Annotated in this window: 48 protein-coding genes, 1 tRNA gene and 2 riboswitches (1 of these 51 running past the window's edge); of the genes, 15 read left to right on the plus strand and 34 right to left on the minus strand. The window is 71.7% G+C overall.

The window, feature by feature from the left end; all coding sequences use genetic code 11:
- Together ABD912_RS23535 and ABD912_RS06340 are read right to left on the minus strand one after the other, a co-directional pair.
- Positions 1 to 2,122: the 5' portion of an ATP-binding cassette domain-containing protein gene (locus ABD912_RS23535; protein ID WP_425548023.1), read on the minus strand. 323 nt of this gene lie to the left of the window's left edge; the window shows 2,122 of its 2,445 coding nt (coding positions 1-2,122); its start codon is at positions 2,120 to 2,122; its stop codon lies beyond the left edge, outside the window.
- A 3-nt stretch (positions 2,123 to 2,125) separates the two neighbouring features.
- The gene (locus tag ABD912_RS06340; RefSeq protein WP_345149316.1) at positions 2,126 to 2,746 is read right to left on the minus strand and encodes an ECF transporter S component; all 621 of its coding nucleotides are present in this window, start codon (positions 2,744 to 2,746) and stop codon (positions 2,126 to 2,128) included.
- Between the two features lie 55 nt (positions 2,747 to 2,801).
- A riboswitch (TPP riboswitch) is annotated at positions 2,802 to 2,932 on the minus strand.
- Between the two features lie 86 nt (positions 2,933 to 3,018).
- Here ABD912_RS06340 and ABD912_RS06345 point away from each other — a divergent pair.
- Positions 3,019 to 3,288: a DUF4235 domain-containing protein gene (locus ABD912_RS06345; RefSeq protein WP_345149317.1), complete on the plus strand. Its 270-nt coding sequence runs from the start codon at positions 3,019 to 3,021 to the stop codon at positions 3,286 to 3,288.
- A 19-nt stretch (positions 3,289 to 3,307) separates the two neighbouring features.
- Here the strand turns inward: ABD912_RS06345 and mnhG are convergent, their stop codons facing one another.
- Genes mnhG through ABD912_RS06375 form a run of 6 tightly spaced genes read right to left on the minus strand, consistent with a single transcriptional unit; the run spans position 3,308 to position 9,806 of the window.
- The gene (mnhG, locus tag ABD912_RS06350) at positions 3,308 to 3,790 is read right to left on the minus strand and encodes a monovalent cation/H(+) antiporter subunit G (protein WP_345149318.1); all 483 of its coding nucleotides are present in this window, start codon (positions 3,788 to 3,790) and stop codon (positions 3,308 to 3,310) included.
- Positions 3,787 to 4,053, minus strand: coding sequence for a monovalent cation/H+ antiporter complex subunit F (locus ABD912_RS06355; RefSeq protein ID WP_345149320.1), 267 nt, complete (start codon positions 4,051 to 4,053; stop codon positions 3,787 to 3,789). The genes mnhG and ABD912_RS06355 overlap by 4 nt, the downstream gene beginning before the upstream one ends.
- Positions 4,050 to 4,706 carry a Na+/H+ antiporter subunit E gene (locus tag ABD912_RS06360; RefSeq protein ID WP_345149321.1) on the minus strand — a complete coding sequence of 219 codons (657 nt, stop codon included), beginning with the start codon at positions 4,704 to 4,706 and terminating at the stop codon, positions 4,050 to 4,052. Before ABD912_RS06360 ends, ABD912_RS06355 begins: the two co-directional genes overlap by 4 nt.
- Complete coding sequence (locus tag ABD912_RS06365) at positions 4,703 to 6,340, minus strand: Na+/H+ antiporter subunit D (RefSeq protein ID WP_425548024.1); 1,638 nt, start codon at positions 6,338 to 6,340, stop codon at positions 4,703 to 4,705. The genes ABD912_RS06360 and ABD912_RS06365 overlap by 4 nt, the downstream gene beginning before the upstream one ends.
- Positions 6,337 to 6,822 carry a Na(+)/H(+) antiporter subunit C gene (locus ABD912_RS06370; protein WP_345149322.1) on the minus strand — a complete coding sequence of 162 codons (486 nt, stop codon included), beginning with the start codon at positions 6,820 to 6,822 and terminating at the stop codon, positions 6,337 to 6,339. Before ABD912_RS06370 ends, ABD912_RS06365 begins: the two co-directional genes overlap by 4 nt.
- Entirely contained in the window at positions 6,819 to 9,806 is a 2,988-nt protein-coding gene (locus ABD912_RS06375) for a Na+/H+ antiporter subunit A (protein WP_345149435.1), read from the minus strand. The genes ABD912_RS06370 and ABD912_RS06375 overlap by 4 nt, the downstream gene beginning before the upstream one ends.
- A 153-nt stretch (positions 9,807 to 9,959) precedes the next feature.
- Between ABD912_RS06375 and ABD912_RS06380 the strand changes: the two genes are divergently transcribed.
- Positions 9,960 to 11,291 carry an MFS transporter gene (locus ABD912_RS06380; RefSeq protein WP_345149323.1) on the plus strand — a complete coding sequence of 444 codons (1,332 nt, stop codon included), beginning with the start codon at positions 9,960 to 9,962 and terminating at the stop codon, positions 11,289 to 11,291.
- Positions 11,292 to 11,484: 193 nt separating this feature from the next.
- Here ABD912_RS06380 and ABD912_RS06385 read toward each other — a convergent pair whose 3' ends face one another.
- Positions 11,485 to 12,447 (minus strand): hypothetical protein, encoded by a 963-nt coding sequence (locus ABD912_RS06385; protein ID WP_345149324.1) that lies wholly within the window; start codon positions 12,445 to 12,447, stop codon positions 11,485 to 11,487.
- Between the two features lie 187 nt (positions 12,448 to 12,634).
- A complete protein-coding gene (gene dcd, locus ABD912_RS06390) occupies positions 12,635 to 13,216 on the minus strand; it encodes a dCTP deaminase (protein WP_345149326.1) in 582 nt (193 codons plus the stop codon).
- 151 nt (positions 13,217 to 13,367) lie between these two features.
- Here dcd and ABD912_RS06395 point away from each other — a divergent pair, with 151 nt between their 5' ends.
- Positions 13,368 to 14,258, plus strand: a complete 891-nt coding sequence (locus ABD912_RS06395) for a M15 family metallopeptidase (RefSeq protein WP_345149328.1) — start codon at positions 13,368 to 13,370, stop codon at positions 14,256 to 14,258.
- 92 nt (positions 14,259 to 14,350) lie between these two features.
- Here ABD912_RS06395 and ABD912_RS06400 read toward each other — a convergent pair whose 3' ends face one another.
- Positions 14,351 to 16,057, minus strand: coding sequence for a fumarate hydratase (locus ABD912_RS06400; RefSeq protein ID WP_345149330.1), 1,707 nt, complete (start codon positions 16,055 to 16,057; stop codon positions 14,351 to 14,353).
- Positions 16,058 to 16,263: 206 nt separating this feature from the next.
- Here ABD912_RS06400 and ABD912_RS06405 point away from each other — a divergent pair, with 206 nt between their 5' ends.
- The 6 genes from ABD912_RS06405 (at position 16,264) to ABD912_RS06430 (ending at position 20,045) form a co-directional block, all read left to right on the plus strand.
- Positions 16,264 to 16,734 carry an SseB family protein gene (locus ABD912_RS06405; RefSeq protein WP_345149332.1) on the plus strand — a complete coding sequence of 157 codons (471 nt, stop codon included), beginning with the start codon at positions 16,264 to 16,266 and terminating at the stop codon, positions 16,732 to 16,734.
- Between the two features lie 48 nt (positions 16,735 to 16,782).
- Positions 16,783 to 17,265 carry a cation:proton antiporter regulatory subunit gene (locus ABD912_RS06410; RefSeq protein WP_345149336.1) on the plus strand — a complete coding sequence of 161 codons (483 nt, stop codon included), beginning with the start codon at positions 16,783 to 16,785 and terminating at the stop codon, positions 17,263 to 17,265.
- 13 nt (positions 17,266 to 17,278) lie between these two features.
- Entirely contained in the window at positions 17,279 to 18,463 is a 1,185-nt protein-coding gene (locus tag ABD912_RS06415) for a cation:proton antiporter (RefSeq protein ID WP_345149338.1), read from the plus strand.
- Positions 18,464 to 18,574: 111 nt separating this feature from the next.
- Positions 18,575 to 18,645: transfer RNA gene (locus ABD912_RS06420), tRNA-Gly, on the plus strand.
- Positions 18,646 to 18,698: 53 nt separating this feature from the next.
- The gene (panD, locus tag ABD912_RS06425) at positions 18,699 to 19,115 is read left to right on the plus strand and encodes an aspartate 1-decarboxylase (RefSeq protein ID WP_345149340.1); all 417 of its coding nucleotides are present in this window, start codon (positions 18,699 to 18,701) and stop codon (positions 19,113 to 19,115) included.
- A gap of 3 nt (positions 19,116 to 19,118) precedes the next feature.
- A complete protein-coding gene (locus ABD912_RS06430; protein WP_345149342.1) occupies positions 19,119 to 20,045 on the plus strand; it encodes an AEC family transporter in 927 nt (308 codons plus the stop codon).
- A gap of 90 nt (positions 20,046 to 20,135) precedes the next feature.
- On the opposite strand, the gene ABD912_RS06435 is transcribed toward ABD912_RS06430, so the two are convergent.
- Together ABD912_RS06435 and ABD912_RS06440 are read right to left on the minus strand one after the other, a co-directional pair.
- A complete protein-coding gene (locus ABD912_RS06435; RefSeq protein ID WP_345149343.1) occupies positions 20,136 to 21,500 on the minus strand; it encodes an NtaA/DmoA family FMN-dependent monooxygenase in 1,365 nt (454 codons plus the stop codon).
- A complete protein-coding gene (locus ABD912_RS06440; RefSeq protein ID WP_345149344.1) occupies positions 21,497 to 22,765 on the minus strand; it encodes an LLM class flavin-dependent oxidoreductase in 1,269 nt (422 codons plus the stop codon). Before ABD912_RS06440 ends, ABD912_RS06435 begins: the two co-directional genes overlap by 4 nt.
- A 281-nt stretch (positions 22,766 to 23,046) precedes the next feature.
- Between ABD912_RS06440 and ABD912_RS06445 the strand changes: the two genes are divergently transcribed.
- Positions 23,047 to 23,913 carry a DUF1684 domain-containing protein gene (locus ABD912_RS06445; protein ID WP_345149345.1) on the plus strand — a complete coding sequence of 289 codons (867 nt, stop codon included), beginning with the start codon at positions 23,047 to 23,049 and terminating at the stop codon, positions 23,911 to 23,913.
- A 138-nt stretch (positions 23,914 to 24,051) separates the two neighbouring features.
- Here the strand turns inward: ABD912_RS06445 and ABD912_RS06450 are convergent, their stop codons facing one another.
- The 9 genes from ABD912_RS06450 to ABD912_RS06490 form a co-directional block, all read right to left on the minus strand.
- Complete coding sequence (locus ABD912_RS06450) at positions 24,052 to 25,308, minus strand: cystathionine gamma-synthase (protein ID WP_345149346.1); 1,257 nt, start codon at positions 25,306 to 25,308, stop codon at positions 24,052 to 24,054.
- A 2-nt stretch (positions 25,309 to 25,310) separates the two neighbouring features.
- Entirely contained in the window at positions 25,311 to 26,714 is a 1,404-nt protein-coding gene (locus tag ABD912_RS06455) for a PLP-dependent transferase (protein WP_345149347.1), read from the minus strand.
- Between the two features lie 148 nt (positions 26,715 to 26,862).
- Positions 26,863 to 29,394 carry a 5-methyltetrahydropteroyltriglutamate--homocysteine S-methyltransferase gene (gene metE / locus ABD912_RS06460; RefSeq protein WP_345149349.1) on the minus strand — a complete coding sequence of 844 codons (2,532 nt, stop codon included), beginning with the start codon at positions 29,392 to 29,394 and terminating at the stop codon, positions 26,863 to 26,865.
- Positions 29,395 to 29,404: 10 nt separating this feature from the next.
- Entirely contained in the window at positions 29,405 to 30,361 is a 957-nt protein-coding gene (locus ABD912_RS06465; RefSeq protein ID WP_345149350.1) for a methylenetetrahydrofolate reductase, read from the minus strand.
- Between the two features lie 111 nt (positions 30,362 to 30,472).
- Positions 30,473 to 30,581: riboswitch (SAM riboswitch) on the minus strand.
- A 358-nt stretch (positions 30,582 to 30,939) separates the two neighbouring features.
- On the minus strand, positions 30,940 to 31,905 hold the full coding sequence (locus ABD912_RS06470; protein WP_345149351.1) for an ABC transporter substrate-binding protein: 966 nt from the start codon (positions 31,903 to 31,905) through the stop codon (positions 30,940 to 30,942).
- Positions 31,906 to 31,961: 56 nt separating this feature from the next.
- Positions 31,962 to 33,068, minus strand: a complete 1,107-nt coding sequence (locus ABD912_RS06475) for an LLM class flavin-dependent oxidoreductase (protein WP_345149352.1) — start codon at positions 33,066 to 33,068, stop codon at positions 31,962 to 31,964.
- 9 nt (positions 33,069 to 33,077) lie between these two features.
- Positions 33,078 to 34,064, minus strand: a complete 987-nt coding sequence (locus tag ABD912_RS06480; RefSeq protein ID WP_345149353.1) for an ABC transporter substrate-binding protein — start codon at positions 34,062 to 34,064, stop codon at positions 33,078 to 33,080.
- Positions 34,065 to 34,132: 68 nt separating this feature from the next.
- On the minus strand, positions 34,133 to 34,930 hold the full coding sequence (locus ABD912_RS06485; protein ID WP_345149354.1) for an amino acid ABC transporter ATP-binding protein: 798 nt from the start codon (positions 34,928 to 34,930) through the stop codon (positions 34,133 to 34,135).
- Positions 34,927 to 35,994: an amino acid ABC transporter permease gene (locus ABD912_RS06490; RefSeq protein ID WP_345149355.1), complete on the minus strand. Its 1,068-nt coding sequence runs from the start codon at positions 35,992 to 35,994 to the stop codon at positions 34,927 to 34,929. The genes ABD912_RS06485 and ABD912_RS06490 overlap by 4 nt, the downstream gene beginning before the upstream one ends.
- A gap of 330 nt (positions 35,995 to 36,324) precedes the next feature.
- On the opposite strand from ABD912_RS06490, the gene ABD912_RS06495 reads away from it, so the two are divergent.
- The 4 genes from ABD912_RS06495 to ABD912_RS06510 all read left to right on the plus strand — a co-directional run bounded on the left by ABD912_RS06495 (position 36,325) and on the right by ABD912_RS06510 (position 41,802).
- Complete coding sequence (locus tag ABD912_RS06495; RefSeq protein WP_345149356.1) at positions 36,325 to 38,370, plus strand: FAD/NAD(P)-binding protein; 2,046 nt, start codon at positions 36,325 to 36,327, stop codon at positions 38,368 to 38,370.
- A gap of 4 nt (positions 38,371 to 38,374) precedes the next feature.
- Positions 38,375 to 38,929, plus strand: coding sequence for a GNAT family N-acetyltransferase (locus ABD912_RS06500; RefSeq protein WP_345149357.1), 555 nt, complete (start codon positions 38,375 to 38,377; stop codon positions 38,927 to 38,929).
- Between the two features lie 184 nt (positions 38,930 to 39,113).
- Positions 39,114 to 40,799, plus strand: coding sequence for a helicase HerA-like domain-containing protein (locus tag ABD912_RS06505; RefSeq protein ID WP_345149358.1), 1,686 nt, complete (start codon positions 39,114 to 39,116; stop codon positions 40,797 to 40,799).
- Positions 40,800 to 40,809: 10 nt separating this feature from the next.
- On the plus strand, positions 40,810 to 41,802 hold the full coding sequence (locus tag ABD912_RS06510) for a hypothetical protein (protein ID WP_345149360.1): 993 nt from the start codon (positions 40,810 to 40,812) through the stop codon (positions 41,800 to 41,802).
- A gap of 36 nt (positions 41,803 to 41,838) precedes the next feature.
- Here the strand turns inward: ABD912_RS06510 and ABD912_RS06515 are convergent, their stop codons facing one another.
- The 12 genes from ABD912_RS06515 to ABD912_RS06570 form a co-directional block, all read right to left on the minus strand.
- Positions 41,839 to 43,278, minus strand: a complete 1,440-nt coding sequence (locus ABD912_RS06515; RefSeq protein ID WP_345149361.1) for an MFS transporter — start codon at positions 43,276 to 43,278, stop codon at positions 41,839 to 41,841.
- Positions 43,275 to 43,748: a MarR family winged helix-turn-helix transcriptional regulator gene (locus ABD912_RS06520; protein ID WP_345149363.1), complete on the minus strand. Its 474-nt coding sequence runs from the start codon at positions 43,746 to 43,748 to the stop codon at positions 43,275 to 43,277. The genes ABD912_RS06515 and ABD912_RS06520 overlap by 4 nt, the downstream gene beginning before the upstream one ends.
- Before the next feature lie 142 nt (positions 43,749 to 43,890).
- On the minus strand, positions 43,891 to 44,916 hold the full coding sequence (locus ABD912_RS06525) for an aldo/keto reductase (protein ID WP_345149365.1): 1,026 nt from the start codon (positions 44,914 to 44,916) through the stop codon (positions 43,891 to 43,893).
- Between the two features lie 255 nt (positions 44,917 to 45,171).
- On the minus strand, positions 45,172 to 47,112 hold the full coding sequence (locus tag ABD912_RS06530; protein WP_345149367.1) for an NHL domain-containing thioredoxin family protein: 1,941 nt from the start codon (positions 47,110 to 47,112) through the stop codon (positions 45,172 to 45,174).
- A gap of 109 nt (positions 47,113 to 47,221) precedes the next feature.
- Positions 47,222 to 47,596: a hypothetical protein gene (locus tag ABD912_RS06535; protein WP_345149368.1), complete on the minus strand. Its 375-nt coding sequence runs from the start codon at positions 47,594 to 47,596 to the stop codon at positions 47,222 to 47,224.
- Positions 47,597 to 47,666: 70 nt separating this feature from the next.
- On the minus strand, positions 47,667 to 48,476 hold the full coding sequence (locus ABD912_RS06540) for a hypothetical protein (RefSeq protein WP_345149370.1): 810 nt from the start codon (positions 48,474 to 48,476) through the stop codon (positions 47,667 to 47,669).
- Positions 48,466 to 50,616 (minus strand): cytochrome c oxidase assembly protein, encoded by a 2,151-nt coding sequence (locus ABD912_RS06545; RefSeq protein ID WP_425548032.1) that lies wholly within the window; start codon positions 50,614 to 50,616, stop codon positions 48,466 to 48,468. Before ABD912_RS06545 ends, ABD912_RS06540 begins: the two co-directional genes overlap by 11 nt.
- Before the next feature lie 135 nt (positions 50,617 to 50,751).
- Entirely contained in the window at positions 50,752 to 51,990 is a 1,239-nt protein-coding gene (locus ABD912_RS06550; RefSeq protein ID WP_345149373.1) for a Dyp-type peroxidase, read from the minus strand.
- A gap of 1 nt (position 51,991) precedes the next feature.
- The gene (locus ABD912_RS06555) at positions 51,992 to 52,597 is read right to left on the minus strand and encodes a copper chaperone PCu(A)C (protein ID WP_345149375.1); all 606 of its coding nucleotides are present in this window, start codon (positions 52,595 to 52,597) and stop codon (positions 51,992 to 51,994) included.
- Between the two features lie 153 nt (positions 52,598 to 52,750).
- The gene (locus tag ABD912_RS06560) at positions 52,751 to 53,377 is read right to left on the minus strand and encodes a copper resistance CopC family protein (RefSeq protein ID WP_345149377.1); all 627 of its coding nucleotides are present in this window, start codon (positions 53,375 to 53,377) and stop codon (positions 52,751 to 52,753) included.
- A gap of 45 nt (positions 53,378 to 53,422) precedes the next feature.
- A complete protein-coding gene (locus tag ABD912_RS06565) occupies positions 53,423 to 54,058 on the minus strand; it encodes a hypothetical protein (protein WP_345149379.1) in 636 nt (211 codons plus the stop codon).
- 244 nt (positions 54,059 to 54,302) lie between these two features.
- On the minus strand, positions 54,303 to 54,587 hold the full coding sequence (locus ABD912_RS06570; RefSeq protein WP_345149438.1) for an HU family DNA-binding protein: 285 nt from the start codon (positions 54,585 to 54,587) through the stop codon (positions 54,303 to 54,305).
- Between the two features lie 260 nt (positions 54,588 to 54,847).
- Here ABD912_RS06570 and aztD point away from each other — a divergent pair, with 260 nt between their 5' ends.
- Positions 54,848 to 56,188 (plus strand): zinc metallochaperone AztD, encoded by a 1,341-nt coding sequence (gene aztD, locus ABD912_RS06575; RefSeq protein WP_345149380.1) that lies wholly within the window; start codon positions 54,848 to 54,850, stop codon positions 56,186 to 56,188.
- Positions 56,189 to 56,264: the final 76 nt, after the last annotated feature.

Consider the following 56,264-nt stretch of genomic DNA (forward strand, 5'->3'; position numbering starts at 1 on the left):
GCCGCAGCGCCGCCAGTCCGCCCAGCACGAAGCGGTGCGGCAGCCGCGCCTTCTGGGCCAGCGCGTCGGCCAGGTCCGTCGGATCGGTGGAGGCCATCACCAGCACCGCCGGCAGCGCCACGGCAAAACCGCGCAGGCCGGTCGCCGCGCCGGCGGCCACCGACCCTTCGGTGAGCGTGAAGATCCCCAGGTCCAGCAGCACCGCACCGGAGTCGTTGCCGACCAGCGCGGTGCCCCAGGCCGCCATCAGCCCGGCCACCGCCAGCGGCCAGGCCCGGCGCAGGAACGCGAACGGTCCCACCCCGGAGAGCGGCAGCAGGGCCAGGCAGGCGACCACCACGACGGACGCGCTCACCCAGTCCAGCGTGGCCACCAGCCCCGCGGTCACCAGCAGCACGGCGACCATTTTGGCCAGCGGGTTCGCGCGGCCCAACACGCTGCGGGCGGCGGCATCGGCGACGGCGATCCCGGGATCCCGTCCCGGCGTACCGGCACCGGCCGCCCCGGCACCGGTCACGCCACTGCCGCCCGGGACAATGCCAACCGGGACGGTGCCGACCGCGACGGTGCGGGCGCCCAACGCCGCGGTGAAGTGCTCGTCGTGCGTCACGGCCAGGACCGTGCGGCCGGCGGCCAGTTCCTCGCGCAGCAGCAGCGCCAGTTCGCGCCAGGTGTTGGCGTCCTGGCCGAAGGTGGGCTCGTCCAGCACCAGCACGTTGGGGCCGGCGGCCAGCACCGTCGCGACCGAGAGCCGGCGTTTCTCTCCCCCGGACAGGGTGAAGGGGTTGGCGTCGGCCAGGTGCCCCAGCCGGAGCCGGCCCAGCAGCTCGTCCACGCGCCGCTCCACCTCCTCGGGGGTGAAGAGCGGGCGCCCGGTGCCCGGGTGGCGCGCGTGGCGCGGTCCGAAGGCCAGCTCTTCACGCACGGTGGAGGCCACGAACTGGTGCTCCGGTTCCTGGAACACGGTGCCGATGCGGCTGACCAGGTCGCCGGCCTTCCAGCGGAAGGGGTCCGGGGACAGCCCGCCGGCGAGGTCCGGCGCGGCACGGACCTGCCCGCCGGCCGGTTCCAACAGCCCGGCCAGCGTCAGCGCCAGCGTGGATTTGCCGGCCCCGTTGGGGCCGGTGATGCCGACCGCCTCGCCGGCGCGCAGGTCCAGGTCCACGCCGGAGAGCACCGCGCGCCGACCCTTTGGGGACCGGCGGCGGCGGGACGCTTCGCGGGAAACCGCCAGGCCGGCGGCGGCAAGCAGGACCGGTCCCGGCGTGGCGTCCGGCCGGCCTGCCGCCCGTTCGACGACCGGCACGTGCCCGGGCACCCACACCCCGGCCTCGATCAGTTCGGTGCGGACAGGGCCCTCGGCGAACAGTTCCTCGGGGGTCCCGCTGTGGGACACCCCTCCCCCGGGTTCGAGCACCACCACGCGGTCCATGTGCCCGGCCCAGGCGGCCAGGCGGTGCTCGACGACCACCAGGGTCGCCCCGGTGGCGGCCACCGCGGCGATCACGGCGTCGCGGACTTCCAGCACGCCGGCGGGATCCAGGTTGGCGGTGGGTTCATCCAGCAACACCAGTCCCGGCCGCATGGCCAGGATCCCCGCCAGCGCCAGGCGCTGCTTCTGCCCTCCGGACAGGTGCGCCGTCGGGTGGTCCAACGGCACGTCCAGCCCCACGGCATCCAAGGCCGCGGCCACGCGGTCCCAGATTTCCGCGCGCGGGACGGCCAGGTTCTCCGCCCCGAACGCCACGTCGTCCCCCACGCGGGCAAGGACCACCTGGGTTTCCGGGTCCTGCTGGACCAGTCCGGCCCGCCCGCGCGAGGCCTCGGCCGGGCGGCCGTCGACGAGCAGGTCGCCGAAGTCCTCGGCCTCCTCGTCGTGGTGCAGCACTCCCGCCAGGGCGTGCAGCAGGGTGGATTTGCCGGCCCCGGACGGGCCCACCAGCAGGACCCGCTCCCCGGGGGCGATCTCCAGGTCCAGGCCCCTAATGGCGGGGGCGGAGCGGCCTGCGTGGCGCCAGCCCCACCCGCGCGCGGACACCGCGGCCGGCACCACGGCTTCCGGCCGGGCGCCGGCCCCGCCGGGCGCGGAGGCGGCCGCCGTCGTTCCGGTGTCTGCGGACATGGCCTAGCCGAACACCGGTTCCTGCGCGGCCTTGCGCGAGGCGAGCGCGGACAGCGCGCCGGTGCGGGCCAGGGCGCGCGTGGCGAGCCAGGACAGCAGGCCGGCGATGACGACGCCGGAGAGGGTGGTGCCGGCGACGTACACGATCTTCATGGCGGTGGTGTATTCGGGGAACCAGTTGAAGATGAAGGCGTCGTTGATGCCACCGAACAGGCCGGCGCCGGCGCCGGCGAGCAGGGCGGTAACCAGGTCCCAGCGCCGGTAGAGGAACAGCGCGAAGACCAGTTCCGCTCCCAGGCCCTGGATCAGGCCGGAAGCCAGGACCGTCAGGCCGAACTGGGAACCCAGGAACGCGGAGACGACGGCGGCGACGAGTTCGCAGAACAGGGCGGCTCCCGGCTTGCGGATGATCAGGGCGCCCAGGACCGCGGGGAACAGCCACATGCCGGTGACCACGGAGGATGCGGGCGGGAAGAACAGGAACAGTCCGCCGATGCCGGCGTAGGCAAGGTTCCAGCCCCAGAAGATGACGCCGGAGGCGACCGCGATCACGGCGGCGACGACGATGTCGACGACGCGCCAGGAACGGCGTGCGGCGGGGACGGTGTTGACCGGGTGGGCCATGATGTATTCCTCCTTGAGGGCAAGGAGGGGAGGGATTCGGCGGCATGTGCCGCTGCACCCTGAGATCTCGACTCCCTTCGCCGGTACTAGCCGGAGCAGGTTCGAGGGTCTGCGGCGATCCGCACTCTCAGCGCCCTGGCTGCACGGCCGTACGGGCCGGGCGCAGGCGCTCCCCTGTCGTTTGTTTCAGTCATGCCATAGTACAGCCACGCTATGCTGTGGCCGTACCGCCCTTTGTCTGGTTGGGCATCGTCTAGTTGGGAGAACCGTTGATGAAGACACTGCTCAAGCTGGCCGGACCCTTTGTGACCCTCGCCGCCGGGTTTGCCGGCGCCAAGGTGGTCGAACTGGTCTGGACCAAGGTCACCGGCGCCAGGCCGCCGCGGCCAGGCGACACCGAGGCCAACGTGAAGTCCTCGCTGCGCCAGGTGCTGGCCTTCGCCATGGTTTCCGCGGCCGTGGGGGCCGCCATCGAGGTCCTCACCGGCCACGGCACCCGGTTCGCGATCTCCCGCCTCGGCCAGGACGCGGACGAGTCCTAGCCCTCCGCCCTCCGGCCGGCTAGGTGCCGGCCGGACCGGCGGCGGCACCGCCGTCAGGGCCCGCGGCGTCCAGGCCGGCGTCGTGCCCGGCGGGTTCGCGGCCGGAGGATTCGCGTCCGTGGCCCTCCGCTCCGGCCCCGTCCTGCAGCGCCGCCCGGGCCACGACCTGGTCCAGTTCGTCGACGAGCAGCGTCTCCTTCTTCAGGTGCTTGGTGCGGTAGCCGGCCCGGCCCACCATGTGGGCGCTGACCGGTGCGGTCAGCAGCTGCAGCAGCCAGGCCAGCAGCAGCACCGGCACCAGCGCCCAGCTGCGCAATTCGATCGCCACCGCGGACAGCAGCAGGACCAGGCCCAGCACCTGCGGCTTCGTGGCCGCATGCATGCGGGAGAGCAGGTCCGGGAAGCGCAGCATGCCGATGCCGGCGGCCACCGACATCAGGCAGCCCACCACCAGGAACACGCCCGCCACGGCCTCGAGCACGGTGTCCAGGGCGCCGCTCATGAGTTCCTCCGGTCGGTCACGTAGCGGGAAACCGTCACCGAGCCGATGAAGCCGATCACGCAGGCGGCCACCACGAACACCAGGTTGTTCGTGTGCTTGTTCACCGCCATGTCCACGCACAGCGCGGCGGCGACGATCATCAGCAGCACGTCCAGCGCCAGCACGCGCTCAAGGATGGACGGTCCGCGCGCGATCCGGACGATGGCCAGCGCGGCGGCGACCGAGAGCAGCACCCCGCAGATCCAAGCGACGGCGATCATCATGGCGCCTCCTCCCCTGCGGTGATCCCGCCGGGCGGGGTGAAATCGTGGTTCTGCGGCGGCGGGGAGGCCTGGCCTGCCCGTTCGGCATCGATCCTGGCCACCTCCTCGCGCGTGCCCATGATGCGAATCAGCCGCGCCTCGATGTCCAGGATGTGGCTGTGGACCTTTTCCACCTCGGCGTGCGTGTTCACGTTGAGCACGTGCAGGTACAGCGTGGAGCTGACGCGGTCCACCTCCACCACGAACGAGCCCGGCACCAGGGTCAGCGCATGGCCAACGGCGGTGACCATGAGGTCGTCACGGGTCCGCAGGCGCACGCCGACCACGGCGCTGCGCACGCGCGGTCCGCGGAACACGGCCAGGGCGAAGACCTGGAAGCTGGCCAGCACCACGTCCCAGAGGAACCCCAGCGCGAACACGAAGGCCCGCCAGACGTTGAAGCGTCCGCTCAGTTCCACCGGCGGCAGCCGGAACACGTTGACGACCACCAGGGCGATCAGGAAGCCGAACACCAGGTTGCCGGCGGAGAAGTCCTGCCACAGCGCCCCCCAGACCAGGGCCATCCACACCAGCAGCGGCAGTTCGATCCAGAAGGTCAGACGCGGCCCCTGCTGCGCGGCGCCCGCGCCGGGCCGGCCTCCGCGCCGGATCACTTCAGGCTCCCGGGCTCGTAGGTCGCCTCGGCGCCGAAGACGGCCTCGATGTACGGGGTGCGCTCGAGCATCTGGCTCGCGGCCTGCTCGCTGAGCTGGAACAGGGGGCCGGCGAACACCGTCAGGGCAACGCCCAGGGCCACCAGGCCGGCGGTGGGCCCGACCATGCCGCGGGGCAGCAGGGCGGTGTCCCCGCGGCCGCTGAAGCGGCTACCGGAGTTGGCCACGGAGCGGTAGGTGGTGATCGGGGACCCGTCGGCGGCCGTGACCAGCAGCAGCGGGTCGGGGTTCTCCGCGTCCTCGGCCTTGCGCCAGAACGCCCGGTTCCAGACGCGCGCCACCGCCAGCAGCGTGAGCAGCGAGGTGGCCACGGAGCCGCCCACCAGCACCCAGCCCAGCGGGGTGTCCAGTTCCACGCCGCCCTGGATCAGCCCCAGCTTGCCGAGGAACCCGGAGAAGGGCGGGATGCCGGCCAGGTTCATCGCGGGGAGGAAGAAGAGCACCGCCAGCACCGGGGACAGCCGGGCCAGCGAGCCCAGCCGGTCCACGTTGGAGGTGCCGCCGCGGCGCTCGATCAGGCCCGTGACCAGGAACAGGGAGGTCTGCACGATGATGTGGTGCACCACGTAGTACACCGCCGCGGCCAGCCCCACCACGTTCCCGACCGCGAGCCCGAAGACCATGAAGCCGATGTGGCTGGTGAGGGTGAAGGAGAGCATACGCTTGATGTCCGCCTGCGCGATCGCGCCGAGGATCCCCACCAGCATGGTCAGCAGCGCCACCACCATCAGCAGGGTGTTGATCCGGTCCCCCGGGAAGAGCAGCGTCTCGGTGCGCACCATCGCGTAGACGCCCACCTTGGTGAGCAGGCCGGCGAACACCGCGGTCACCGGGGCCGGCGCGGTCGGGTAGGAGTCGGGCAGCCAGAAGGAGAGCGGGAAGACGGCGGCCTTGATGCCGAAGGCCACGAACAGCATCAGGTGCAGCACCACCTGCGTTCCGTAGTCGATCTGTCCGAGCTTGATCGCCAGGTCCGCCATGTTCACCGTTCCGGTGGCCGCGTAGATCATGGCGATCGCCAGGAGGAACAGCACCGAGGAGACCACGGAGACGACGACGTACGTCACCGCCGCGCGGATGCGCGCCGTGGTGCCGCCGAGGGTCAGCAGCACGTAGGAGGCGGTCAGCAGGATCTCGAAGCCGACGTAGAGGTTGAACAGGTCCCCGGCGAGGAAGGCGTTGGAGACGCCGGCGACCAGGATCAGGTAGGTCGGGTGGAACACGGAGATCGGGCCGTCCTCGTCCCCGTCGGCCATGCCCTGGCCGGTGGCGTAGAGGAGCACGGCCAGGCTCACGCAGGTGGAGACCACCAGCATGAGCGAGGAGAACTCGTCCACGACCATGGAGATGCCCCACGGGGGCGCCCAGCCTCCGAGCAGCACGGCCTGGGCCCCGTGGCGCCAGGCGCCCACCAGCATCCACGTCTCCAGCGCCAGCGTCAGCACCAGCGTGGAGATGGTGACCGCGCGCTGGGCGCCGGTGTGCCGGCGCAGCACGAAGGCCAGCGCGGCGCCGAGCAGCGGCAGGGCGACGGCAAGGGGGGCGAAGGAGACGGCGGCCAGCGGGGCGCTCATCGCTGCCCTCCGGTGCCGGCCTCGCCGGCGAGCGTGCCGGCGTCGTCCGCTGCGGACGGGAGTTCCGTGGGGTCGAATTCGGTGGTTTCGAGCGGGATCTCGGTGTCCTCCTCGGGGTCGAAGCTGGGCTGGGCCGCGACGCGGCGGTCCTCGACGTCGTCGACGACCTCGTCACGGCGCGCGATCACCCAGGAGCGGTAGATGATGGCCAGCAGGAGCGCGGTGACCGCGAAGGTGATGACGATCGCGGTGAGGATCAGCGCCTGCGGCAGCGGATCGCTGTAGTCCTCGGCGGGGGTGCCCGCCACGTAAAGGGGGGCCAGGCCGGGAATGCCGCCGGTGGCCAGGATCAGCAGGTTGGCCCCGTTGCCGATCAGCACGATGCCCAGCAGCACCCGGGTCAGGCTGCGCTCGAGCAGCAGGTAGATGCCGGTGGCGAACAGGACGCCCATCACCGCCAGCAGGGTCACGTTCACGGTCACCGGGCCGCCTCCAGTTCCTCGTCCTCGGGTTCCGCGTGCGGCGCGGTGGGGCTGCGCCCCTCGGTGCGTTCGTCGATCTCCGCGCCCAGGCTGCGCAGCACGTCGGCGACCAGGCCGACCACCACCAGGTACACGCCGATGTCGAAGAACGTGGAGGTGACGAACTTGTGGTCCCCGAACAGCGGCAGCGAGAACTCGAACACCGCTGACTGGAAGATCTGGCCGCCGAACGCCAGGGGCAGCATGGCGGTGAACCCGGCGATCGCCAGCCCCAGCCCCAGCAGGGTGCCGGGGCTGACCGGGGTGGCCTCGGCCAGCTCGAAGCGCCCGCCGGCCAGGTAGCGGATGGTCATGGCCAGGCCCGCGAGCAGGCCGCCGGCGAATCCGCCGCCGGGGCTGTTGTGCCCGGCCAGCAGCAGGTAGATGGAGAACAGCAGCAGGGTGTGGAAGATCAGCCGGGTGACCACCTCGATGATGATCGAGCGCCGTTCCGGGGCCAGCGTCCGCCCGGCCACCAGCCAGGCCTCGCGCTGGGAGAGCGCGAAGCTGCGGGCCACGCGCAGCGCGGCGGCGTCGCGGCGGGGGGCGTGGATCGACTCGGAGCCGCGGTCGATGCTGCCGCTGGCGATGTCCGCGGTGGTCCGGCGCTTGTCGCCGCGGCCGCGCACGAAGATCAGGCTGGCGACGCCGGTGGCGGCGGCGGCGAGCACGGTGATCTCCCCGAACGTGTCCCAGGCGCGCAGGTCCACGAGGGTCACGTTGACGATGTTCTTGCCCGCGCCCCCGTAGTAGGCCAGCTCGGGGAAGTCCAGCGAAATGGGGGCCGCGGTGCGCGAGGCCATGGCGGTCGCGGCGATGTAGATCATGGCCGCGGCGAAGGCGACGCCCAGCAGCGCGCGCAGGAACCTGTGCCCGGACGGGTTGGTGGTCCACAATTCCACGGGCAGCGTGCGCAGCGCCAGCACGAACGCGACCAGCACGATGGTTTCCACCAGCAGCTGGGTCAGCGCCAGGTCCGGCGCTCCCTGCAGCGCGAAGATCAGGGCCATGCCGTACCCGGTGACGGAGACCATCAGCACGGCCAGGAAGCGGCGGTTGGCCCGCACCGCGGCGATCGCCCCGACCGCCATGCAGACCCCGACCACCAGCTGCGCGGGAGTGTCGAACCAGATCAGCGAGGTCGGCACGGGGGTGTCGAAGCGGATCGCGGCGAACGCCGGCACCACCAGCGCCACGGTGAGGATCACGCCCAGGTAGAACACCAGCGAACCGCGCTGGGTGCGGCCGGTGACCCAGACCGCGACGTTGTCGGTGCCGCCGATGATGTTGCGGTAGGTCCGCTCCGCATCCAGGGCCGGATACACCACGTCCTGGAGGCTTGCGACCGGGGTGCGCAGCGCGAACAGGGCCGCACCGGCGGCCATGGCCAGCACGCTCAGCCCCAGCGCCGGGGTGAAGCCGTGCCACAGGCCCAGGTGGATCGGTTCGGCCGGGGCCGGGAACAGCGCCGCGTAGGGGGCGATCGCGTCCTCCAGCGGACCCGGGACGAACCCGAAGACCACGCTGGCGGCCGTCAGCACCATCGGCGAGGCCAGGAACAGGCCGGGCAGGCGCTTGAACGCTGTCGGTTTGAGGCCGGGCTTGGTGGCGAACGCGCCCCACACGAAGCGGGCACTGTAGGCCACGGTCAGCGCGGAGCCGGCGACGACGCCGGCCAGGACCCAGCCGCCCGCGCCGTGCCCGGCCTCCTGGACCAGCGTTTCGAAGACGGCTTCCTTGGCGACGAAGCCGTAGAGCGGGGGCAGCCCGGCCATCGAGGCCGCGGACAGCGCGGCCACGGCGAACAGCGTCGGCGCGGTGCGCCACAGTCCGGAGAGCTGGCGCAGGTCGCGGGTGCCGGTCTGGTGGTCGATGATGCCGACCACCAGGAACAGGGCAGCCTTGAAGAAACCGTGCGCGAGCATCAGGGCCAGGCCGGCCAGCGCCGCGTTCGCCGTGCCCTGGCCCACCACCAGGATCAGGAAGCCCAGCTGCGAGACGGTGCCGTAGGCGAGCACCAGCTTCACGTCGGTCTGCTTCAGCGCGTGCCAGCCGCCCACGAGCATCGTGAGCAGGCCCAGCACCGCCGTCGTCGTTTGCCAGCTGGCGGTGTCGGAGAAGCCGGGGGCCAGCCGGGCCACCAGGTAGACGCCGGCCTTCACCATGGCCGCCGCGTGCAGGTAGGCGGAGACCGGCGTCGGGGCGGCCATCGCCCCGGGGAGCCAGAAGTGGAACGGGACCAGCGCCGACTTGGAGACCGCGCCGACGAGCACCAGCAGTATGGCCACGTCCACGAAGGTTCCGGCCAGCTGGGGCGCGCCGGCGGCGGCCTGGGCCAGGATCTCGGAAATCCGGTACGTCCCGGCCGCCGAGCCGAGCATCACCAGGCCCACCAGCATGACCAGGCCGCCGAAGGTGGTCACCATCAGGGCCTGCAACGCCGAGCGGCGGGCGAAGATGCGGCCCCGGGCGAAGCCGATCAGCAGGTAGGACAGGATGGTGGTCAGTTCCCAGAAGATGAACAGCAGGATCAGGTCATCGGCCGTGACCAGGCCGAACATGGCGCCGGCGAAGGCGAGCAGCTGCGCGCCGAACGGGCCGATGTTGGCGTCCTCGTTCTTGAAGTAGCGGGCGCAGTAGACCAGCACCAGCGCGCCCACGCCGAGCACCAGCAGGCACAGCACCGCGGAGAGCGCATCCATGCGGAATGCCAATTCCACCTGCAGGTTCGGGATCCACGGAATGGTGAGCGAAGGCGGGGCGTTCGGGGCGCCGTCGGCGGCGGTCTGGTCCGCCGTCGTGAAGGAGGCGAAATTCAGCAGGAGCCAGACGAATCCGGCGGCCGGAACCGCCCCCAGCAGGTAGAAGGTGCTGCGGCCCATTCGGCGGAAAATCAGGGGCGCGACGGCGGCCACCGCGAAGAGGGCGATGAGGACGGCGAGCACGATGATCTCCTGGGGCCGGGTTCTGTTCAAGGCACGGATGGGCTCGAAGCAGGTGGTCAAGGGCTGGCCTCCAGCTTAACAGGGTGCGGAAACGCCACCCGGCCGAATCGGCCGCATCCGCCCGGATTACGCCCAAAGCGTTACCATGCAGCCATGATCGAGCAGCCGGCCGCCACAGCGGCTCCCTCCGCCCCCCGCCGGCCGAACACCCGGCAGGTCCTGGCCTGGGCCTCCTGGGACTGGGGCTCCGCGGCCATCAACGCGGTGATGACCACCTTCGTGTTCACCGTCTACCTGACCAGCAAATCCTTCGGCGAAACGGACGCCAACTCGGTGGTGCTCGGCAACGCGCTCGCCGTCGCCGGCGTCGCGATCGCCGTGCTCGCCCCGGTGACCGGACAGCGCTCCGACGCCGGGGGCCGGCGGAAATACTGGCTGGGCGTGAACACGGTGCTGGTGGCTTTGGCCACGGCCGCCTGCTTCTTCGTGTTCCCCTCCCCGGACTACCTGCTGCTCGGCGCCGCGCTGATCGCCCTGTCCAGCGTGTTCGCGGAGTTCGCGGCGGTGAACTACAACGCGATGCTCCCGCAGATCTCCACCCCGCGCACCGTGGGCCGGATCTCCGGCTTCGGCTGGGGCATGGGCTATCTCGGCGGCATCGCCGCCCTGGCCCTGGTGCTGGTCCTCTTCGTCCAGCCGGCCTTCGACTGGCCGGGGGCCTCCGCGGACGGCGCCCTGAACCTGCGCCTGGTGGCGGTGTTCTCCGCCGTCTGGTTCCTGGGCTTCGGGCTGCCGGTGCTCTTCGCCGTTCCCGAACTGCCGCGCCCGGCCGGGTCCGCCCGCCGCGGGATCCTGGCCTCCTACCGGGCGCTGGGGCGCACCATTGCGGCGCTGGCCCGCACCGAGCCGCACACCCTCTTCTTCCTCGGGGCCAGCGCGGTGTTCCGCGACGGACTCGCTGCGGTGTTCACCTTCGGCGGCGTCATCGCGGCCGGGACGTTCGGGTTCGCCCTCTCCGAGGTCATTGTCTTTGCGATCGTCGGCAACGTGGTCGCGGCCCTCGGGGCCGTCATCGGCGGCGCGCTCGATGACAGGGTGGGGCCCAAGCGCGTGATCGTCGGGTCCCTGGTGGGGCTGCTGATCACCGCGGCGGGCCTGTTCCTCTCCCCCGGCGCGGCCGGCTTCTGGGTGTTCGGCCTGCTGCTGTGCCTGTTCGTCGGCCCCGCCCAGTCCTCCTCCCGGGCCTTCCTGGCGCGCCTGACGAAGACAGGCCGGGAGGGCGAGCTCTTCGGCCTGTACGCCACCACGGGGCGGGCTGTCAGCTTCCTGGCCCCGACGCTGTTCGCCGCGGCGATCGCCCTGGCCGCGCCCCACGTGGCGGAGGGCGAGGCCCAGCGCTACGGCATCCTGGGCATCGTCGCGGTGCTCCTGGCGGGACTGCTGCTCCTGCTCCCGGTGCGCTCCCCCGCGAAAAGTGACGCGTAAGTGCGGGTGTTTCCCGAATCCTGACGCTTAAGTGCGGGTTCCGTCCCGAATAGTGTCGCGGCCAGGCACGGGTCCGCCCGCGCAGGACGACGGCGCCACCCGCTCCGGAGGCGTGCTCGTCCGCTGAATGAACCACGATGTGCAGGGCACTTCCGCCCAAGCCGGCATCGCGCCGGTTGCCGCGCCGCGAGGGCTACCCCGCCAGACGGACCGGAGCCATCGGGTCCCATCCGCGGCGCCGCAGTTCCTGCCGAACCCTGCGGGCCGCCGGGGCATAGTCCCCGTCCACGACGTCGGCGCGTGTCACCACCACGGATTTCCAGCCCAGCACCAGCGTCCGCGACTCGCGGCGGACGTCGCTAGCCGCCTGCGCGGACGCAAGGTGGTGGCCGCCGTCGTACTGGACCGCCACGCGGTAGTCGGGAAAGGCCAGGTCGGGGAACAGGACCGGACGCCCGAAGCCGTCGCAGACCACCAGCCCCAAGGCGGGTTCGGGCAGGCCCACCTCGGCGAGCGCCAGCCGCAGCTTGGTTTCGGGCGGGGAATCGGCACCCACCCTGACCAGCCCTGCCGCCTCCCGAGCCCGCACCACCCCATGACGGCCCTTGAGACTGGCCACGTAGCGGCGCAGTTCCTCCAAGCCCATCATGGCCTCACGCTCCCCCGGATGGCCCGGACCGTGCGCACACACCAGATGATCGCCCGCTGCCACCGTATCGGCCAGCGACAGCAGGGAGGCCAGGTCCGCGAAGGTTCGCTGCGGCGTCGTCACCCTGATGCCGTCGAAGTCCATGACATCGGCGTCCGGGATGATGACCCTGCGAACCCCGAGGCCCGGGCGGCAGACGCGGGGCGAGCCGAGAGGGGCAGCGAGTTCGATCCGGGGATGGATCTCTTCTGCCCAGGCCGGCAGCGGGATGCCGTGGACCCGGGCCGCGGTGGTGCGATACGCCACCCCGAGCGCGACAATCCGCTGCAGCGGGAGCAGCATCTCCAGCAGGTCCAGCGGTACGCCGCGCGGCACCCGGAGCCCCCGGTAAGGGGCCGCCAGGTCGGCGGCACGCAGGCGCCCTTTCGGCACGCCGACGGCCGCAGCGCCGGCGACCGTGAAGGCACCGCTGGCCAAGGGGTCTGGAAGGGGGCTTCGCTGGCTCATGCGGACATCCTGCCCCTCGGCGGGACGCCGAAAGCGGTTATCCACAGGTTTTTGCGGGCAAGTGGGCCGCCGGCGAGGCGAAGTTCCAGCGAGGGGCACACACTTTTCCGGAAAACACCCGCACCAACGCGTCAGGATTCGGGAAACACCCGCACTTACGCGTCACTTTTCGCCAGGGAAGGGGCGGCTAGCCTTCCAGCCGCGTGCGGTGGAAGTTCAGGAAGCTGCGCGAGGCCGTCGGGCCGCGCTGGCCCTGGTAGCGGCTGCCGTACTCTCCGGAGCCGTAGGGGAACTCGGCCGGGGAGGTGAGCCGGAAGAAGCACAGCTGGCCGATCTTCATGCCCGGCCACAGCTTGATCGGCAGCGTCGCGACGTTGGAGAGCTCCAGGGTGACGTGCCCGGAGAAGCCCGGGTCGATGAACCCCGCGGTGGAGTGCGTGAGCAGGCCCAGCCGGCCCAGCGAGGACTTGCCCTCCAGGCGGGCGGCGATGTCCTCGGGCAGCGTCACGGTCTCGTAGGTGGACCCGAGCACGAACTCCCCCGGGTGCAGGATGAACGGCTCGTCCGCCTGGACCTCAACCAGGCGGGTGAGCTCCGGCTGGTCCTCGGACGGGTCGATATGCGCGTACTTGTGGTTGTCGAAGAGGCGGAAGAAACGGTCGATCCGCACGTCGACGCTGGAGGGTTGGACCATCTCCAGGTCGAGGGGGTCAAGAGCAATGCGCCCGGCTTCGAGTTCGGTCCGGATGTCGCGGTCGGAGATCAGCACCCCACCACAATATCGCCTCGCGGCCGTGCGCCCGGAGCCGGCGTCGCGGCGGTGCAGACTCCGCACCCCCGCGACCGATACGCTTGGGAGCGCGGGACGCGCCACGGCCCGCGCCCCAGACCCGCCCCATGGCACCCGAACGAAGGCCCGGATGTACAGGACACGTGCCGCCCTCGCACTGGCCGCACTGCTCGCCACGGCACTGCTGCCGATCCCCGCGGCCGCGGCGGACCTGAACGACGACGGCGGCGGCACCTCCGCCCAGGACCCCACCGCCCAGGACCCCACCGCGCAGCACCCCGCCTCCCCGGACGCCGCAGCGCAGGATTCCCCAACGCAGGATTCCCCAGTGCAGGCGTCCCCCGCACCGGCCTCCACCACGCTGGCCTCCTCCACCCTGGTCCTGGTCAACGGCGCGCATCCGCTGGAACCGCTGGACTTCGAGCCGGCCCGGCTCGCCGACGCCGGGTCCGGCCACCGGATGGTCCCGGAGGCGGCGGAGGCCATGCACCGCCTGTTGGCCGCGGCCGCCGACGCCGGCCACTTCCTTCGGGTCGAAAGCGCCTACCGCAGCTACGCCCAGCAGGTGGCCCTCTACGACCGCTACACGCGCCAGTACGGGGCCGCCTACGCGGCCCGGATCTCCGCCCGGCCCGGCACCAGCGAGCACCAGACCGGCTGGGCCGCGGACGTGGGCCTGGCCAGCGGCGAGTGCTCGCTGCTGGCCTGCTTCGGAGACACCGAGGCGGGGCGGTGGGTCGCCGCGCACGCCGCGGAGTTCGGATTCATCGTCCGCTACCCCGACGGCCTGGAACAGGTCACCGGGTACCGCTACGAGCCGTGGCACCTGCGCTTCCTCGGCACCGAGGCCGCGCAGGAGATGGCCGCGCTCGGCGACGCGACCCTGGAGGACTACGTTGAGCGGCTGGGGCGCCGCGCCGAGGCCGCCGCCCGGCCGCGGTACGTGGTGCGCCCCGCCCCGGAGCACCCGCCCTGGTACACGGCGACCTTCCCGGGGTGGGCCCTCGGCCTCCCCGGCTGAGTATTCCCGGCACGCAAAAGGAGGACGACGGCGGAACCTGCGTTCCGCCGTCGTCCTCCTTTTGCGTGGGCCGGCTACGGGAGCCGGACCAACTACTTGGCGCGGACCGGGATGCCCGTGAAGGTGGGCTTGAGGGTCTCGGCGAAGAAGTCCTCACCCTTGTCGTCGACGACGATGAACGCCGGGAAGTCCTCGACCTCGATCTTCCAGACGGCCTCCATGCCCAGCTCCTGGTACTCGATGACCTCGACCTTCTTGATGCAGTCCTGGGCCAGGCGGGCGGCAGGGCCGCCGATGGAGCCCAGATAGAAGCCGCCGTGCGCGTGGCAGGCCTCGGTCACCTGGCGGGAGCGGTTGCCCTTGGCCAGCATGACCTTGGAGCCGCCGGCGGCCTGGAACTGGTCCACGTAGGAGTCCATGCGCCCGGCGGTGGTCGGACCGAAGGAGCCCGAGGCCATGCCGTCGGGGGTCTTGGCCGGGCCGGCGTAGTAGACCGGGTGGTCCTTGAGGTACTGCGGCATCTCTTCGCCGGCGTCCAGGCGCTCCTTGATCTTGGCGTGCGCGATGTCGCGGGCTACCACCAGCGGGCCGGTCAGGGACAGGCGGGTCTTCACCGGGTACTTGGTCAGTTCGGCGAGGATATCCGCCATCGGCCGGTTCAGGTCGACCTTCACCACGGTGCCGCCGCCGGTGCCGGAGACGCCGTCGGTCTCCGCGTCGTGGGCGGCGATCGCCGCGTGGGACTCCTCCGGCATGAAGCGGGCCGGGTCGGTCTCCAGCTGCTCCACGAACACGCCCTCCGGGGTGATCTTGGCCAGCATCTGGCGGTCGGCGGAGCAGGAGACGGCGATCGCGACCGGCAGGGACGCGCCGTGGCGCGGCAGGCGGATGACGCGCACGTCGTGGCAGAAGTACTTGCCGCCGAACTGGGCACCGATGCCGAAGTGGCGGGTCAGCTCCAGAACCTTCTCCTCCAGCTCGACGTCGCGGAAGCCGCGCCCGGTCATCGCACCGGTGGTCGGCAGGTTGTCGAGGTACTTGGCGGAGCCGTACTTGGCGGTCTTCAGCGCGAACTCGGCGCTGGTGCCGCCGATGACGATGGAGAGGTGGTACGGCGGGCAGGCCGCGGTGCCCAGCGAGCGCAGCTTCTCGTCGAGGAACTTCAGCATCGAGTTCTCGTTGAGGATCGCCTTGGTCTCCTGGTACAGGAAGGACTTGTTGGCGGAGCCGCCGCCCTTGGCCATGAACAGGAACTTGTACTGGTTCTCGTGGCCCTCCTGGGTGTCCGCGTAGATCTCCACCTGCGCCGGCAGGTTGTTGCCGGTGGACTTCTCCTCCCAGGTGGTCAGCGGGGCCAGCTGGGAGTAGCGCAGGTTCAGCTGGGTGTAGGCGTCGTAGATGCCCTTGGACAGGGCCTTCTCATCCGGGCCCTGGGTGATGACCTGCTGGCCGCGCTTGCCCATGACGATCGCGGTGCCCGTGTCCTGGCACATGGGCAGGATGCCGCCGGCGGCGATGTTCGCGTTCTTGAGCAGGTCCAGCGCGACGAACTTGTCGTTCGGGCTGGCCTCCTCGTCGTCCAGGATGTTGCGCAGCTGCTGCAGGTGGGCGGGGCGCAGGTAGTGGGAGATGTCGTGCAGGGCCGTCTTGGACAGCAGCTCCAGCGCCTCCGGGTCGACCTCAAGGTACGTCCGGCCGCCCGGACCCTCCACGGTGCGCACGCCCTCGGTGGTGACGAGGCGGTAGGGGGTGTCGTCCTTGCCGATGGGCAGCAGGTCTTCGTACGCGAATTCGGTCATGGCGCTTCCTCGCAGTGGCTACAAACTGGGCATCAACCACTGTAAGACGTCGGCGGCGCACACCTGTATTTGGTGTCGCGGGCCACGTCCGGAGATTTCGGCGGCCGTGCGCGCACGACGGCGGCGCTTGGGTTGCGCTGCGCAGTTCGGGTTGCGCTGCCTTGTCTGGGTTGCACTGCGGCGCGCGGGCGTGGTCGGGTGGAGGCATGAGTGACGAAACCACCCCCCAAACCAATGAGTCCGGAACCACCGAATCCGGGACCGACTGGTCCCAGCCGCAGACCCACCTCGAGACGGTGCTGAAGGCCGGCCAGGAGAACAGGGCGGAGGCCGGCGAGGTCATCGCCACCTTCCTGAACTCCGAGGTCTTCTTCCTCAGCCGCGAAAAGGTGGACGAGGCGTCCCCGCACGTGCAGCCCATGCTGCTGCAGAACGCGGACAAGCAGCCCGTCATCGCCCTGTTTACCCATCCGGCGCGCATCCCGGGCGCCTACATCGACGAGGCCCCGTTCGCCGTGCGCGTGCTGGGCGCGGCCGTGGTGGACAATCTCTCCGGGGCCGGCCTGGTCATCAACCCGGGCCACGAGCTCGGCTTCGAGATCCCCGCCGAGGGCGTGGACCAGATCCGCCGCGAATTCCGCCCGGACGTATCCGCGGAGCACACCACCGACAGCTGATCCCGCCCCGCCCCCGCGGCCGGCCCGGCGGAGTCCTATGGTTGTCGCATGGACATGGAAGAAACCCCGCTGCCCGGGATCGGAGTGCGCCGCGAAATCACGCTGGCCACCGGCCGCCGGGTCGGCGTCGTGGTCATGCGCGACGGGCAGATCGAACTCATCGTTTCCCAGGAGGACGACCCCGATGCGTGTGCCGCGTCGCTGCCCCTGACCACCTTGGAGGCGGCCGCCCTCGGCGGCATGCTCGGGGCCCCGCAGCTGGTGGCCCAGCTGACCGACCAGCACAGCGAACTGCCCGGCGTGAACACCCAGCAGTTCGTGCTCAGCTCCGACAGCCCGTACGTCGACATGACCCTCGGCGACACCCACCTGCGCACCCGCACCGGCGCGTCGGTGGTGGCGGTCTCCCGCGCGGGCCGGGTCATCCCCTCCCCCGGGCCCGATTTCGAGCTGCTCGCCGGCGACGTCCTGGTGGTCGTGGGCACCACCGCCGGACTGGAAGCGGCCGCCCGCATCGTCAGCGAGGGCTAGGCCGGACAGGCACGTGCACAACACCACTCTGATCCTCATCGAGCTCGGCGCCATCTTCATCGGATTGGGGCTGCTGGGCCGGCTCGCCGCGCGCATCGGCATGTCTCCCGTGCCGCTGTACCTGCTCGGCGGGCTCATCTTCGGTGCCGGCGGCTTCGTCCCGCTGGTCGGCCTGGGGGAATTCGGGCACATCGCCAGCGAAATCGGCGTCGTCCTGCTGCTGCTGATGCTCGGGCTCGAATACACGGCCCGGGAACTGGTCACGGGCCTGAAGGGCTCGTGGCAGGCCGGCGTCGTTGACCTGGTGCTGAACTTCATCCCCGGCGCCGCGCTGGCGCTCGTCCTCGGGTGGGGAGGATCGGGCGCCCTGGTGCTCGGCGGCGTCACCTACATCTCCTCCTCCGGCATCGTGGCCAAGGTCCTGACCGACCTGGGCCGGCTGGGCAACCGCGAAACCCCGGTGGTGCTCTCCATCCTGGTGATCGAGGACCTGGCGATGGCCGTCTACCTGCCCATCCTCACCGCGGGGCTGGCCGGCCTGAGCTTCTGGGGCGGGCTGCGCACCGTGGCGATCGCGCTGCTGACCGTGACGGCCGTGCTGCTCATGGCCCTGCACTTCGGCCCGCAGATCTCCCGGCTGATCCATTCCCCGGACCGCGAAAACTTCCTGCTCAAGCTCATCGGCGCCGCCCTGCTGGTGGCCGGGCTGGCCTCGGCCATGCAGGTGTCCGCGGCCGTGGGCGCGTTCCTGCTGGGCATCGCGATCTCCGGCTCCACCGCCCACTCGGCGACCAAGCTGCTGGAACCGCTGCGGGACCTCTTCGCGGCGCTGTTCTTCGTGGTGTTCGGCCTGAGCACCGACCCGCAGACCATCCCTCCGGTGCTGGGCCTGGCGATCGGGCTGGCGCTGGTGACGTCGGCGACCAAGGTGGCCACCGGGGTCTGGGCCGCCAAGCACGCGGGCATCGGTGTGCCCGGCCGGCTGCGTGCGGGAGCGGCGCTGATCGCCCGCGGCGAGTTTTCGATCGTCATTGCCGGGCTCGCCGTCGCCTCCGGCGCCATCCACGGCGAACTGGCTGCCCTCGCCACGGCCTACGTGATGCTGCTGGCGGTCCTCGGGCCGGTGGCCACGCGCTTCGTCGAACCCCTCAGCCGCCCGTTTCGGAGCCGCCGCAAGACCACCCCCACCCAGAAATAGCCACCGCGACGCGCCGCGGGCGAGCCGATTAGGCATCCCGCCCGGGTCGTGGGCTATGCTGGTGAACGCCCGCGGTGCACTAGGACACACTAGGACGACGGCGGGCCATACGCGGGCGTAGCTCAATGGTAGAGCGCCAGCTTCCCAAGCTGGACACGCGGGTTCGATTCCCGTCGCCCGCTCTCTTCATGCCCCCGGTCGGGAGCACTTCCCCCACATGCGTAAAATGGCCTTCATGAGGCGCACCATGTTCAAGTCCAAGATCCACCGGGCCACGGTCACGCATGCGGACCTGCACTACGTCGGGTCCGTCACCGTCGACCTCGACCTGCTCGAGGCCTCGGACATCCTTCCCGGCGAAAAGGTCAGCATCGTGGACGTCACCAACGGCGCCCGCCTGGAGACCTACACCATCGCCGGCGAGCGCGGATCGGGCGTCATCGGCATCAACGGCGCGGCCGCCCACCTGGTGCACACCGGAGACACGGTCATCCTCATCAGCTACGCGGAGATGGAAACGGCGGAAGCCCGCTCCTACGTCCCGAGCATCGTCCACGTGGACGCCGACAACCGCATCACCGAACTGGGTTCCGACCCCGCCGAAGCGCTCGCCGAAGGCGTCCTGCGCCCGCCGCACGCGCTCCACGCCTAAGGCGTGCTCGGCGTCCTGTCCGGCTTCGCGGTCGTTTGGACCGTGATCGCCGTGGGGTACGTCGTGGGCCGGACCGGGGTCCTCGGACCCCACGCCCGCCACGTGCTCAACCGCCTGACGTTCTTCGTCGCCAGCCCCGCGCTGCTGTTCACCACCATCTCCAACTCAGACCCGGGCGCCGTGCTCGGTCCCATGCTCTGGGTCGCCACGCTCAGCGCCTTCGCCATCGCCGGCCTCTACATGGTGATCGCGCGGTTCTGGCTGCGCCGCGACCGCCCCGAGCAGCTGGTCGGCGCCATGAGCGCGGGGATGGTGAATTCCGCCAACCTGGGCATGCCGATCGCTGTCTACGTCCTGGGCGACATCGCGCAGGCCGCCCCGATCATCCTGTTCCAGCTGGCGATCTTCACCCCCGTTTTCCTGGCCCTGCTGGACGGCACCACCTCCCGCTACCGCACCACCTTCTGGTCCTTCCTGTTCCAGACCGCACGCAACCCGATGATCGTTGGTTCCATGGTGGGCCTGGCGTTCGCGGTCTTCGGCTGGACGCTGCCGCAGCAGGTCTCCGATCCGATCGAACTGATCGGCGGCGCCTCCATCCCGGCCATGCTCCTGGCCTTCGGCATCTCCCTGGTGGGTTCGCGCCCGCTGCAGAAGTCCTCCGGCCGGCGCGCCGACGTGCTCACGGCCTCGGCGTTGAAGCTGCTGGTGCATCCGTTGGCCGCGTGGGCCCTGGGGGCGTTCGTGTTCCGGCTGCAGGGCCCCGACCTGTTCGCCGTGGTGGTGATGGCCGCGCTGCCCACGGCCCAGAACGTCTTCGTCACCGCCTCGCGCTACGAACGCGGCGTCGTGGTGGCCAAGGACACCGTGCTGGTGACCACGGTCGTCGCGATTCCCGCCATGATCCTGGTCGCCGCGATCCTCACCTGAGGCCCGCGCTACCCAAGGCCAGCGCAGGGCAGGCGAACGACGGCGGTGCGATCCCGCCGTCGTCCGCCCCGCAGCTCAGCCCACGGCCGCTCAGCCCACGGCCACCCGGGCTTCCCGCGGGGCGGTCAGCCGGAGCGTGTCGCGCAGGGTCGCCCCGGCGTCGTACGCCGTGCGGTACACGCCGCGCTCCTGCAGTTCGGGAACAACCTTTTCGACGAATCCGTCCAGGCCGTAGGGATTGGTGGTGCCGACGATCACGAATCCGTCGGAGGCCCGTTCCTGGACGTGCCGGTCGATGGTTTCGGCGATCTGGGCGGCCGTGCCCACGAACGATTCGCGGGCGGAAAGCCTGATGACCAGTTCGCGGATGCTCAGCTTCTCCGCGGCGGCGAGGTCCCGCCAGCGCCTGACCTGCTCCGGGCCGGCCGTGGCCGCGTTGGCCCGGCCGGCCACGACTCCCGCTCCCCCGTAGTCCGGATCGATGTCCGGCAGCGGCCCGTCGGGGTCGTAGCCGGTGAGGTCGCGGGCCCACGCCTGCTCCAGGAACGCGATCGCCGTCTGCGGGCCCACCTGCGCCAGGGCCGTCTGCCGGGCCAGGTCCCGCGCCTCTTCGGGGGTGTCGCCGATCGTGAAGGTCGCCGCCGGCAGGATCTTCAGCGAATCCTCCGCCCGGCCCCAGGCGGCAAGCCTTCCCTTGACGTCGCGGTAGAACCTCTTGCCGTCCTCCAGCGACGCGTGCCGGGAGAAGACCACCTCGGCGTGCTCGGAGGCGAAGTCCCGGCCGGCCGGCGAGTCTCCGGCCTGGACGATCACCGGGCTTCCCTGGGGGCTGCGCGGGACGTTGAAGAAGCCGGAGGCGGCGAAGTGCGGCCCGCGGTGCTCCACCGGACGGAGCGCGTCCTCGGCCAGGAAGCGCCCGGCCGCGGCGTCCGCCACGACCGCGCCGGCGTCCCAGCTGTTCCAGAGCTCCTTGGCCAGCGAGACGAACTCGGCGGCCCGCGCATAGCGGTCCTCCCGGTCCAGGAAGTCCCCGCGCCGGAAGTTCGCGCCGTGGAAGGCATCCGGGGAGGTGACCACGTTCCAGCCGGCGCGGCCGTTGGAGAGGTGGTCCAGGGTGGCCAGCTGCCGGGCGAGTTCGTAGGGCTCGTTGAACGTGGAACTGAGCGTCCCCACCAGCCCGATGTGCTCGGTCACCGCCGCCACGGCGGCCAGGACGGCCAGCGTGTTGGGCCGGCCGACGACGTCCAGGTCGTGGATCCGCCCCTTGTGTTCGCGCAGGCGCAGGCCCTCGGCCAGGAAGAGGTAGTCGAACAGGCCCTTCTCGGCGTTGCGCGCGAAGTGCTCGAAGGAAGCGAACTCGATCTGGCTCTCCGCGCGGGGGTCGCTCCAGACGGTGGTGCTGTTGACGCCCGGGAAGTGCGCCGCGAGGTGGACCTGGCGCTTGGGGGTGCTCATGCGGAGATCTCCTCGGTGGCCGGGGTGGTCGATGATGCCGCATAGCGGCTGGCGGGCCGGCCGAAGCCGAGCCGTTCGCGCAGGGTTTCGGCGCCGGTTTCGGGTACGACGCCGGTGCCCGCCTGGGCAAACGGCGACGCGGCAAGCAGCGGCACCAGGTCGCGGGCGATTGCCGCGGTGTCCCGCACGGTGCGCGCCGGGCGGAAGCGGAAGCCCTCGAACCCGAGCGCGGTCCAGGCCCGGACCAGGTCGGCCAGTTCGGCCGCGGTGCCGGCGAAGATCCGGGCATCCGATACCAGCGGCTCCCCCGCCAGGGCGTCGAGCCGTTCCAGTTCGGCCCGGGCCGCCTCCGGCGTGTCCTCGATCAGCACCAGCACGTCGGCGTAGACCGACAGCCCGCGCCCGAACCATCCTGAACCCGGCCGGCCTGCGCCCGCTTCGGCGGCACGGACCGCGGCCAGCGTGGCGGCGGCCTCGGCGTCGTCCCTCGGGACGGTGAAGACGATGTCCGCGGTGTCCGCCGCGAGCGCGTAGCCCCGCGGGCCCGCGGCCGAAACGGCCACAAGGGGCTGTCCCTGCGGCGAACGCGGGGTGATGGAGGAGCCCTTGACGGAGAAGAACTCGCCCTCGAAGTCGGCGTAGTGGACCTTGTCGCGGTCGATGAACCGGCCGGTGGAGGTGTCGCGGATGATGGCGTCGTCCTCCCAGCTGTCCCACAGGCGGCGGGCAACCTCCACCGCCTCGCGGGCCTCGCGGAACAGTTCGCCGACCCGGGAGACCTGGTCGGCGGGCAGGTGGCGGCGGCCGAAGTGCGCTGCCTCGTGGGCGGCGGCGGACACGCGCACCTGCCAGCCGGCTCGGCCGCGGCTGGTGTAGTCCAGCGTCTGGAGGCCGGTGGCGGTGTGGAACGGTTCGGTGTGCGTGGTGGTCACGGTCGGAAAAAGCCCGATCCGGCCGGTCAGCGGGGCCACCGCATTGGCGACCAGCAGCGCGTCCAGCCGCCCGCGAACCCGGTCCGTGCGCCCGTCCGGGCCCTCCGGGCAGGAGGCCTGCAGTCCCAGCGAGTCTTCCAGGGTCACGAAGTCGATCCCGCCGGCCTCGGCGGTGCGGACCGTGGCGGCCCAGTGCCCCGCAGTGAAGACCCCCGCGGCGCCGGAGTCCGGGTCCCGCCAGGCGGCCGGGTGCCAGCCGGCCCCGTCCAGCGCCAGCGCAAGGACGGGGCCCAGCGCCAGGACAGGGGCTCGGGATGCTGTGGGGCTGCTCAAGTCAGTCTCCGTTCCGGGGTGTGCGGTCTGCGCCGGAAGGTGCGGGCGCCGGTGGAACCCACCCTGCCCCGAGGCCAAGGGCCCGGCAATCCGCCCGTCACGGACGGACACGGAGGGCCCCGGTGTGACGCCCACGGGCACCCTCGGGAATCCCTGCATGACTCCGGAAGTCGCCGTGTTGCACCCCGTTAACCGGCCGGGGACGGCACGGCGGAATGGCCGCTACGGTGTCCGCACAGACCATCCATAAGGCCGCAGCCGCGGCAGGAAGCGGGAAACCCATGGCAACGCCCAGCTCGCCCATCACCCCGGCCGCCGCAACCGTTGATGCCGCCGACTTTGATAGTGAGGCCTTCGAGGCCGAATGGCGGCAGTGGCACGCAGAGCGCGTGCGGCGGCTGGCGGCCCCGCACGGGTTCCTGGCCGTCACCGCCCTGCACTGGCTCGACGGCGAGCCGCGTCCCGTGACGGGGATTCCGGGCCTGTGGTGGACCGAGCGGGACACCGTCAAGGTGAGGCTGCAGGACGGCGACTCGCTCTCCCAGCCGGCGCCCCAGGGCACCCGGACCATCACCGGCGTCCACGTGTTCGATCCCATCCCCGAACGCGGCGACGTGCAGCTGGAGCTCGGAGACACCCGCATCGAAATCGCCAAGCGCGGCGGCCGGCACATCGTGCGCCCGCGCAGCCCCTGGAGCCCCCTGCTGCGGGGGTTCCGCGGCGTCCCCGCCTACGCCGCGGATCCGCGCTGGGCGGTCCGGGGCGTGTTCCGCAGGTTCGACGAGCCAAGGCCGACGACCGTCGGGTCCGTCGCGGACGGCATCAGGCACGTGTACGACGCCCCGGGGGCGGTCGAGTTCACGCTCCACGGCGCCGTCCATTCGCTGACGGCCTTCAACGGGCACCGCCCGGGCACCCTGACGGTATTGTTCACGGACGCGACGTCCGGGCACTCGACCTATGCGGCCAATCGCAGCCTGGAGCTCACCCCGGCCCCGGACGGCACCGTGCTGGTGGACTTCAACCGCGCCGTGAACCTGCCCTGCGCCTTCACGGACCTGGCCACCTGCCCCCTCCCGCCGACCGAAAACCGGCTGCCCGTGGCGATCGAGGCCGGCGAGACCATCCCCTACGAGCGCGGCGCCTGACAGGCAGTCCGGGACGAGGATGCATGTCCGTGCGTCGAATACGGGTGACGCGTCGGCATGCACGCGACGCACGGGCATGCACGACGGCGGCGGGAACCTTCGCCCGGAAGGTTCCCGCCGCCGTCGCACGCCGTGCCGCTAGGCGGCGTCCTCCGCAGCCTCCCCCGCCGCGGCCCGGGCCACCTCGAGCGCCGCGGCGAGGTCGGCGCGCAGGTCCTCGACGTCCTCGACGCCGACGGAGAGCCGGACCAGGTCGGCCGGCACCTCCAGGGCGGTCCCGCGCACGGACGCGTGCGTCATCTCGGAGCAGTAGCAGACCAGCGATTCGACGCCGCCGAGGCTGACGGAGAGCGCGAACAGTTCCGTCGCCTCGGCGAAGGCCCGCGCCGCGGCCTCGGAACCGAAGCGTAGGGACACGATCCCGCCGAACCCGTCCATCTGCCGGTGGGCGAGCGCGTGGCCGGGGTGCCCGGGCAGGCCCGGGTAGAGCACCTGCGCGACGCCCGGCTGCCGCTGCAGCCACCCGGCCAGGTCCAGGGCGTTGGACCCGTGCCGCTCCATCCGCAGCCCCAGCGTCTTCAGCCCGCGCGCGGCCAGGTAGGAGTCCTGCGGTCCGGCCACCGCTCCCCCGGCGAACTGCTGGTATCCGATGGATTCGGCCAGCGGCTTGCCGCGGAAGGACCGGTCAGCCACCACGACGGCACCGCCCAGCACGTCCGAATGCCCGCCGATGTACTTGGTGGTCGAGTGCACCACCAGGTCCGCGCCATGCTCGATCGGCCGCTGCAGGTAGGGCGAGGCGAACGTGTTGTCGACCACCAGGAGGGCTCCGGCGTCGTGGGCGATGCGCGCCCACCCGGCCAGGTCGGCGATCCCCAGCAGCGGATTGGAGGGCGTCTCCACCCACAGCAGCGCGGTCTGCCCGGGCCGGACCGCGGCGGCGACCGCGGACAGGTCGGTGATGTCCACCGCCGTGTTGGCCACGCCCCAGGGGCCCAAGAGGTGGTTGATGAGGCGGTTCGTGCCGCCGTAGCCGTCGCCGCCGAGCACGATGTGGTCCCCCGGGCGCAGCAGCGCGCGCAGCAGCGCGTCCTCGGCCGCCAGCCCGGAGGCGAAGGCGAAACCGGCCTTCCCGCGCTCCAGCGCCGCCAACTGGGTCTCGAAGCCGTTGCGCGTGGGGTTGGATCCGCGGCTGTATTCGTGGCCGTTGCGCAGCACGTTGATGCCGTCCTGCACGAACGTCGAGGTCTGGTAGATGGGCGGAATGACGGCGCCGGTCAGCGGGTCCGGTTCCTGGCCGGCGTGGATGGCGGTGGTGTTGAAGCCGCGGGCCGGGGTGGATGACGACGGCGTGCGGGAGGCCGGCTGCGTGAGGGACGGCTGCGTGAAGGACATCGCTAGGCCGCCTTTCCGGGCCGGGCCGGCGCACCGGAGAGGACCGGCTCACCGGCGGCAGCGCCGAGCGTGACGTTTGGGGCGGCATCCAGGGCGGCCAGCGCCCGGTCCAGGTCGGCGACGATGTCCGCCGGGTCCTCAAGTCCGATCGAGAGCCGGATCGTGGTCTCGGAGATCCCGGCCGCCGCGCGCTGCGCCGGGGTGAGCCGGCAGTGGGTCATCGCGGCCGGGTGCGCAACCAGCGAGCGGGCGTCGCCGATGTTGGCAACGAGCTTGACCAGCCGCAGGGAGTCGATGAACGTGCCCACCGTCTCCCACGCATCCGCCCCCGCCGGCAGCGCGAGGTCGAAGGAGAAGACCCCGCCGGTGCCGCGCGGGAAGTCCCGGTCCGCGATGCTCTCGTTCGGATTCCCCGCGATGCCGGGGTGGTGCACGGCGGCAACTGCCGGGTGCGCGGCCAGGTGGCGGGCCACCCGCAGCGCCGAGTCCGTGTGGCGCTCCACGCGCAGGTCCAGGGTCTCCAGGCCCTGGAGGATCTGCGCCGCGGCGGCCGGGGACAGCGACGGGCCCAGGTCGTGCAGGTACTTGCTGCGCAGCAGGGCCAGGTAGGCGCCGTGCCCGTGCCGGTCCCACAGGGATTCGTTCCCGTAGCGGGCCTTGGGGCCGGCGAGCTGCGGCCATTTCCGCGGCTCGGCGGAGAAGTCGAAGCGTCCGCCGTCGACGACGGCCCCGGCCAGGGTGGTTCCGTGCCCGCCCAGGTACTTGGTCGCCGAGTAGACGACGATGTCCGCCCCGAAGTCCAGCGGCCGGCACAGCACGGGCGTGGCCAGGGTGTTGTCGACCACCAGCGGGACACCGGCGGCGTGCGCGGCGGCGGCGAGCGCGGACAGGTCCGGCAGCGTGGAGAGCGGGTTGCCGATCGATTCGACCAGGAACGCCCGGGTGCCCGGCGTGGCGGCCGCGGCCCACTGCTCCGGCAGCGCCGGGTCCACGAAGGAGACGGTGACGCCGAAGTCGGCGAAGGTGTCGGTGAGCAGGTCCACGGTGCCGCCGTAGAGCTTGGCGGAGGCCACGATGTGGTTCCCGCCCTGGAGCAGGGCCAGCAGGGCCAGCGCGACGGCGGCCTGCCCGGTGGCAGTGGCCACGGCGGCCGCGCCGCCGTCGAGGGCCGCCAGCCGGCGCTCGAGGGTGGCAACGGTCGGGTTGCCGGTGCGGGTGTAGGTGAACCCGGGTTCCTTCAGCGCGAACATGCGCCGGGCGGTGGCGTAGTCGGGGAACTCGTAGGCGGCGGTCTGGTGGATGGGGACCGCCACCGGGCGGTACGGGTCCGACTGTTCGCGGCCGGCGTGGATCTGGGCGGTTGCGGGGCGCAGGTCCGCCGGACAGACGGGATCGGTGATGCTCATTGGAAGGGGCTCCTTCTCCAAAGTAGGGGGATCCGGCAGGCCGGACGGCAGGATCGAATCGGTAGGGGCGTCGGGTGCCGAACCGTGAGGTCCGGCACCCGACGCACGGGCGCCGTGGCGCCCGAGGGCAGCTACGCCGTGGTTTGGGCTACGCCGTCGTGCCGGCGTCCGCCGCGACGGACAGCGCTTCGCGGGCGGTGCGCGCGGCGGCGACCAGGTTGCGCAGCGACTCGGTGGTCTCCGCGTAGCCGCGGGTCTTCAGGCCGCAGTCCGGGTTGATCCACAGCTGGCGGGCCGGGATGGAGGCCAGCGCGGTGCCGATCAGGCCATCGATCTCCGCTGCCGACGGCACGCGCGGGGAGTGGATGTCATAGACGCCCGGGCCGATCCCGCGGCCGAAGCCGAAGCCGGCGATGTCCGCCACGACCTCCAGCCGGGAGCGGGCCGCCTCGATGCTGGTCACGTCCGCGTCCAGGCCGTCGATGGCGGAGATGACCTCGCCGAACTCCGAGTAACACAGGTGGGTGTGGATCTGGGTGCCGTCCGCGGCCCCGGAGGTGGCCAGCCGGAAGGAGGCCACCGACCAGTCCAGGTAGGCGGGCTGGTCCCCGGCGCGCAGCGGCAGCAGTTCGCGCAGGGCCGGCTCGTCGACCTGCACGATCCCGATGCCGGCGGCCTCGAGGTCGGCGATCTCGTCGCGCAGGGCCAGCGCGACCTGGTTGGCGGTCTCCCCCAGCGGCTGGTCGTCGCGGACGAAGGACCAGGCGAGGATGGTGACCGGGCCGGTGAGCATGCCCTTGAGCGGCTTCTCGGTGAGGGACTGCGCGAAGGTGATCCACGGGACCGTGAAGGCCTTCGGGCGGGACACGTCGCCCCAGAGGATGGAGGGGCGGGTGGCGCGGGAGCCGTAGGACTGGACCCAGCCGTTGCGGGTCTCGGCGAAGCCGTCGAAGTTCTCCGCGAAGTACTGGACCATGTCGTTGCGCTCGGCCTCGCCGTGGACCAGCACGTCCAGGCCCAGGTCCTCCTGCAGGCGGACCACGCGGGTGATCTCCTCCTTCAGGAAGGACTCGTAGGCCTCCGGGGTGCTCTTGCCGGCGGCCGCCGCGGCGCGGGCCTTGCGGACCTCGCCGGTCTGCGGGAAGGAACCGATCGTGGTGGTCGGCAGCAGCGGCAGGGCGAGCGCCTTCTCCTGCGCGGCGGAGCGGACCTCCGCGGCGGAGCGGGAGAAGTCGGCCGGGGCCAGGGCGGCGGTGCGCGTCCGGACGGCCTGCTGGGTGGTTCCGGCGAAGCGTTCGCGGCGGGAAATGGCCTCGGCGGCGGCGGACAGCTCGGCGGCGACCCCGGCGCGGTCCGCGAGGCCGCGGGCGAGCACGGAGACCTCGGCGACCTTCTGGTCGGCGAAGGCCAGCCATTCGGGCAGGTGGGCCGGCAGGTCCGTCTCGGCGGCGACGTCGTGCGGGACGTGCAGCAGCGAGGTGGCGGTGGCCGCGACCAACTCGGCCGTCGGGTCCCCCGCGCGCAGGTCGGCGCGGAGGGACTCGAGCGCGTCCAGGGAGGCGGAGAGGTCGTTGCGCCAGATGTTGCGGGCGTTGACGACGCCGGCGACGAAGCGCACGCCGGTCTTCGCGATCGCGGCCAGGGCCGGGGCGAGCGGGCGGCGGCCGCGGACCAGATCGGCGTGGACGGCCTCGATGCCGGTGGAGGCCAGCGTCTGCAGGGCCTCGCCGGGGGCCTGAAGCGATCCGGCGGTGCCATAGCCGGTGGTGACCAGCAGCGCGGGGCGGGTGCCGGCGGCGGCCGGGGTCCCGGCGTCGTTCGCGGAGACGACCGGGGCGTTGGCCAGTTCGAGGTAAACGCGCTCGGCGACGCCGCCCGGGGCGATCAGCGCGGCCCCGCGGTCGGTCGCCAGCGCGGGCTCGTCGAGCTGGACCCACTCGGCGCCGGCCGCGGCGAGCTGGGCGAGGATGCCCTGGTAGGCGGCCACGGCGTCGTCGATGCGGGAGAGCGGGTCGAAGCCTTCCGGCGCGCCGTCCTCCGGCTTGGCCAGCAGCAGGTAGGTGATCGGGCCCACGAGGACCGGGCGCAGCGTGGAGCCGGCGGCGCGGTGGCGGCGGACGATGCCGGCCAGGCGGTGCGCGACGGCCCGCAGCGGGGTGTCCGGGCCGATCTCCGGGACCAGGTAGTGGTAGTTGGTGTCGAACCACTTGGTCAGCTCCAGCGGCGGGCGCTGCCCGTCGCCGCGGGCCAGCGTGAAGTAGCCGGCCAGGTCCACGGCCCCGTCCTCGACGGCGAGGTCGGCGAAGCGGGCCGGGAGCGCGCCGAGGGCGGCGGTGGCATCAAGCACCTGGTCGTAGAGGGCGAAGTCGGCCGGGATCGAGGAGTCGGCGCGGTTCAGGCCCAGCTGCTCCAGGCGGGCGACGGTCGCGTCCTGCAGGGTTGCGGCGACGCTTTCCAGGCCGTCCTCGTCGAGGGTGCCGGCCCAGTGGGATTCCACGGCCCGCTTGAGTTCGCGGTTCGGGCCCAGGCGGGGGTAGCCGAGGATGGTGGCGGCGGGGAAGGTGTTGGCGGTGGTCACGGTGTGCTCCTGCTTCTCGGTGTGCTGGGGGTTCTCAGCGGGGTGGGGGTTGTTTTGGTGGTTCGGGTGGTCTTGGTGGTTGTCGGGGCCGGCGGTGCTCATACGGCGGCACTCATCGGGCGGCACTGAGCGGTCTGTCGGCCGGCTGGAGGTCCAGCTGGCCGGTGTCCAGCGGCACCGCGCGGGTGCCGGGCAGGCCCACGGCTTCGATCACGTCGAGCGAGCCGCGGTGGTCGTTGAAGGTGTACAGGTGCAGGCCCGGCGCCCCGGCGGCCAGGGCGGCGCGCCCCAGGCCGGCCGCGTGGTCCACGCCGATGCGGTGGCGTTCGGCGTCGCTGGAGGCCGTTTCCAGGCGGTGCAGCAGCTCGCGCTCGGCCGGAAGCCCGGTGAGGACGGAGAGCCGGCGCAGCCGTGCCACGCTGGAGACCGGGATGATGCCCGGGATGATCGGGATCGTGACTCCGGCCTTGCGGGCCGCCTCGACCAGCCGCTCGTAGTCGCCGGCCTGGAAGTAGACCTGGGTGATCGCGAAGTTCGCGCCGGAACGCTCCTTGGAGAGCAGCACCTCGACGTCGTGCTGGAAGCTCGGCGATTCCGGGTGGCGGTGCGCGTAGGCCGCGACGCCGACCGCCAGCCGTCCGCCGGCCAGCGCTGCGCTGTGCCGCCGCTCCACGTCGCGGATCAGCTCCACGAGGTAGCGGGCGAACGGCAGTTCGCCACGGAACGCCTCCGGATCCTGGGGCAGGTCACCGCGCAGGGCCAGCACCCCGCGCACGCCCAGGGACAGGAAGTAGCGGACCAGCAGGTCCAGGCTTTCGCGGGTCTCCCCCACGCAGCACAGATGGGCCAGCGGGCGCAACCTGGTGTTCTCGGTCAGGTGCCGGATCAGTTCCACGGAGGCCCTCCGGCGCTCCGGGGTGCCGTTGTAGGTGACGGACACGTAGTCGGGCCGGGAGGCCTCCAGCGCGGCCACGGTTTCCAGCACCGAGTCGCTGGCGTCACGGTGCACCGGCGGATACAACTCGTAGGACAACGACGGCGGTGCCGCCGTGGTGGGGGGTGGTGCCATGACTCTCCTCGTCGGTTTGAACGAGGGAGCGCATCGGCTAGCAAGCCCGGAAAATCAGCCGAAATCCCGAGCCGCGGCACGCCGAGGCCTCGAGGTGGTTTCGCTGATGCGTCTCCATCGCTTCTGGCGGTAGCACCGTTCCGAAGGACCCGCGAGGGGTGCCATCGGATGGTTGCTGCGGCGTCATCGATCCAGATCTCTCGGCCGCTCTTGATGGTTTGGTTCGACTATCTAAAACCGGAATCGGTGCCCCGTGCAAGCGCTCCGCGCCGAAACTGTCATGGAGCCTTTTATGACGAAACATGACGCCGAAAACGCCGCGCGGCGCGCTCCCAGCCCCGGTTCGGGAGCCGAAAACGCGCCGTGCGGCGTCTCGGGACGACATGTTTCGCGTCTGCCCCTTATTGCGTTTGGCCAAAGGACCGTGTGCCCCTTCTGCGTTTCACCAAAGGACGATGTCGGGTTTGGCGCCCAAACCCGACATCGTCCTTTGGTGAAACGCGTACCGGGAGCAGGAAGCCTTGGCGAAACCGGATCGTCCCGGCCAGGACCAGCCCCCGGCCCCTTCTCGGGGAGGGCTAGTCGCCCAGCCCCGGGGGGTTCAGCTCGGACTCGGCGATCCCTTCGTCGGCCAGGCCCCAGCGCTCGAGGACGCTGGCGTAGGTGCCGTTTTCGATGAGGTGGTTGATGCCGGCCTGTGCGGCTTCGGCCAGGCCGGAGCCCTTCTTCACCGTCACGGCGATGTTGGCCTTCTCCGGCCACCCGCCGGCGATGAGGCCCACCTGCTTGCTCTTGCCGTCCTGCGCGGCCTTGTACGCGGAGGTCGCGTTCGGCCCGAAGGTCGCGTCGGCCCGTCCGGACTGCAGCGCCAGCGAGGAGGCGGAGTCGTCGTCGTAGTACTGGAACTCGATCGGCTTCAGGCCGTTCTTCTTGTTCTCCGCGTCCCAGTCCAGCAGGATCTTCTCCTGGTTGGTCCCGGAGCCGACGATGATGCGCAGCCCGGCGACGTCCTCCGCCTTCTCCAGGCCGGTGATCGCCGAATCGCTCTTGACGTAGAAGCCCAGCTTGTCTTCGCGGTAGCTGGCGAAGTCGAACTTGTCCTTGCGTTCCTTGGTCACGGTGACGTTGGACAGGACGGCCTCATACTTGCCGGACTCCACGCCCAGCGGCCAGTCGGCCCACGCGACGTCGACGATCTCTGCCTCCAGGCCCAGCGAGTCGGCGAGCGCATGGGCGATGTCGACCTCGTTGCCCACGGGCGTCTTGTTGTCCGTGGCGTACACGGCCAACGGGGCGGCCCACGGGCTCACCGCGACGGTCAGCTTCCCGTCCGCGGACACCGATTCCGGGACCAGCGCCGCGGCCTCGGCCGACTTGTCCGAGGCGTAGCGCTGCTGGTCCGGGGAGAGGTCGAAGGCCTTGACATCCGACGCCGGGTTGGTGGCGGCGGAGGCTCCGGGGTCGGCGCAGCCGGCGAGGACGGCGGTCCCCAGGACGGAGACCAGCACGGCGGCGGGCAGGGCGGAACGGAGAGGGGATGTCATGGGGATGCCTTTCGATGGGGTGGCAGGTGGTGGGTGGTGCGGGCAGGCAAGCGGGGCTAGCGGGTGGCGGCCAGGGCGGCGGGCACCCCGTGGACTCGGGCGGCGAAGGGGTCCTCCGCCTCCCACAGGGTGGTCGGTGCCGCGGCCCGGACCGCCGGGATGACCTCGGCGGCGAAGCGTTCGAGGACCTCCAGCTGCTGGCCGAACGGCAGCGTGGTGGGCAGCGAGATCGCCTGGAGCGCGTGCCCGTACAGCGCGTGGTACTCCAGGATCTTCGCGGCCACGTCCTCCGGGCTGCCGACCAGGGACGGTCCCTCGGCGACGGCATGGTCGATGCTGCGGAACGGGGAGTTGTTGCCGGGCACGTCGCGGCCGGCGGTCAGGGCCTCGTAGACGGGGCCGAACTGCCGCTTGGCCTCGGCCGTGGTGTCCGCGAGGAAGATGCCGCCCGCCCCGGCGCCGGAAGCGATGTACCGGTGGGCGGGGTCGTGGCCGGCGGCGTCGTACCGTTCGGCGTAGTGGTCGATCAGCACCTTGTAGTTCTCGCGGGGCTGGATGGCGTTGGCGGTGAACAGCGGATCGCCCCAGTCGCCGGCCAGCGCCGCGGAGGCCAGGGAGGTCGCCGAGCCGTGCCACACGCGCGGCGCGCCCGCGTACGGCCGCGGCGTCGTCGTCGTCGGCTCCACCAGTGCCGGCCGGAACCGGCCCTCCCAGGTGACGCCCTCCTCCCGCCACAGCCGGCGCAGCAGCGCGTACTTCTCCGCCAGCAGGTCCCACTGGTCGGCCAGGTCCAACCCGAACAGGGGGTACTGCAGCACCTCGTTGCCCTTGCCGATGCCCAGTTCCAGCCGGCCGCGCGAGAGCTGGTCGATGGTCGCGTAGTCCTCGGCGACGCGTACCGGGTCCAGGACGGAGAGGACCGTGACCCCGGTGTGCAGGCGGATGGTGCTGGTGGTCGCGGCGATGGCGGCCAGGACCGTGGTCGGCGAGGAGGAGATGAACTCCCCGGCGTGCCGCTCCCCGATGGAGAAGGAGTCGTATCCGAGCTCCTCCGCCCGGCGCGCGGTCTCCAGGACCTGCTCCAGGCGTTCGGCGGTGGAGACGCCCTCCCCCGTCACCGGGTTGTTCAGGTGCGGGATGATGTCCAGGACCTGGAACTTCACGTCCGGCCCCTACTTGCCGAAGTTCTCGGCGTTGACCACGGAGGACTCCGGGATGGCCTCCTCGGCCAGGCCCCAGCGCTCAAGGACCTGCTCGTAGGAGCCGTCCTCGATCGCGGAGTTGACGGCGGCCGCGATCGGTTCGGCCAGCCCGTTGCCGCGCAGCGTGGTGGCGGCGACCAGGGTTTCGGACGGCCAGCCGGCGTTGACCTTGCCGACGATCTTCAGGTCGTCGCGGGTGTTCTCGCGGTAGGTCGCGCTCGGGTACGGGGAAAGGTTCAGGTCCAGCCGGCCGGAGGACAGCGCCAGGATGGTGTCTGCGTCGGTGCCGTAGTACTGCAGCTCGGCCGGGGCCTTGCCCGCGTCCTCGAGTTCCTTGTTCCAGGCCAGGAGGATCTTTTCCTGATTGGTTCCGGACCCCACGGCGACCTTCTTGCCGGAGATGTCGGCGGAGCCGTTGACGGTGATGTCCGAATCGGTGCGGGCCTCGAAGGCCATGAACGCGGCGCGGTAGGGGGCGAAGTCGAAGAGCTTCACACGCTCGCCGTTGATGCCGACATTGGAGATCACGGCCTCGAAGTCTCCGGACTGCGTCTTCAGCGGCCAGTTCTCCCAGGACGTGACCTGCAGGTCCAGTTCCAGTCCCAGCTTGTCGGCGACCAGCTGGGCGACGTCCGCCTCGTTGCCGACCACGGTCTTGTCATCCGTGGCGTAGACGGCCAGCGGGGCGGCGAACGGGCTGAGGGCAACGGTCAGCTTCCCGTCCGCGGCGATGTCCGCGGGCACCTGCGCCGCGATCTCGGCCACCTTCTCTGCCCGGACGCGGTCCTGCTCCGGCGAGAGGTTGTAGGTGACGCCGTTCTCCGCCGCGACGGCGCTGGCGGGGGCGGCGGATCCCGACGCCGCGGAGCCGGGGTCGGCGCAGGCGGACAGGGCCAGCACGGCGACGGCGGTGACGGCCGCGAAGGCGGGGAAGCGGCAGGTGCGGGTGGTGGACATGGTGGTGCTCCTTGGTGGTTCCGGTGCGGGTGAAAACAGTGACCTGAAAGTGGTCAGATGAAGGGGGTCTAGAGGTTGAAGGCCGGTTCGATGACCTTGGACAGGAAGGTCCGGGTGCGCTCGTGCCGCGGGTCGCCGAAGATCTGCGTGGGCGTTCCCTGCTCGACGACGCGACCCTCGTCCATGAAGACGACGCGGTCGGCGACGTCGCGGGCGAAACCCATCTCGTGGGTGACGATGACCAGGGTGGTTCCGGAGGAGGCGAGCGCGCGGATCACGTCGAGGACCTCCCCGACGAGTTCGGGGTCCAGCGCCGACGTCGGCTCGTCGAACAGGACCACCTTCGGGTCCAGCGCCAGCGCGCGGGCGATGGCGACGCGCTGCTGCTGGCCGCCGGAGAGCTGGCGGGGGTAGGCGTCCGCCCGGTCCTCGAGGCCGACGCGGCGCAGCAGCTCCAGGCCGCGCTCGCGCGCCTGCGCCTTGTCCTTCTTCTGCGCGTACACGGGTGCCTCGACGATGTTCTCCAGCGCCGTCAGGTGCGGGAACAGGTTGAAGTTCTGGAACACCATGCCGATGTGGGTGCGCTGGCGCAGGATCTCGTGCTCGCGCAGCTCGTGGAGCCTGCCGCCGCGGACCGCGTAGCCGACCAGTTCCCCGTCCACGGCGATGGTCCCGCCGTCGACCTTTTCCAGGTGGTTGATGGTGCGCAGCAGCGTGGACTTCCCCGAACCGGAGGGGCCGAGGATGGCCACGACCTCCCCGGGTTCGACCGTCAGGTCGATGCCCTTGAGGACCTCGGTGCCGCCGAAGGACTTGCGGACGTCGCGGAGCTGGATCAGGCCCTTGGTGGCCGGTGCGGCGGTCATCGGGTGGCTCCCGTCGTGGGGGTCTTGGCATGGGTGGAGAGGAACGCGCGGAACCGCTGGAACGGCGTCGGCGGCAGGGTGCGCACGGCACCCTTCGTGTAGTGGCGTTCGATGTAGTACTGCAGGACGCTCAGGACGGACGTGATCACGATGTACCAGAGCGTGGCCACCAGAAGCAGCGGCAGCACCTGCTGGGTGCGGTTGTAGATGACCTGCACCGTGTAGAACAGCTCAGAGTAGGCCAGGACGTAGACGATCGAGGTGCCCTTCACCAGGCCGATGACCTCGTTGAACGCGGTCGGCAGGATGGCCCGCATCGCCTGCGGCAGGACGATCCGGGTGGAGCGCCGCCACGCCGGGATGCCGAGCGCGGAGGCCGCCTCCAGCTGGCCCTGGTCCACGGAGAGGATGCCGCCGCGGATGATCTCCGCCGAGTAGGCGGCCTGGTTCAGCGTCAGGCCCAGCACCGCCGCCGCGAACTGGCTGATCAGCGTGGTGGTTTGCACCTCGAAGAAGCGCACGTCGGTGAACGGGATGCCGAGGGACACCTTCTCGTACAGGTATCCGAGGTTGTACCAGAGCAGCAGCTGGACCAGCAGCGGCGTGGAGCGGAAGATCCAGGAGAACGTCCAGGACACCCCGACCAGCAGCGGCGAGGAGGACAGCCGCATGAGCGCCAGCAGGAAGCCGAGCACGAATCCCAGGGTCCCGGAGATGAACGTCAGTTTCAGCGTTTCGGCGAGGCCGCGCAGGATCGATTCGGCGGTGAACCACTGGGCCACCACGTCCCACTCCCAGCGGGGGTTGGTGAGCAAGGACCACAGGACGGCCGCCACTGCCGCGGCGACCACGACGGTCCCGACCCAGCGCCAGGGGTGGCGGGCGCCAACCACCGGATACCCGGAGTAGTCCTGTCCCTGGCCCGACCCGCCGGAGCCGGCACCTCCGGAGCCGGAGCGGCCGGGCTCCGGGGCCACCTGCGTCGAGGTGGGCGTGGGGACGGGCGCGTCCACCGCGCCGTCCCTCTGCTGCGGGGTTTCGATCCCCCGTGCCGTAGCACTCATCGTTTGGTTCCTTCCCTACCTGCGGCAGGCCGCCTGACGGATCGGCCGTTTCCGGGAGGTCTTGCCCCGGACCGTCGGCGCAACGCTAGGAACCGAGCCCCTGACGCGTCCACTTGCCGCGACGCACCGGGTCACGCAGCCCCGGCGGCTTCACGCGGCGCCTCGGAAGCGGGGCAGGTGGAGCCGCCCGGGGGGCGTATTTGACGCTGCGTGACGCCGCCTGACCAAGAGTTACCGCGCCCGCCCGCCCGCTGAAGGAGCCTCCCTAGCATGGGCGGTACCGCGGCCGGTGTGACCGGCGCAGACGCCACGGAGGAAGGGACGCAGCGCATGAGAGGGCAGCACACACCCGTGCGGCACACCCGCCTGCAAGGCAGGGCCGGGACCACCGCACGGGAGAAGTCGATCGTGCTGGCGGGGGGCGGTCCGCGCGCGGCGATGCTGCTTGAGCGGCTGTCCGCGAACCGGCCGGCGCTGTTCTCCGGGCCGCTGCGCATCCACGTCGTGGATCCCTTCCCGCCCGGCGCCGGACGCATCTGGCGCAGGGACCAGAGCCCGCTGCTGAAGCTGAATTCCCGGGCCGCCGACGTCACCGTGTTCACCGACTCCAGCGTGGAATGCGCGGGCCCCGCGGTGGAGGGCCCCTCGCTCGTCGAGTGGGCCGCCGGGGTCCTGGACGGTTCCATTCCGGACGGCCGCGGCCCGCACGGGACCGATGCCGACCTGGAAGCCCAGCTGCGGGACCTGCGCCCCGAGTCGTTCCCGACCCGGCGGTTGCAGAGCCTGTACCTGGAGTGGTTCTACCGCAGCACCGTCGCGGCCCTGGGACCCGGCACAACCGTCGAGGTCCACGCGGACACCGTGGTCGCCGTCGAACCGAACGGTGCAGCCGAAACGCACGGGTCAGCGGAAGCGAACGACGCCGGCCCGCACCACGTGCGGCTGGCGACCGGCGTGCTGCTTCCGGCGGACGCCATCGTCCTCGCCCTCGGCCACACCGAAGCCGCACCCTCCGGCGGCTCGGCCGGCTTCGCGGACTTCGCGGCCCGCCACGGGGCCGTGCATGTCCCTCCGGCCTACACCAACGACGTCGACCTTTCCGTGCTGGCCCCGGGCAGCGACGTCCTGGTCTCCGGGCTGGGGCTGGCCTTCATCGACCTGATGGTCCTGCTCTTCGAAGGCCGGGGCGGCTCCTTCCGGGAGTCCTCGGGGCGGCTCGAGTACGTCCCGTCAGGGCGCGAACCGCGGCTGTGGGTGGGGTCCCGCCGCGGCGTCCCGTACCGGTCCAAGATCCGCGGGGACCTGCGCGGGGCCGCCCCGGCCAGCCCCCTCTTCCTCACCCCGGCGGCGGTCGCGGCACTGGTCGAACGCCACGGACGCCTGGACTTCCGGCGCGACCTGTGGCCGCTCATGGCCAAGGACGCCGCCTACGCGTACTACCGCGAACTGTTCACCGGCCACCCGGGGCGCACGGAGCACGGGTGGGAGCGGTTTTCCGCCCGCTTCGCCGACGTGGACTGGTATTCGCCGGAGCGGGAGGCGCTCGTGGCGCAGTCCGTCCCGGACCCGGCGGACCGGCTGGACTTCGAGGCCCTGGACTTCCCGCTCGCCGGGCGCCGGTTCGACGCCGCCGGGGCGGAGGCCGCCGTCGCCGCACACATCGAGGATGACCTGGCGCTGCGAGACGGCGGGGAGAACTCCGAGACCCTGGGCCTGTTCCTGGGGCTGCTGTCCGTGTACTTCGAACTGGGCCGGCTGGTGCCTCCGGAGGCCCTGACCGACGAGTCCCGGTCCTTGGTGGCGGGATGGTGGCACGGCTTCTTCAGCTACGTCGATTCCGGCCCGCCGGCCCACCGGCTGCGCGAACTGCTGGCGCTGCACCGCGCCGGCATGGTCCGCTTCCTGGGTCCCGGAACCACGTTCGGCACCAACGAGGCGGACGGAACGTTCGTAGGGGTCTCGGACGCCTCCGGGCATGCGGTGGCGGCACGGTCGCTGGTGGAGGCGCGGCTGCCGGAGGCCGGCCTGGCCGGTTCCGCCAATCCGCTGCTGCGGTCCCTCGCCGCGGCGGGGCTGGCCGTCGCGGACCATGCCGACGGGCGGCTGGTGGTCGATCCCGAGAACCGGGTCCTCGACGCGGCCGGCCGGCCCGTGCCGTGGCTGCACGCCGTGGGGGCCGGCACCACCGGCTGGGGCTCGGGCGCCTTCGCCCGCCCCCGCAGCAACGCCGCACCGTTCCGGCACACCGACGCGCTGGCGCGGACCCTGCTCTCCTCACTGGCGGCGCTCCGGGACGCACCGGCCCCTGCCTCCCCCACCTATTCACGGACGCGGCTGCAGGCGGACCTTGCCGCGGCCCACAGCTACCTGGGATGACTCCATGACCACCAACGTTCGATCGACCGCTCCCCTGCCCTCCGATTCGGTCCGGCCCGCCGACCCCGCCGACCCCGCCGCCCTCGAAGCCCTCTGGCTTCCGCTGGAGGACCCGCGCGTGCGTCCCCTGCTGGAGGGACTGACCCGCGAATACGACCAGCGGTACGGTGCGCTCTTCGGCGGCGCGTCCGACGAAATGGACCGCTACCCGGCCGCGGAGTTCGCGGCTCCGCACGGCGCCCTCCTGATCCTGCAGGAAGCGGGAGAATCGGTGGCCGGCGGGGCCTTCCGCCAGTTCGACGCCACCACCGCGGAGCTCAAGCGCATCTGGACGCACAACGGCCACCGGCGCCGCGGGCTGGCCAGGATCGTCCTGGCCGAACTGGAGGGGCAGGCCCTGCGTTCCGGCTACCGCAGCCTCTACCTGACCACCGGGCCGCGGCAGCCGGAAGCCAAGAACCTGTACCTGAACACCGGCTACGTCCCGCGGTTCGACGTGGAGGCCGATCCGGAGACGATCATCCACCTGGCCTTCACCAAGGACCTCGTTCCCGGCTGAGGTCCCCGTCCGCGGTTGGCCAAAGGACAATGTCGCCCCTCCGCGTTTCGCCAAGGGACGATGTCGGGTTTGGGCCCCAAACCCGACATCGTCCTTTGGCGAAACGCATCCCGGGGGCAGGAGGCTTTGGCGAAGTGCTCCTGCGCCACTGACCGCGCCACGCGCCCGGACGTACGCTGGCCCCATGGCAAAGAGCACACCCGCCAAGAACAATCCCACCGAGAGCACTCCCGCCGACCAGGCGGACACGATCCGCACCGGGTACGCGTTCGAGGGGCCCACGGTGTCCCTGGGGGCCGCGCTGACCGGCGGCGACCTGCATCCGGAGGCGCAGGTGCGGCTGCCGCTGCGGATGATGAACCGGCACGGCCTGGTGGCCGGAGCCACCGGCACGGGCAAGACGATCACGCTGCAGGTCATGGCCGAACAGCTCTCCACCGCCGGCGTCCCGGTGTTCCTCGCGGACATCAAGGGCGACCTCTCCGGCCTGGCCGTCCCCGGCTCCCCCACCGACAGGCTGCTGGAGCGCACCCGCTCCGTCGGCCAGGACTGGGCGGGGCAGGGCTTCCCGGTGGAGTTCCTTGCCTTGGGCGGCGACGGCGCGGGGGTTCCCGTGCGCGCCACCGTGACCTCCTTCGGCCCGCTGCTGCTCTCCCGCGTGATGGACCTGAACGAGACCCAGGAGTCCAGCCTCCAACTGGTCTTCCACTACGCGGACCAAAAGGACCTGGAACTGCACGACCTCAAGGACCTGCGCGCGGTCATCACCCACCTGACCAGCCCGGCGGGCAAGCCCGAACTGGAGGAGCTCGGTGGCCTGTCCAAGGCCACCGCCGGGGTGCTGCTGCGCGAACTGGTGGGCCTGGAGGCCCAGGGCCTGGCGGGGTTCTTCGGGGAGCCGGAGTTCGGCACCGCCGAACTGCTGCGCACCGCCCCGGACGGCCGCGGCGTGGTCACCTGCCTGGAGCTGCCCACCCTGCTGCAGAAGCCCCTGCTGTTCTCCACCTTCCTGATGTGGCTGTTGGCGGACCTCTTTGCGGAACTTCCGGAAGTCGGGGACGCGGACAGGCCCCGGCTGGTCTTCTTCCTCGACGAGGCGCACCTGCTCTTCCGCGGCGCGTCCAAGGCGTTCCTGGAGGCGGTGGCCACCACCGTGCGGCTGATCCGCTCCAAGGGCGTGGGCGTGTTCTTCGTGACCCAGACCCCCAAGGACGTGCCGGAGGAGGTGCTGGGCCAGCTGGCCAACCGCATCCAGCACGCGCTGCGCGCCTTCACCCCGGACGACGCAAAGGCGCTGCGCGCGACCGTCTCCACGTTCCCGGTCAGCGGCTACGACCTGGCGGAGGCCCTCACCACGGCAGGCACCGGCGAGGCGATCGTGACGGTGATGAACGAACGCGGCGCACCGACGCCGGTCGCCTGGACCCGGATGCGCAGCCCGGTCTCCACGATGGGCCCGGCCCCCGCCGAAACCGTCCGGCAGGCGGTCGCCGGTTCGGCGCTGCTCGCCGTCTACGGGACGGCGGTGGACCGCGCGTCCGCCTTCGAAAAGCTGAAGGGCACGACGCCGGCCCCCACCGGCGGTCCCGCTCCCACCGGGGACGCCGCGGGCGGGCGCGGCCCGGGAGCGGAGCCGGACCAGGGGGAGCAGAACCAGCGGGAGATCGATGCCGAGGCCCGGCGGATCGAGGAGGAAATCCTCGGCCGCCCCAGTTCCCGCCCGGCCCCGCGGGAACGGACGCCCACCCCCGCACCCGCCCCCGAACCGGCGTCGAACCCCCTGCTGGATGAGGCCATGGAAGCGGCCGCGGCGATCGGGCAGGAACTGCTGCGCGGCATGTTCGGAACCCGGCGCCGCCGGCGCCGGTAATCTAGGGGGCGTGAAGAGCGCATCCGGACCATTCAAGGCCACCTTTTTGTGGGCGGCGGCCCTGGTTGCCGTGGTCGTGGCGGGCCTGGCCGCCGTGGCCCTCGTCAACCGCTTCGTGCTGGGCCCCGAGGGGCTGGTGAAGGACTACTTCGCCCTGCTGCAGGAGGGCGAGGGCGGGCGTGCGCTGGGCCTGCTGGGCGCCGAGGTCCCGGAGGGAAACCCGCTGTTGCTCGACGGCGAGGGGCTGCGCAACTCGGTCCGGGCCGTGGAGGACTTCGACGTGGTGGAGGTCGACCACCCGGACGCCGACACGGCCGTGGTGAGCGCCGAATACAGCGTCGGCGGGGAGAGCCTGCGGACCTCCTGGCAGCTGCACCGCGCCGGGAAGAGCCTGCTGGTGTTCGACCGGTGGGCGTTCGAGCCGGCGGACCTGCCCGCGGTCCGGTTGGCCGCGGACAGCACCAGCGAGGTCACCGTGAACGGGCTGGTGTCTCCGCTGGCCGAGGGGACGCAGGACTTCCCCGTGTTCCTGCCCGCCGTCGTGGAGGCCCACTTCTCCGCGGAGTACGTGCAGGCGTTCGCCGAGCGCCGGGTGGTCGACTCGGACGAAACCGCCCGCCGCGAGGGGCTCACGCTGACCACCGAACCGACGGCGAAACTGGTCGGCGCGGTCCAGGACCAGCTCAAGGAGTATCTGGACGGGTGCGCCGCCCAGCAGGTGCTCAAGCCGGCCGGCTGCCCGCTGGCCTACTCCACCAACGCACGCGTGTCCTCCTCCACCATCAAGTGGTCGATCACCAAGTACCCGGTCCCGGAAATCACCGCGTTCGACGGCGGCTGGGTGGTGCGCCCGCTCGAGGTCGGCGCTCAGCTGTCCCTGGTGGAGCAGGACCTGGTCACCGGGGCGTACGCGAACCGGTCGGTCAACCAGACGTTCTCCTTCAGCGCAGGCCTGACCGCCAACAGCGCCGGGGTGCGGGTCTCCCCCACCGCCGGCGACTGACGGGACGGCAGGGGACGGCACAAGCCGGCGGGCCGGCTACGGGTGGACGGCCCGGGCCGATCCCTGCCCGGCGTCCTGCGTCCTGGCCGTCTCCGGTTCCGTGACCTGGACGGCGTCCAATTCGGCGTCCGGTTCCGCGTCCCGGGCCGCCAGGGCAGCCTGCGTCAGGACCGTGGCCTGGGCCTCCACCGTGTGCGGGGCCTCGGCCGCGTCCGGCAGTGCCGCCTGTTCCGCGCCCCTGCGGCGCAGCAGCACCAGCAGCGCCCCCAGACCGGCGGCCAGGGCGACGATGCCGCCGGCGGCCACCGCCCACCGCGCCCCGACCATTTCGCCGACCCAGCCAACGATCGGCGCGCCAATCGGGGTGCCGCCCATCATGACGCACATGTACAGAGCCAGCACGCGGCCGCGGTACTGGGGCTCGACGCTGAGCTGGATGCTCACGTTGCACGAATTCAGGAACGTCAGCGAGGTCAGCCCCACCAGCACCAGCACCGCCGCGTAGGACCAGTACCCCGGCATCAGGGCCGCCAGCACGGAGAAGGCGCCGAATCCGATCGCACTGCCGACGACGTAGGGCATGCGCGGGCCGGTCCGGCGGGCAGCCAGTAGGGCGGCGCCCAGCGTGCCGACGGCCATCACGGTCCCCAGGAACCCGTAGCCTTCCGGGCCGAGCCGGAAGACGGTGGTGGACATGAGCACGTTGGTGATCTGGAAGTTCAGGCCGAACGTGCCGATCAGCGCCGCCAGCACCAGGATCAGGACCAGGTCCGGGTGCCTTTTGACGTAGCGCAGCGCTTCGGTGATCTGGCGCTTGCCCCGCGGAGGCCGGGCGACGGGGACGAGCTGGTCGGCGCGCATGCGGCCGAGCGCGACGATGACGGCGGCAAAGCTGGCGGCGTTGAGCAGGAACACCGGCCCCGTGCCCAGCCAGGCGATCAGCAGCCCGGCCAGGCCCGGCCCCAGGAGCCGGGCGGTGTTGAAGGAGGCGGAGTTGAGCGCGACGGCGTTGGGCACCAGGTCGGCGGTGACCACCTCGGAAACGAAGGACTGGCGCGCCGGCATGTCGAAGGCGCTGGCGACGCCCAGGGCCAGCGCCAGCCCGTACACGTGCCAGAGTTCGGCGGTGTTGGTGACCACCAGCAGGCCCAGCGCCAGGGCGAGCACGCCGCTGGCGGCCTGCGTGATGCGCAGGATATGAAGCTTGTTGTGCCGGTCCGCGATCAGGCCCGCGTATGGGCCCAGCAGGAGCATCGGCAGGAACTGCAGTCCCGTGGTGATGCCGGCGGCCGTGCCGGAGTGGTCCGTCAGCACGGTCAGCACCAGCCAGTCCTGGGCCACGCGCTGCATCCACGTGCCGATGTTGGAGACCAATCCCCCCATCACCCACAGCCGGTAGTTGGGCGTGGCCAGGGCGGCGAACATCGATTGCTTGGGGCCCGTGCGGCGGGGCGCCCGCTGGGTCAGTCCCCTCATTCGCTGCACATCCCCTGCAGCAGTTCCGCGGCCCGGGCCAGCGTCCGCCGGTCCGCCGCGTCGAGTTCCCCCACCCGCCGCGCCAGCCACGCCGTGCGGTGGGCCCGGGCGCGTTCGAGGATCTCCCGCCCCGAGTCGGTGATGGAAACCACCACCTGGCGCGCGTCGTCGGGGTGCGACTGGCGGCTGGTCCAGCCCGCGTCCTCCAGGTGCTGGACGATCCGCGTCATCGACGGCGCGGCGACCATCTCCCCCTTGGCCAGCTGCCCGATCGTCCGGTTTCCGCGGTGGAGCGCCACCAGCACCGAATACTGGGCGGGCTTCAGCAGTTCCCCGCTGGCCTCGGTGCGCAGCCGGCGCGAGGTGCGCATGATGGCCACCCGCAGTTCCGCCGCGAGGCGATCCGGCCCCACCGATTCGGGAACGCCCAGGCCGGCCGTCCCGCCGTCGTCGTACTTGACCCCCGACATCAGAACCTCCCGGAAAGTAGTTGCTTAGCAATACTAACTAATTTGCCGTCCGTTGGCGAGGGGTACCTCCACGCGGCGAAGGGCCCGGCGGAAATCCGCCGGGCCCTTCGGGACTGCGTGCAGTCAGGTAAGCCGGGCCGGCTCAGGCCGGTACGGCCTCGGTCTCGATGAGCCCCTCGCGGCCGCCCGAAACCTGGTGCGGGGCGGGCGAACGTGCGCCCCGCACGCGGTCGGCCAGCGTGTCCAGCCGCGCGATGTCGGCCGGGGTGAGCACCAGCTCCAGCGAGCGCAGGTTGGAGCGCAGGTGCGCGAGGGTGCGGGTGCCGGGGATGGTGTTCAGCTGCACCCCGAACTCCTCGCCCTTCGCGAACAGCCAGGCCAGGGCGACCTCTTCGGTGCTGACGCCGTGGCGGCCGGCCACCTCGGCGACCTCCTTGGCGAGCTCGATGTTCGCCTGGAGGTTTTCGGGGAAGAAGCGCGGGAACCGGTGGCGGCCGTCCCCGGCAGCCAGCGCGGCCGGGTCGAAGCCGGTGCCGAAGAGGCCGCGGCCGACCGACGCGTAGGAAACGAATCCGATGCCGAGCTCGGCGGCGACGGGCACCACGTGGGCCTCCACGTCGCGGCTGAGCACGCTCCATTCCGACTGCACGGCGGCAATCGGGTGGACCGCGTGCGCGCGGCGCAGCTCCTCGCCGGTGGCCTCGGACAGGCCGATGTTGAGCACCTTTCCGGCCTGGACCAGCTCGGCCAGCGCGCCGACGGTCTCCTCGATCGGCACGTCGGGGTCGATCCGGTGCTGGTAGTAGAGGTCGATCCGGTCGGTGCCCAGGCGGCGCAGGCTGTGCTCGACCTGCTCGTGGATGTACTCGCGGTCGCCGCGGATGCCGCGCTGTCCCACGCCGCCGCCGGCAACGATCCCGACCTTGGTGGCCACGGTGACCTCGTCGCGGTGGGCCTTGAGGAAGCGGCCGACCAGTTCCTCGCTGCGGCCGTCGCCGTAGACGTTGGCGGTGTCGATGAACGTCACGCCCTCGCCGATCAGCGCGTTCAGCAGCTCAAGGGCCGAGGCGTCGTCGATTCCGCCGTAGGCCCCGGCCAGCGACATGGCGCCGTAGCCGATCTTGGGGACGCGCAGCTGCGTGCCCAGGCCGACAAGGGTGTTTCCCATAAGTTCCTCGTTTCTTGGACGGCCGGGAGACCCCGGCACGGATTTCGCCTCGGGTTCCAACGTATCCGGATCGGTCCGCCGCGGGCGCGCCGACGCGCAACACGCCTACCCCGCCGGACACACTCCGACACACGCCGGCCCTCGGTTACGCCGCGTTGCGCCCTTCCACGCAAAACGACGCCGGCACGTGCCGGCGTCGTTTTGCGTGGAAGGGCGGCCAGTCCAAGCCGCGCAGGCCAGCCCAGGCTGTAAAGATCAGTCCAGGCCGCGCAGGTCCAGGGTCAGTTCCGTCTCCCCCGCCGCGTCCAGCACCACCGGGATGCCCCAGTCCTGCTGGTACAGGTGGCAGGCGGCGTGGTCGGGGATCTCGCCGCCGGGCTCGCCGTCGCACGCCGCGGCGCGGGCGGTGATGTGCAGGACGCCCTCGGCGACCGCCGGGTTCAGTTCCAGCGTGCGGGTCAGGCCCACGGAGGTTCCTCCCCCGCCCAGGAGCAGTTCCTCCGGGGAGGAGGAGATCTTCAGCTGCGTCGGGTCGCCCCAGCGGTCGTCCAGCTTCTGGCCCTTGGGGGCGGCGAAGCGGACCACGAGCTCGTGGGCGCCGGCGGCCACGCGGGTCTTGGGGCGCTGCGTCTGGGAGGCGCCCTCGTCCACCGTCAGGGCCTCCTTGGGCAGCGGCAGGCGAATGAGCTGGTGCTGGTTGGTCTCCACGACCAGCAGCACCGGTTCGCCCTCGACCGTGGTGTCCAGCAGGACGTCGGAAGGTTCGGCCAGGCCGCGGGCCAGCGTGGAGACGGTCTGGGTGGCCGGTTCGTAGCGGCGGACGGCGCCGTTGTAGGTGTCGGCCACCGCAACGGAGCCGTCCGGGAGCACGGTCACGCCCAGCGGGTGCTGCAGCCGGGCCTGGGCGGCGTCGCCGTCGCGGAAGCCGAAGTCGAACAGGCCGGCGCCGATCGCGGTCTCCACCGCGGCGACGGACCCGTCCTCGGCCAGGCGCAGCACACGCAGCGCGGAGGTCTCCGAGTCGGCGACCCAGATGTCCCCGTTCGCGTCCGCGGCCAGGCCGGAGGACTGCGCGAACCAGGAACTGTCCGCCGGGCCGTCCAGCAGGCCCTCGAGGCCGGTGCCGGCGAACACGGCCAGCGCGCCGGTCAGCGGGTCGAAGCTGAAGATCTGGTGGGTTCCGGCCATCGCGATGACGATGCGCCCGGCCTTCTCGCTCCACAGCACGTCCCAGGGCGAGGACAGCGAGGTGTTCAGCGGGTCGGCGCCGAGGTCGGTGACCAGCGCGGCGCCGTCGTCGCCCACGCCCTTGGCTGCCAGGTTCGAATCCAGCAGGCGCTGGACGCCGTTGCCGGCGAGGGTGCGCACCGTGCCGTCGGCGAGCGAGAGCCCGCGCAGGCGGTGGTTGACGGTGTCGGCGACGACGACGTCGTAGCCGGCCTGCGCGGCCAGGGCCGCGGGCAGGACCGCCGCACCCTGGGGCTCGTTGAAGCGGGCCTCGGTGGCGGTGCCGTCGGCGAAGCCCTTGGTGCCTTCGCCGAAGGTGCGCACCACCGTGGTGAGGTCGTTGCCCAGCTCCACCAGGCGGTGGTGTCCGGTGTCCAGGACCAGGAAGTTGCCGTTGGGCAGCGCGGTGGCCTTGCCCGGGAAGCGCAGGTCGCCTTCGCGGGCCGGCGGGGCGACGTAGGGGCCGGACCCGCGGTGCAGGGTGCCCTTGGCCTCGTGCTCGGCGATGAGTTCCTCGACCAGGACCTCCAGGCCGTTGGCGTGGCCTTCGCCGGAGAGGTGCGCGGCGATGTAGCCCTCCGGGTCCACGACCACCAGGGTCGGCCAAGCGCGGGCCGAGTAGGCCTGCCAGGTGACCAGCTCCGGGTCGTCGAGGACCGGGTGGTGGATCTCGTAGCGCTCCACGGCGGCGGCCAGGGCCACCGGGTCGGCCTCGTGCTCGAACTTCGGCGAGTGCACGCCGACGGTCACCACGACGTCCTTGTACTTCTCCTCCAGCGGGCGCAGCTCGTCCAGCACGTGCAGGCAGTTGATGCAGCAGAAGGTCCAAAAATCGAGAATCGTAATCTTGCCGCGCAAATCCTCCAGGCCCAACTGCTTCCCGCCGGTGTTGAGCCAGTTGCGGCCCACCAGCTCGGAGGCGCGGACGCGGTAGGCGGCGCGGACGGATTCGGTGGATTCAGCGGTCACGGGGGCACTCCTGGAACGTTGTCGGCTGACGTGGTCTGCCCACCATTATCCCGGTCCCCGGGAGGACCGCGTCCCCACGTGACGGCGTGCGACGGCGAAGGGGCCGGCGTCAGCGGCGCCAGGCCTTGACGATGTGGGTGACGGCCCAGCCGACCACGCACACCACCGGGGCCGCGGCCAGGACCAGGGGGACGGGGTTGGGATCGAACTTCACGCCGTTGGGCCCGGCGATGTAGGCGCCCAGCGGGATGGCCATGCCGCCGCCCCCGCCGCCGGAGGCCCCGCCCGCGGACGCCTCGCCGGCGGACACCTCGGCCCCGGCGGTGGCGTCCTTGCCGCGGGCGTCCTCGCCCCCGCCGGCGCCGCAGGTGACGAAGGCCACCGGGATCACGGTGCGGTCCCCCACCCGGACGGGCTCGCCGTGGGCGGTGGAGCCAAGGATCGATTTGAGGTTGCCGAACACGTCGGCCGGAAGGTTAGCCATGCGCCGACCCTACCGGTTGCCGGCCCTTCCCGGCAGGGGTGGCCGAAAGGCCGGTCCAGCCCGGTCCAGCTCAGTCCAGCGCGGCGAGGGTGGCGTTGAGCACGCCGGTGGCGATCGTCGCGATTTCGGCGGCGTCCACCCCGGACGCGGCGATGAAGGAGACCATCGCGACGTGGTCGCCCTTCTCCTTGATCAGCACCAAGGACTGCTGCTGCCAGCTGCTGCCGGCCGTTCCGCGTGTCCACAGCAGCGCGGAGTCGGCGGTGCCTTCGGCCACGGCGGGAGCAGCGGACTTCAGCGGCACGGTATCGGAGGTGGTGGACCCGTCGGAGTTCTCCGTCTGGATGTTCATCTTCAGGTTGCTGCAGGAGCCCAGCAGCTCCCGCACGAGCGCGTAGTGGGCGTCCAGGCTGGACCGCTCGGGAACCTTCGCGACCTCGATCGATCCGGTGATGCTTCCGTTCTCCGGCGTGAAGTCGGTCCGGGCGGCGTCCTCGCCCAGCTGCGCCGGGGACCAGTTCAGTCCCTCCAGCACGTTCTGGCAGGTGGAGGGAATCACCACCACGCCCTCCAGGGTGTCGGTGGCCGGTTCGCGCAGCGCCGCCAGGTCCGCGGCGGAGGCCTTCGCGGACTGGGTGAAGCCGAGCGTGTAGGCCTCCACGATGCCGGCCGCAACGGCGTATTCCTCCGCGGTGGCGTCCTCCACCGATCCGCTGGCCGAGGCCGCGGCGGTAGGCGACGCCGGGGCAGCGGTGGAGACGCCCGCGTGCGGGTCGGCGGGGGCCGCCGGGGCGGCACAGCCGGAAAGGAGCAGGCCCGCGCCCAGCAGCAGGGCGGCGGTGCGTGCCGCCGTCGTGGTCTTCGGGTGGTTAGCGGCCACGGCGGTCGATCTCCTCGTCGTGCTTCTTCAGTTGGGCGAACATCTGGTTGTAGGCCTGCAGTTCGGCGTCGTTGTCGCGGTCCGCCTGGCGGTCCTTGCGCTTGGTCTCGCGCGCGTCGTCGCGGCTCCAGGCGACCATAACGCCCAGGGCCAGCAGCAGGGTGGGGACCTCGCCGATCCCCCACATGGCGCCGGCGCCGATCTTCTGGTCCTCCAGGGCGTCCACGCCCCAGTCGCGGCCCATGTTGCCGAACCAGCTGGCCTGGATCAGCGACTCCCCGCTCATCAGGGATATGCCGTAGAAGGCGTGGAAGCTCATGGTGGCCAGCAGGATCACCAGCCGCATCGGGTACGGGGCCCGGCGCGGCAGCGGGTCCGCACCGATCATGGTCAGCGCGAAGATGTAGCCGGTGAGCAGGAAGTGCAGGTTCATCAGCTCGTGGCCCGCATGCTCGCGCAGCGCGAAGCCGAACAGGTCCGTGTTGTAGAAGATGATGATCGAGCCGGCGAAGTTGGCCGCGGCGAACAGCGGATGGGTGATGACCTTCGAGTAGGTCGAGTGGACCAGCGCCAGGATCCATTCGCGGGGTCCGCGGGTGCCGTCGGTGCGCACCGGCAGCGCCTTCAGCGCCAGCGTGACCGGGGCGCCGACGACCAGGAAGATCGGGACCACCATGGTCAGGGACATGTGGTCCACCATGTGCACCGAGAACAGCACCATGCCGTAGACGGCGGGGGCCCCGGAGGTGACGTAGACCAGGGCCAGCAGGCCAATCAGCCAGGAGACCAGCCGCAGCACCGGCCACTTGTCGCCGCGCCGGCGCACGGAGACGAACCCCTTGAGGTAGGCGGCGGCGAGGAAGAGCGCGATGGCCACCCACAGCCAGTCGATGCGCCAGACGGTGAACCAGCTGGAGACGCCGAGTTCGGGCGGCAGGTCGTAGCCGGTGAGCAGGCGGGCCGGGGTGGTTTCGGCGGGGGCCGCTTCACCGGCCGGCGGGGCGGTGCGTCCCAGCGCCGTGGCCAGGCCCATCACGGCGGCCATGACCGCGGCCTCGACCGCGACGATGCGCCACGCGGCGCGGGTGGCGGAGAACTGCCCGGCCTCCAGTTGGGGGATGGTGCGGCGGCGGTGGGCCAGGCCCAGCGCGCCCAGCACCAGGGTCAGGACGGTCTTGGCCGCGATGAGCCCGCCGTAGGGCGTGGCCAGCTGGGACCAGGAGTCCATGCGGATGGTGGCGGAGACGACGCCGGAGCCCAGGACCAGCAGGAACGCGAAGGTCGCCAGGGTGGAGAAGCGGCGGAGCACGACGCCGGCGAGGACCGGGCGCGCGCCGGCGAAGCGTCCGGGGGCGGGCCCCTGCAGCAGCCCCGCGACGAGGGCCAGGACCAGGATGCCGCCAACCCAGAGGCAGACGCCGAGCAGGTGCAGGCCGATCGCGTTGACCGCCCCCCAGTGGTCGTCGGCGCCCGCGGCGTGGCCCACCAGCGCGATCGGGACGACCCCGCCCAGCGCGGCCGCGGCGGCCAGGCCCACCCCGGCGGGCGAACGGACCCCGAAGGCCAGGGTGGAGACGACGGCACCGATGGCCACCATCCAGGCCCAGGCCTGGCCGATGGAGATGGTCTGGATGTAGTCCAGCATCGCCGCGGTGTAGGCGGGATCCAGGCTCAGCGGCAGGCCGGCGATGTCGGAGAAGGTGAGCACCAGCACCGCGGCGGCGCCCAATGTCCAAACCACGGCGGCCGTGGCGGCCACGTTCATCGCCCGGGTGAAGGCGGGATGTTCGCTGCCGCCGTCGGTGCTGCCGGCGCCGTCCTCGCCGCGGCGGGCGCGGTGCGGCCTGGTGGAGCGCGGCAGCACGGCCGCCGCGAAGACCAGCGCGCCGATCGCCAGCGCCATCGAGAAGTGCACCACAACACGGGCCACCGGCAGGCCCCAGCGCGTGAACGCACCCGGATCGGCGAGTTGCCCGGCCGCTGCAGCGCCGGAGTAGGCCAGGGCGGCAATCAGCGCCAGCACGGCCACCGGGATGGCCGGCAGGGCCAGGACCCTCCAGAGGCCTCCGTCGGACCTGTCGGTGGAGGGAGCGGAAAGCTGCTTCCCGCCCTTGCCCCGCGGAGCGTGCGTGTTGACCATTCTCCCTGCCACGTTTCCCTCGATAAATGCGTGCGCCGCGCCGGGCACGCCTTCCATTCTTTCATCCGGGAGGGCGCACCCAGAACCCGGCGGGCTTTGGCGTGCTCCCCGGCGGGGCCCGGTGTGCTCTCCGTCTCAGGCGAAGAGTCCGTCTCCGACGAATCCTCCCTCGGCGCAGCCCGGCGGAATCGCGTATACGGCGGAGCCGATGGGGGTGGCCCATTCGTTGAGCAGGTCCGCCTGGGCCAGCCGCCGCTGGATCGGCAGGAACTGCCGGTCGATGTCCGCCTGGAAGGAGGCGAACAGCAGCCCCGCTTCCGGGTCGGCGCCCGCGGCGGCGGACTCGTAGTTGTAGCCGCGGCGCAGGATGGTTTCCGCGCCGCGGGCCCGCGCCACGTGGCTGTCCGCGGAGATGACCGGCAGCCCGGAGGCGTCCGCGGCTCCCAGGTCCGGCTCGTCGTGCTCCCGGGTGCCGGTCAGCGGCGCTCCGGTGTCCTGCCGCCGCCCCAGCGCCAGGTCGCGTCCGGGCCGGTCCACCCTGTCCCAGGCGTCCAGGTCCATGCGGATCCGGCGCAGCACCAGCGAGGTTCCGCCCGGAAGCCACGCGCCGGTTCCGTCGGCCTCACCCCAGACGGCACGCTGGAGGGCGTCCCCGCTCGGGTTGGCGGTCCCGTCCACCTGGCCGAACAGGTTGCGCGGGGTGACCCCTTCCGCCCCGCCGCCGTAGGAGCGCAGGAAGCCGTCCTGCACCCAGCGCAGCACCGCCAGTCCTCGGGCGTCCTTGAGGAGCATCCGCTGGGTGTGGGCCAGGGCCATGAGGTCGTCGGAGCCGATCTGGACCAGCAGGTCGGTCTGCCCGTACGCAGCACCGAGGTCGTCGATCCCGAACGCCTCGAGCGGGCGCAGCCAGGCCGGCTTGCGGTCCGGGGCCACGGCATCGAGCAGGCCGGGACCGAAACCGAAGGTCACCGTCAGCCGCGCCGGGGCCGAGGCCAGCTCCGGCTCGGTGTCCGCCAGCGCCCCCGTGCCCGCCGTGAGCCGGGCCGCATCGGAGCTGAGCAGGCGCAGCAGCCGGCGCACGGCGTCCCCCTCCCCTTCGTCCTGCCCAGGCACGAGGTCGAACCCCAGGTAGCGGATGTGCGCGGTGGCCGGGGTGTCGATTCCGGCCTGCCGGGCGCCGTGGAACGCCAGTGTCCGGGCACCGTTGGCGCCGGTGCTGTCCAATCCGGCCGACGCCCGCGCGGCGGACCCTGTGCCCACCGTCTCGTCAGCCGCCGTCCCGGCAACACCGGCGGCTGCCGCCGTCCCCGCCACACCCGCCGCCAGGCCGGCCGCGCCGAACAGGACCGCCCGGCGGCCCGGTCGTGCCGCCACGCTAGCCCTCCGAACCGGATTCGTGCCCGGCTTCGTGGGACATGTCCATGCCGGCGGGCTCATCCGGGGCGTAGGTCTCGTTGGCGCCGGTGTAGGTCTTCACCTCGAACGGCACCTGGGACGTGCTGCCGTCGGCGAACTCCAGGGTCACCGCGACGGTTTCCCCGGCCTCGAGCGGGTCGGGCAGGTCCATGAACATGATGTGCAGGCCGCCGGGCTCCAGCGTGGCGCTGCCATCGGCCGGGATGGCGATGCCGCCGTCGATTTCCTGCATCTGCATGGCGCCGGCGCTGCCGGTCATCTCATGCAGTTCCACCGTCTTGGCCGCGGAGGTGGAGGCGCCCGTCAGTTCGGCGTCCGTGGTCCCGGTGTTGCTGAGGACGGCGAACGCTCCGGTCATGTCCGCATCGGCGGCCTTGACCCAGGGATCGGTGACGGTCACGGCGGCGGCCTGGGTGGCCGCGCCGGCGGAGGACGGCGCCGGGTCGGCGGCCGCCGCGCAGCCGGTCAGGGCCAGCGCGCCGGCAAGGCCCCCAGCGAGGAGGGCGAAGCGCGGGCGGAAGGCGGCGCTGGGCAGGGTTGTGTTGGGCAGGGTTGTTTTGGGCATGGAGGTACTCCTGAAGTGTGGGGCCCGCGGGAGGCGGGCAGGGCAAGGCTGCGCAGGGCACAGCTGTGCTGGAAAAGGCGCCGCAGGACAGGGCGCCGCTGGTCCCTAGTGGCACGGGCCGCCGCAAGGAGGCCCGTGCCCTGGGGCGGGGCGCTACTTGGTCTGGCGGCGGACCTTGGCCAGGACGACCGCCGCGGCGGCGAGCACGGCGACGCCGGCGATCGCCCAGACGGCGGCGGGAGGCAGCCCGCCGGTGGTGGCGGCGTCCGGAATGGCGGCCTCGGACGACTCCGCGGTCGGCTGCGGCGTGTCGAGCGCGGCCGCGCTGGAGGAGGATGCGGACGCGGTGGCGGCCGACGTCGGGCTGGCGGACGAGCCGGGGAGGTCGACGCTGAAGTCCAGCGTCTGGTCCACCGGGTGCCCGTCGGAGGACACCACGCGCACGGTGAGCGTGTAGTCGCCTTCGGGCAGCGGGTCGCCGAAGTCCACGGTGAGCGTGTCGCCGGAGACGCTGGGGTCGGCCTCGAACTGGTGGCCGTTCGCGTCCTTGAGCAGCGCGACGGTGCCGAGCTTGTTCAGTTCCGCCGAGTACTGCAGGGTGGCCTCGGTGGGCGCGGTGGTCAGTTCCGCGTCGTCCTTCGGCGTGGAATCCACCATGGAGTCGTGGGCGCTGGCCGCGGGGGCGCAGACCAGGGCGGCGCCTCCGATCGCTGCTGCGGCGGCGAGGCTGGCGCCAAAGCGCCGCCATCCTTGGCGGCCAGGGGTGTGCTGCGGGTTCATGGGATGTGTCCTTCCGCCCCGTGTGGGGCCTGCTTCTGCTTCGGGCTAGGAGGCGGAGCAGGCGGGCGGGCCGCGGTGGCGCAACGCCAGCAGGGGGACGCCCAGGTCGGGCAGGCCCGGCTTCTGGCAGGTTGCGGGCCGTGCGAGGCGCACGACGGCGGGGGCGGGCTTCCAGCGCAGGATCGCCACCGGGGTGGCGAGCAGCAGTGCCTCCGCGGTTGCCCGGGCGGCGAGGCCGCCCTTGCGCAGGACCGCGATGGTCAGCAGGGCCGCGGCAAGGTGCGCGGCGAGCATCCGTGCGTCGGGAACCGGCCCGCCAAAAAACCCGGCGCCTTCCATGCGGGCGGTTCCGGCGGCCGCTGTCCAGACGATGCTGGTTTCGGTGCCGTGGTGGGAGACCGTCTCGGTCAGGCGGCCGGCGGCGGTGTGCTGGTGGGCGCCGAGGCCGAAGAGCAGGTGGTAGGCGCCTTGGCTGAGCAGCACCCCGGCGGAGGTCCGCACCAGCGAAAGCCGGCGGCCGGCCAGCGCGGTGCAGATGGCGCCGGAGATCGCCAGGATCAGCGCGAGGACCGGCAGGGACGGCAGCGAGCCGTCGGCGAGGCCGTGCGAGGCGGCCGCAAGGGAGGTGGCGGCGAGGGCGCCCAGCCAGCCACGCATGATGCGTTGGCTGCGGTGCTCCACGGTTCGCTCCTTGCCTTGCGGATCCCGCCGTCGGGACCCCTGGATGGCACGGCACCGAAGGAGTCGGGGCCGCTGGACGATTCTACCAAAAGTAGAAGGTCGGACCGGCAATGCCCCCTCGCTGGACCCCGAAGCGACGGGCCGGAAAACGCCAAGGGCCCGCCCTCCCCCGAAGGGAAGGACGGGCCCGCGAACCTGCCACATGGTGCGGCGGTTCAGTGCTGCGGCACAGGGCCGCGGCGGCCTACTTGGAGGTGACGGCGGCCTTCAGCTTGGAGCCGGCGGTCAGCTTCACGGAGTGGCCGGCCGGGATCTGGATGGTGTCGCCGGTCTGCGGGTTGCGGCCGGTGCGGGCGGCACGGTCGGTGCGCTCGACGGACAGCCAGCCCGGGATGGAAACCTTCTCGCCCTGGGAAACCTGCTCCACGAACACCTCGAACACGGCGTCCAGAACACCGTTCACGGCGACCTGGGAGTTGCCGGTCTTCTCGGCAACGGCAGCAACGAGCTCACTACGGTTAATAGCCAATTTCATGTCCTCCTGGACTATCTCTCCCCAGCCAGACGGCAGGCGGGGCGCCCCGCGGTTACGGAACTTCTGAGTAGGAAACTACCAGCCGCCACGGACAGAAACGCGCGATTTTGCCGGGATTCGGCGGTTTTTTTGGGTTTTCTGGGCGAATTCACCGCCTCGGCGCCCCTCCGAGGGCCCTCCGGGACCGAACGGAGTTGCGGGCGTCACGTTGACATACTTTGAGAACGATTATCATTTAAGTTAGGTTCGTCGGCGTGAACACTCCAAAACGCACCTTGACGAACGTCCTCCTCCGCCGCGAAATCTCCTCCGCCGAGCTCCGGCAGGACACGCCCAAACGGGCCGCGCTGGCCGCAGCCCTCCTGGTTCCGGGCTTGGCGCTCACCGCCTGCACCCCGGCCGGCGCGTCCGCCGGCGACACCTCCGCGGCGGCCGCGTCCGCCCCCGAAGCGGCCGCGCCGACTCAGGAAGCCAGCCGTGCCCACCCGCGGCTGGCCATGACCTACGACGGCGGGGTGATGGTTTTCGACGCCGCAGCGGGGGAAGTCGTCCTGGACGAGCCCCTCGCGGGATTCAACCGGGTCAATCCGGCCGGCGACGGACGCCACGTGCTGGTTAGCACCGCCACCGGCTTCCGGGTCCTGGACACCGGGGCGTGGTCCGAGCCGCATGGCGACCACAGCCACCACTACACGTCAGCACCATCACTGACCGAGGCGGTTTTCCCCGCCACCACGCCCGGGCACGCCGTCGTCCACGGCGGCACCACGGCCCTGTTCGACGACGGCACCGGCACGGTCCAGCTGTTCGATCCGCGGGAGTTGTCCGGCCTTGCCGAAGGGCTGCCCCAGACCACGTCCTACGTCTCCGAGCACGCCCACCACGGCGTGGCGCTGCAGCTGCAGGACGGCTCCCTCTTGGTCACCGAGGGCGATTCCGAGTCCCGCAACGGCATCAAGGTCCTCTCCGCGCCGGCCGCCGACGGGAGCCGGACGGAGATCGCGCACAGCGACGACTGCCCCGGCGTGCACGGCGAGGCAGCCCTTGCCGGGGAGACGATCGTCGTCGGCTGCGAGGACGGGCTGCTGGCCTACCGGGACGCCAGGATCACCAAGATCGACGCGCCGGACGAGTACGCCCGCATCGGCAACCAGGCCGGCAGCGTGGAATCCGCCGTCGTGCTCGGGGACTACAAGACGGATCCGGATGCGGAACTGGAGCGCCCCACGCGGATCAGCCTGACGGACACCGCCACGGGCACCATGAAGCTCGTCGAGCTGGGCGCCAGCTACACCTTCCGTTCCCTCGGGCGCGGCCCGTCCGGCGAGGCCCTGGTGCTGGCCACGGACGGCACCCTGCGCGTGATCGACCCCAAGACCGCGAAGCAGGCCGCCTCCATCGAGGTCATGGACGCGTGGGAGGAACCGCTCGAGTGGCAGCAGCCGCGCCCGGCCCTGTATGTGCAGGGGACCACCGCGTACGTCACGGAGCCGGCCACCAACCAGCTGCACACGATCGACCTGGTCGGCGGGCGGGTGCTGGGCAGCACGGAACTGCCGCATACCCCCAACGAGTTCACCGGCATCCCCGGATAGCCACGCGCGGGACCGCGTTTGCACGGCCACGCTTAAATGCCCGAAGGCCGCACCCCGAACGGGGTGCGGCCTTCGT

Source organism: Arthrobacter ginkgonis (genome assembly GCF_039540195.1).
Lineage (GTDB): Bacteria > Actinomycetota > Actinomycetes > Actinomycetales > Micrococcaceae > Zafaria > Zafaria ginkgonis.

Coding starts and splice junctions, on each gene's coding strand:
- ABD912_RS06520 (WP_345149363.1), bottom strand. CDS start 43,748: ATGTCGGGGGTCAAGTACGACGACGGCGGGACGGCCGGCCTGGGCGTT.
- ABD912_RS06495 (WP_345149356.1), top strand. CDS start 36,325: ATGAGAGGGCAGCACACACCCGTGCGGCACACCCGCCTGCAAGGCAGG.
- ABD912_RS06560 (WP_345149377.1), bottom strand. CDS start 53,377: ATGAACCCGCAGCACACCCCTGGCCGCCAAGGATGGCGGCGCTTTGGC.
- panD (WP_345149340.1), top strand. CDS start 18,699: ATGAGGCGCACCATGTTCAAGTCCAAGATCCACCGGGCCACGGTCACG.
- ABD912_RS06515 (WP_345149361.1), bottom strand. CDS start 43,278: ATGAGGGGACTGACCCAGCGGGCGCCCCGCCGCACGGGCCCCAAGCAA.
- ABD912_RS06365 (WP_425548024.1), bottom strand. CDS start 6,340: ATGAGCGCCCCGCTGGCCGCCGTCTCCTTCGCCCCCCTTGCCGTCGCC.
- ABD912_RS06345 (WP_345149317.1), top strand. CDS start 3,019: ATGAAGACACTGCTCAAGCTGGCCGGACCCTTTGTGACCCTCGCCGCC.
- ABD912_RS06410 (WP_345149336.1), top strand. CDS start 16,783: ATGGACATGGAAGAAACCCCGCTGCCCGGGATCGGAGTGCGCCGCGAA.
- ABD912_RS06395 (WP_345149328.1), top strand. CDS start 13,368: ATGTACAGGACACGTGCCGCCCTCGCACTGGCCGCACTGCTCGCCACG.
- ABD912_RS06435 (WP_345149343.1), bottom strand. CDS start 21,500: ATGAGCACCCCCAAGCGCCAGGTCCACCTCGCGGCGCACTTCCCGGGC.
- ABD912_RS06525 (WP_345149365.1), bottom strand. CDS start 44,916: ATGGGAAACACCCTTGTCGGCCTGGGCACGCAGCTGCGCGTCCCCAAG.
- ABD912_RS06450 (WP_345149346.1), bottom strand. CDS start 25,308: ATGTCCTTCACGCAGCCGTCCCTCACGCAGCCGGCCTCCCGCACGCCG.
- ABD912_RS06490 (WP_345149355.1), bottom strand. CDS start 35,994: ATGAGTGCTACGGCACGGGGGATCGAAACCCCGCAGCAGAGGGACGGC.
- ABD912_RS06405 (WP_345149332.1), top strand. CDS start 16,264: ATGAGTGACGAAACCACCCCCCAAACCAATGAGTCCGGAACCACCGAA.
- ABD912_RS06340 (WP_345149316.1), bottom strand. CDS start 2,746: ATGGCCCACCCGGTCAACACCGTCCCCGCCGCACGCCGTTCCTGGCGC.
- ABD912_RS06500 (WP_345149357.1), top strand. CDS start 38,375: ATGACCACCAACGTTCGATCGACCGCTCCCCTGCCCTCCGATTCGGTC.
- ABD912_RS06505 (WP_345149358.1), top strand. CDS start 39,114: ATGGCAAAGAGCACACCCGCCAAGAACAATCCCACCGAGAGCACTCCC.
- ABD912_RS06455 (WP_345149347.1), bottom strand. CDS start 26,714: ATGAGCATCACCGATCCCGTCTGTCCGGCGGACCTGCGCCCCGCAACC.
- mnhG (WP_345149318.1), bottom strand. CDS start 3,790: ATGAGCGGCGCCCTGGACACCGTGCTCGAGGCCGTGGCGGGCGTGTTC.
- ABD912_RS06470 (WP_345149351.1), bottom strand. CDS start 31,905: ATGACATCCCCTCTCCGTTCCGCCCTGCCCGCCGCCGTGCTGGTCTCC.
- metE (WP_345149349.1), bottom strand. CDS start 29,394: ATGAGCACCGCCGGCCCCGACAACCACCAAGACCACCCGAACCACCAA.
- ABD912_RS06465 (WP_345149350.1), bottom strand. CDS start 30,361: ATGGCACCACCCCCCACCACGGCGGCACCGCCGTCGTTGTCCTACGAG.
- ABD912_RS06545 (WP_425548032.1), bottom strand. CDS start 50,616: ATGGTCAACACGCACGCTCCGCGGGGCAAGGGCGGGAAGCAGCTTTCC.
- ABD912_RS06445 (WP_345149345.1), top strand. CDS start 23,047: ATGGCAACGCCCAGCTCGCCCATCACCCCGGCCGCCGCAACCGTTGAT.
- ABD912_RS06380 (WP_345149323.1), top strand. CDS start 9,960: ATGATCGAGCAGCCGGCCGCCACAGCGGCTCCCTCCGCCCCCCGCCGG.
- ABD912_RS06480 (WP_345149353.1), bottom strand. CDS start 34,064: ATGTCCACCACCCGCACCTGCCGCTTCCCCGCCTTCGCGGCCGTCACC.
- ABD912_RS06535 (WP_345149368.1), bottom strand. CDS start 47,596: ATGGCTAACCTTCCGGCCGACGTGTTCGGCAACCTCAAATCGATCCTT.
- ABD912_RS06555 (WP_345149375.1), bottom strand. CDS start 52,597: ATGCCCAAAACAACCCTGCCCAACACAACCCTGCCCAGCGCCGCCTTC.
- ABD912_RS06385 (WP_345149324.1), bottom strand. CDS start 12,447: ATGAGCCAGCGAAGCCCCCTTCCAGACCCCTTGGCCAGCGGTGCCTTC.
- ABD912_RS06485 (WP_345149354.1), bottom strand. CDS start 34,930: ATGACCGCCGCACCGGCCACCAAGGGCCTGATCCAGCTCCGCGACGTC.
- ABD912_RS06400 (WP_345149330.1), bottom strand. CDS start 16,057: ATGACCGAATTCGCGTACGAAGACCTGCTGCCCATCGGCAAGGACGAC.
- ABD912_RS06355 (WP_345149320.1), bottom strand. CDS start 4,053: ATGATGATCGCCGTCGCTTGGATCTGCGGGGTGCTGCTCTCGGTCGCC.